Below are 44,605 nucleotides of genomic sequence, written 5' to 3' on the forward strand. Positions count from 1 at the left end.
CAAAAATGGTATAATAATTGACCCCGTAGGGGTCAAATTAAAGTTAATATAGACCAAAAATTGCTTAAAATTTGAAAAGGCATTTCGAATTAAGTTTATTCGGAATGCCTTTTGTCTACAATCTGAAATACTCTTCTCATTAGAGAAGAGTATTTTCATTTAAGAAGTAAATTTCGAATGGAAAATACGCAAGATCTCCAAGAATAGTGGAAAAGAATTATGTAAAAAATTTGAAAGGAAAGCTTTTTTCTTCCTTTATATATATTTATTTTTTCTAAAACCAATAACAAGTATGACAAACATATTGAAAAATATATAAATCTTGCCAATTTTTCTAAAATACGGTCTAATGGAAAGAAGAGAATATTATCTTAGTGAAGAGAGGAATCAAGGGTGATTTTCTTCTTAGGGGTCCTTATTATCTACACTTTGTTAGTCGTGTACATAGGTTGGAACGGCTGGATTTGGCTAACATTATTTATCCGTAATCGGAAACCTCTCAAAATTTTATATTGGTTTCTATTGATTCTCGTATCTTATTCCTTTGTGTTCGGACGGATTTTAGAAGAGAGTCCTGTCCTAGCATGGATAGGCGGGATTTGGATTGGCTTTTTTTGTTATATTTTATTGCTTATGCCTTTTGTCAATCTTTTTGTGTTTTTTATAAAACACACCAAAATACCAAAGGAAAAAGCAAAAAAATGGGCTGGAATCATTACATTAACAACTGTCTCCTGCCTATTTGTATATGGGTTATACCATGCTTTTACACCAGTGGTTAGAAATTATGAAATCACGATTCCGAAAAAGATTGAAGGTAGAAAGAGCCTGAATATTGTCATGGCTTCAGATATGCATTTTGGTGACCTTTCAGGAGCTAAACAAGCAAAAAAACTTGTGGAAAACATTAATACATTAAATCCAGACCTTGTATTGTTCCCGGGAGATATTATCGATGATAATATTGAACCCTTTCTCAGAAAAGGAATTCCCGATATCTTAAAGGAAATTAAGGCACCAGTATATGCTTCAATGGGGAATCATGATCAAGAAGAAGATAAAGATGTCGACCTCGTTCAAATATTTAATGACAGTGGCATGAGAATGTTAGATGATGAAGTGGTCGTATTAGATAATGGATTAACCCTTATTGGTCGAAAAGATCGGGGGTATCGTGATGTCGTCCGAGCAAAATTAGCAGATTTAATGAAGAATGTGGATGTTTCAAGACCTATTATTCTGCTCGATCATCAACCATATGATTTAGATATTGCCGAAAAAAATAATATTGATTTACTAGTTGCAGGCCACACTCATCGGGGACAAATCGCCCCAGCTCATTTAATTACTAAAAGGATTTATGAAAATGATTGGGGCTATCTCAAAAAAGGAAATCTTCATACCATTGTATCTTCAGGATACGGATTTTGGGGTACACCACTTCGTATTGGATCACAAAGTGAAATCGTACAAATAAAAGTAAACTTTCATCCTTAAATACCGAAGTTAATAATAACGTTTATAAATAAATGGGGGTCAATGAAACGATGAATAATCATAAAGATTGGAGCAGGTCAAAAACACGGAAGGAACGAAGGAGATCGAAAAAATCAGTCCTTATTGTTATCCTAACTGCTCTATTTATTGTAGCTGGTGGTGTTACATTGTTTTTTAAATACATACCTTCTCATAAAGCATCTCCTCCGAAAGAAATAAAATCGGAGCTAAATGAGTCCGATCCAAATAAAGTTGAAAATAATAATCAAAAACTTGAACAAAAACCGGAAACAGTAACAGAAACAACAATAAAAATAAGTGCAGCAGGAGATTTTACACTTGGAACGGATGAGACATTTAATTATAGTGATTCCTTTGTTAAGGTTGCGGAGGCAAACGGACTCCCATATTTTGTAAAGGGACTAAACAATATTTTTTTGGAAGATAATTTTACAACTGTTAATTTAGAAACCACATTAACAAATGCTACAAAAAAAGCAGCAAAGAAATTTCGCTTTAAAGGTGATCCTAGTTATGCACAAATTTTAACATTAGGTGGGATCGAAGCGGTCAATTTAGCCAATAATCATATTTTTGATTATTTGGAGAAAGGATATCAAGACACAATAACTGCTTTGAAAAATCGAAATATTGGTTATTTTGGCTATGATCATCAATATCTAACAACCGTCAAAGGGGTTAAAATCGGTGCACTAGGTTATGAAGGATGGAATGACACACAGGAAATAAGAAAACAGGTTGAACAAGATCTCAAATCATTGCGGGAACAAGGTGCACAAATTATATTAGTTCATTATCATTGGGGAAATGAACGTGAATATGTTCCGGAACCTTCTCAAAAGACTTTAGCTCGCTTCACCATCGATAGTGGGGCAGATTTAGTCCTTGGTCATCACCCACATGTTGTCCAAGGAATTGAAGAATATAAAGGAAAATTTATTGTCTACAGTCTCGGAAACTTTATGTTTGGTGGAAATCGAAATCCGAGTGATAAAGATACATTTGTATTTCAACAAAACTTTTATTTGAAAAACGGAGTTCTAACCGATAAAAAAGAAATTGCTGTTATCCCATTTTCCATTTCGTCTGTTTCAACGAAAAACAATTATCAGCCTACCATGCTTAAAGGAGCAGAGCAGGAGCGGGTGAAAAAGAAAATCATCGAGGCTTCCAATAAAATAAATGGTTCTGATTGGCTCGTTTATGAAACGATGGATCAAGTGGTGAATTCAGGGAATTAAAACAATGCCTCCGGCTATAAAAGTACCTATCCTATTTGGATATACTTCATTTTAGCCAGAGGCATTGTTTTTCATTGGCATGGGGGTACCCTTGACATTTTTATAAAAAAGAGTATAGTTAATAACTTGTGAAGGATAGAAAGAAAATTGTTAAATGGTCATAATTTATTCATATTTTTCGTTTAATATAGAATATAGTTTAATCTTCATTACTCGTAAAATATGAAAATATGTTATTATGTTTTACTAGAGGTAGGTGTTTAAATTGAATAATGCACTTAAAAAAAGTCAAGGTATATTTAATAAATATATTGGCTTTTTCTTTGTAGCAGTGATGATGCTTTGGCTTAAAACTTATATTGCCCAACTAACTCAGTTTGATTTAGGAATTAGTAATACGTTACAAAAGATTTTATTATTTTTTAATCCATTAGGATCGGCAATACTATTTTTAGGATTTGCCACACTTTTCAAAGGAAGAAAAAAGTATATCTTTTTACTAATATTTGATTTTCTATTATCTTTTCTTTTATACGCTAATATTCTATATTACCGATTTTTTAACGATTTTATCACGCTTCCAACTTTAACCCAGACACAAAACTTTGGGGATGTAAGTGGTAGTATTGTACCATTATTAGAACCTTATGATTTCTTATTCTTTATTGATATTTTTGTATTAATTGCATTACTTGCTTTCCGTAAGGTTAAAATGGAAGAAAAGAATATGAGCCGACCTAAGGTGGCTGCTTTATTTTCATTTGCACTAGCCATCTCTTTCGCCAATCTTTCATTGGCAGAAACGGATCGTCCTCAATTACTAACACGAGGATTTGACCGAAATTACATTGTTAAATATTTAGGGATGTATAATTACACTATTTATGATGCGGTAAAAAGTACAAAGGCTTCCGCACAAAGAGTTATGGCAAGTAGCGACGACATTACGGATGTAAAAAACTTTACGAATTCCAACTATGCTGAGCCGAATCCCAAATATTTTGGTGCAGCAAAAGGAATGAATGTGATCTATATCCATTTGGAATCCATGCAAAATTTCCTTATCAACTATAAGCTGAACGGGGAAGAAGTAACACCATTTCTAAATTCCCTAACGCATGATAAAAATACGTTGTATTTTGATAATTTCTTCCACCAAACAGCACAAGGTAAAACTTCGGATGCTGAATTTATGCTGGAAAACTCATTGTATGGCTTGCCTCAAGGTTCAGCTTTTGTAACAAAAGGGATGAACACATACCAGGCAGCTCCTGCTATTTTAGGCCAAAATGGATATACTTCTGCTGTATTCCATGGGAATTCAGGAAGTTTCTGGAATCGTAATGAAATTTATAAATCATTTGGCTATGATAAGTTCTTTGATGAAAACTCATATCAGTTGACACCTGAATCATTAGCGGAATATGGTTTGAAAGATAAACCATTCTTTGAACAATCGATTCCATTGTTGGAATCTCTTCCGCAACCTTTTATGGCTAAGTTTATTACGGTTTCACACCATTTTCCTTATTCAATGCCGCAAGAAGAAGCGACGATTGCACGGCATACCACTGGAGATAAATCTGTAGATAATTATTTCCAAACAGCACGTTATGCGGATGAAGCATTGAAACAATTCTTTGATTATCTGAAGGAGTCAGGTTTATATGATAATTCTATGATTATCATGTATGGTGACCATTATGGTATTTCTGAAAACCATAATAAAGCAATGGCAAAAGTACTTGAAAAAGAAATCACTCCATTTGAAAGTGCAGGGTTACAACGTGTTCCACTATTTATTCATGTACCTGGCATCGAAGGTGGCGTAAATCATGAATATGCTGGCCAAATTGACATCCTGCCAACCATGCTTCATTTGTTAGGTATTGATACAAAGGAGTATGTGCATTTTGGAACAGATATTTTATCTGAAAACCATGATGAGTTAATTCCTTTCCGAAACGGAGATTTTGTAAGTCCAACCATTACGGCGGTTGGTGGCAAATTTTATGATTCCGTGACTGGAATGCCTTTGGATGAAGATCAAATAGAAGAAGCAAAGCAACTTCAAGATAGAGTAGAAAATATCTTAGCTTTATCTGATAACGTAGTAAATGGAGATCTATTACGCTTTTATACACCTAAAGGATTTACTCCAGTTGACCGCTCGAAATACAATTATAATGTGTCAGAATTACCGACAAAGGAATGATAGGATGAAAAAGACTGCCAACGGCAGTCTTTTTCAAATTCCATGTTAGTAAGGAAACTGGCTGGAATAGTTACTAAATTGTTGGTAAGCTTGATTAATTTTTTGCTGATCTTCAGCCTCAAGTTTATACCAGCCATTTCGGAACATCACCTCAAATAGTTGCCTGCTGCTTTGATGAGTTTCCATAAGCATTTGTAATAAATCATCATGTAGCTGTTGGTAACTAGCTTCGCGAACAGCAATATTTAAACTATCGGTGATATATTTACATGTACTTAGGCCATCATTAATAAAATCACGGTCATTCATTTCTGGGCCTTTTACTTTTGGTAATTGACCTGTTTGTGGATTGGCAATTTGATTTTGTTGATTTTGATTAGGTTGGTTTTGCATAAGCCATACCTCCAATTATTAATGCATTTGCTGCTGTGTATTAGGCAAGTTAGCTAATGCAGCTTGATTATTGGTTTGTAAATGGGAGAGTAATTTTTGATAATGTGTCTGATGCATCCTACCAGCATTTTCAAGCGCTTGTTTAATTTCAGGGTTTTGTGCTTGTTCAGCAAGGAAATGAAATTTTTTAAATGCTAATAACTCCCATGACATGGCATCTTTCAGGTACATAAGATCTTTTGTTGTAATGGCACGAGGTGGTTCTGGAATGGGTGCTTGATTATATTGCATCAAAAAGCTCCTTTCTTAATCATTTTCCATCATGTATAGAATGAGCAAATGACACCAACTTTATGTAATTATTCCTATCGTGGTTCTTCCTGTAAAATCGGACTTATGGAGTATTTTTAAAAAAAAGAATCGAATTCTACCAAAATTGGATGTATAATAGAAACTTGTGAGATTAATGGATTATTTTTTAAAGGAGGCGATTAGTATGGTAAAGGCATTAGCCATTTTATTTGGATTATCTATATTGCTACTAATAATATCTTTAGTAAGAACGAAAAAAACGGCAGAAAAAACGCAAGAAGCTATTGACATGTTTCATATTAATTTGATGAAAGAAATAAACGATGTTAAAGAATCTCTGAATAATATCGAACTTGATATGGAAATTATCTCAAAAGAAGCTGGAGTTCAACTTTCTGCCGAGGAGAAAAAATTAAGACGAGAAGTATTGGATTTGTACAAACGTCAATATTCACTAGAAAACATTGCAGAACAAAAACAAATGAGTGTTCAAGAAATTAACCAAATTATTACAACATACGTAACTCCGCAGGATGAAAGGGGAAAAGCTGCCCATGAAGGTTAACATATTAAGCAGCTTTGCAGCTGGAATCCTAACGGCAACTAGTATTTGTGCAATCGTTTATTTTTCTGAGGACCGTAATACTTCCAAACCAGCAAATAAAGTGAACAATGAACAAGTTCAATTGTCTGAAAAAGAAATGAAAAAAGAATTAACTTCAAAAGGTTATATCGTTCAAACAAAAGATGAATATGAAAAACATTTAAATGAAGCTAAAGGAACTCCACAAGCCAACGGTGAACAAAATCAAGAAGAAAAAACTATATCAAAGGCTGTTATTGTGGTATCTGAAGGGATGACGAGCATTGATGTGGGAAAAATGCTTGTTAATGCTACGTTGATCCAAGATGCCTTCCAATTTTCTAAAGATGTGGAAAGCAGAGGACTTCAAAACAAATTACGTCCAGGTACATATACTGTAGATAGCACTATGTCCTATGATCAAATTATTACAACGATTTTTCAATAAAACAAAAAAGAAACTTTCCAAAACAATATTTGGAAAGTTTCTTTTTTTATTATAGTGAATTGACATATTCTTTAACCATTTCAATAGTGACATTTTTTCTTAATGGGACAATTCGCAAGTTAATTTTATTCATTTTATTCGTCACTTCATTGATTTTATCGGTGGAAAATGGCTTTCCTTGCTTGCATAATTCAACCGCTTCTGCAATATACTTTTCACGCAATTCATCTAAAGCCAAGAATTCCTGATACAGCTTATGTTGATTTTCAGCATGTTTAATTAAATCTTTATGTACACTCATGACTTCAACTCCTATAAACATCGGGAATAATAATATAATAACATCCTTTGATTATAATAACTAGTTCTTAAAGTAAGTATAAATAAAGCTGTTTTCACTGGAACTTTGCTATAATTGGTTACTAGGAGGCACAGAGTAATTCAATTCGCTATGCCGTAATAAGATTTGAGGGGAGAAGATGGATGAAGCACGCGTTAGTGATTGGTGGTACTGGTATGTTATCAAAAGTTTCGCTTTGGTTAATAGAAAACGGTTATCATGTGTCTGTGATTGCGAGAAATGCTGAACGTATGAAGAAGCTAATCCAAGAAGCCGGTTCGGATGGTCGCGTAACTCCATTATTCGTTGATTACAGAGATAGTGATGATCTAAAAAAGAACATTCACCAAACCATTAAACAAAATGGAAATATTAATATTGTAGTCACGTGGATTCATTCGATCGCTGAAAATGCCCTTCAAATTATCGTGAATGAGGTAACAAAAGGGAATACTGATTGGGAATTATTTCATATATTAGGAAGTAGGGCAAATTTAGAAGAAATTAAGAAAAAGGCTGTTGTACCAATAAATTGTAAATATTATCAAGTACAATTAGGCTTTAAAATGGAAGGTACCAGATCAAGATGGTTAACAAATGAGGAAATTTCTGAAGGTATCATCGAAGCAATCAAGAAGAAAAAGAACATGTTCATGATTGGTCAAATGGAACCTTGGGAAAAACGCCCAGATTAACAATGAATAATAACAAATACTCGCCATTTGAAATTCGAGTTTTGTTATGCTAGAGGAGATTATTTACGAAAAGAACACGTCCATCAAGCACAAATACAGTCACATCAACATTTGATCCCTCTGTATATAACGGGGTATAACAATGTTCGCAAAAAAAGACACGAAACGCTGTTATGAACGTTCGTGCCTTTTTAAGCTGTCCTCAAACTTTCGTTTCGGAACCTTATTTGTATAGAGTTGTATTGCCGATTACTCAAGCCACCAAGGTCTAATTTCCATGAGGATTTCCCATTTATAGGTGGATTCCATCTTGTAAAAACAAACAATAAATGTTTCTTTTCCACCAGCATATGTACTAAACCATTTTGTATTTGCTTTATTAATATTGTGAAAGACAATTCTTACCAACGACAAAAAATCATAAAACCATCTATAGAATGAAACAGAAGGGAGAAATAAGAAAAGAATTTATGCTAATTGGCAAGTGCATACATTGGTTCAGATTCATATATGGTTATGAGATAGACATCTGTGTCAGCAATTTTGACCTTCCAGAAAATATCCAATAAAATTACGAAATGATGCATTTATAATGAGACTACATGAAGATTATTGGTAATTTCTAAGAAGAAAGTTGCGCAGCAGACAAATGATTTTTTATCGAATTTTTACGTTATATGGTAATAAGTATTTTTTATAGACAAGTAATTATGGGCAGGACTAAATATAATAGTATTCCTTGCAAAATAAATTTTTAGCTAAAACATGTATGGATGTTTGAGTTATTACAAGACAAAAACTTATAAAAGAGGGTACCAAATATTCATTTATATTATTACGTAAAATATAAATTTGACGAAATAATTATTAAGTAGTAATATAGTATTGAGGTGTCATTATGATTAATCAATCCAAACAGCAAAATTTTCAAAAACTGCAAGCATTGCTTAATGAATTGCCATGGTATGTTGAAGAATATATTAATCACAAATTAAGAAAACTTTCTACCGCATCCTTACTCAATTATTGTCATGATTACAAAATTTTCTTTAACTGGATGATCCATGAGCAGCTTTGGACTGGCAATATGAAAGATATTCCTTTAGAACGGTTAGAGAAATTGACGGTTCTTGAAGTTGAAGGCTTCTTAAACTTTCTTCATTATCAGCTTCAAAATAAAGAATTAACCGTAAATCGAAAGCTATCTGCACTAAAATCCTTGTTTAATTACCTGCAAAATATTGCTGAGACAAAAGATTTGAAACCATATATTCAACGAAATGTGATGGCGAAAATTGAATTTAATGATATAAAAGAATCGATGGAAACGAAAGCAAATAAAATGGAAGGCAAAATCCTGCTTGGAGATGAATATGAGCGATTTCGCTTATTCGTTGCCCAGGAATATGGTGAATTGCATAAAAATAATAAAAAAGTATATAACTTTTATCAATTAAATAAAGAACGAGATACGGCTATTATTTCATTAATTCTAGGATCTGGTCTTCGTTTATCCGAATTAGTGGGATTGGATCTTGAAGATATTGATTTTAGCAAGTATACCGCACGAGTGATTCGTAAAGGAAATAAGGAACAGTACGTCTTTTTCAGCCAAACAGCGATGGATGATTTAAAGGAATATTTAGCCGTTAGAGAATCAAAGTATCAGATTGATAAAAGTATAAAGGCTTTATTTGTTGCTGCACCAATGGGCCCTAAAGGAAAAACAAGACGGTTAACAGCGCGATCTGTTGAAAAATTAGTAGAAAAATATGCGAAGGCATTTGGAAAACCATCATTATCTGTACATAAACTTAGACACTCATTTGCTACAAGGTATCATGCTGAAATTAATGATGTCCCTAAATTAAGACGTCAATTAGGTCATTCATCCATACAAACAACGATGATATACACGCATATTAAAAATGATGATTTAAAGATTGCTGTTGATAAAATGGATATGCCAAAAGAATTCACAGAATAACGAAAATAGCTGCCTCATTTTTTAGGCAGCTTCCCCACTCCTCTTATTTTAATTTTATCAGTTTACATAATATTATTATTTTATCGATTTTCTAATTTGTCTCATTTTAAAAGTATACTTAAGATAGTGAGACGAAAGAAATAAACACAGGTATTCCTGTGTTTATCCAAAATAATATTATGTCTCATTATATAAAAATTGTCTCGGTGTTCCATAGTAAAGTACATGATTAAACTGTGCAAAATTGGATTCAAATTTTATATGGATTGGTGCATCTAACAACCATGGGAAATTCGTAAAAAAATCTTTATCTCCATATACAATTGCCTTTAAAGCTACATTTACATCTTTTTGGAAAATCATGAATCGAACCCTTGCATAATTTTCATCGAAATTCCCATCACTCACTAACACTCTTCCATTTAATGAAAATTCCCCCATCCTAGGAACCCATTCTGCTAATACTTCATCTCGAAACCCTTGATTAATCGCATGATAATTGTATTCCGTTCCTATCGTCAGGAAAAGTTCTCCGGTTACTTCCGATCGAGTAAGTGTATACTTCCTCCCCTCCACTGGACGAAACTTCGTAACCGGTGGCTGATACGTTGTCGTTAACTTTGTTGGAATGAGGATACTCATAAGCAAGCATTCTCCTTTCGAACTGCCTGCTACATTATATGGGTAATTCGTCTATTCCGTGACATTATACTGGCAATGTTTAATATTCTTCCCCCTTCACCTTAACACCCTTTAGTACCCATTTCCCATTTTCATACATCCAAGTAGACTCTACATAGGCGATTGTATCCGCGTCAGCAATTCCTGACACTCGTTGAATGCCCTTTAATCCTTTTCTCTTATTTTGATCAGAAAATGGTTTTAAGCTGTAAAACGAATCGACCATTAATTCTGTCGGCTCTTGAAGTTTTCCATTCGTGTAAAGTCCCATTTTTTTATAATATTTCTTCCGATCCTTCAAATCAAAATGATAGGAATGACCAGTATCCTTAATTTTTATTTCAGCCTTAAAGCCGTTTAATAATCGACTCTCCATCAAGAGAGGTTCAGGAATAGGAAGATCTTCTTTACTAAAATCCTTTAAACTAAATAATGAATAATTCGTATGACCATTGACTTCACCATCTAAAACAGTGACAAAGACATCTTTTACTCCATCATGATTAAGATCGGCTAGCTGAAAGGCTGCTTTTGTTCCGTTTTGTAATGGAAAGGTATACCTTTGGTCGTTGGAGGCAATAACTTCAAGATACATTTCTTTAAAGTATTCATTTTTCTCCTCATAAGGAACTGCTTTTAGCTTGATAACTTCTTTTTGACCATCCCCCGTAATATCTACTTCTTTTTTCGAAATAGTTACGACCTCATCATTTCCAATGGCATAAACACCAGTAATAGCTGTTAAAGACATGAAAAATAATACAGCAATGACTAGTCCAACTTCTTTTCTCATACTGTTTCCCTCCCATGTATCATATTAGTTAGTATGTCCATTTTTGGTAATAACATGAAAAAGACTCCCTATTTTCTAGAGAGTCTTTTTACCTATTTTTTATTCTGTTTTATCTTTTGCTTCAACCTTCCAAACAGAGGTTACCCTACCATTTTCCTCTTCATCCAAAATAAAGGAACCATTGGAATATCGGTCGCTATAGCGAATATCTCCTACTTTGATGGTTTCTATAAAGCTCTTTTCCGTTTGAAGATAGATTGTATCTGATTCTTGTGCAACAACGAAGCCAGAGATGCGATGTGGATTGGCTTTTAATTCTCTTAAAATCACGACCCCACGCTTGGCTCGGGTTGTTTTCTCAAACTCTGTCAATTTCATTTTTTTCACTGCACCGCGCTGGGTAGCAACAACAATTGATTCATCATTTGATGTGATCAATTGTCCGCTTACAATATAGTCACCTTCTTTGAGGTTCATTCCTTTTACACCGGCAGCACGGACACCGACAATGCTAACTTCAGATTCATCAAACCATAATGCATAACCATTATGAGTGATTAAGAAAAGTTCGTTCATTCCATCGGTTAAATGGACATCGACTACTTGGTCATCATTTTTTAAATTGATTCCAGTCAAAGGTTTGGAATATCGCTGTGCCTTATAATGTTTCAGTTCTGTTTTCTTGACCATTCCATTTCTCGTTACAAAGAGGAAGAAGCCATTCATTTCAAAATCTTTCATTGGAATAGCTTTTATGATTTCCTCATCACGATCAATAGGGATAATATTTGCAATATGTTGACCAAGATCTTTCCAACGGATGTCCGGTAGTTCATGAACTGGGCAATACAAGTAATTCCCCTTATTAGTGAACAGAAGCAGGACATCCTTTGTATTCATTTCGAGCTTTGCTAGCAACCTATCTGTATCCTTCATAGCAAAATCTTGACCATTCGAAGCGGCATAAGAACGAAGGCTCGTCCTTTTTACATATCCATCCTTTGTCACCGTCACAATTACATCTTCACTGGCCACCATGACTTCTAAATTGATCTTTAATTCTTCAATTTCCGCCTCAATTTTGGAGCGACGTTCATCTGCAAAACGCTTTTTCACGTCTTTTAATTCTTTTTTAATAACGGAAATTAGTTTTTTCTCACTTTCTAAAATACTTGATAGTTCAGCAATTCGTTTGGCCAATTCTTCCGCCTCATTTCTCAATGCAGTAATATCCGTATTTGTTAAACGATATAACTGCAAGGAAACAATGGCTTCAGCTTGTGCTTCTGTAAACATGTATTTTGCAATTAAATTGTCCTTAGCATTTCGTTTATCCTTTGAGGCTCGGATTGTTGCGATGACTTCATCAAGAATCGATATAGCCTTAATTAATCCTTCAACAATATGCTGGCGTTCATTCGCTTTTTTCAATTCAAATTTTGTCCTTCGAGTGACAACATCTTTTTGGTGTTCTATATAGGCGTCGAGTAATTCACGCAAACCCATTAGTTTCGGGCGTTTATTGTAAATAGCAACCATATTAAAATTATAAGGCACTTGGAGATCACTATTTTTATATAAATAGTTTAGAACACCCTCTGCATCGGCATCTTTCTTTAATTCGATGACAATCCGAAGACCCGAACGGTCCGTTTCATCTCGAACCTCAGAGATTCCTTCTACTTTTCGGTCTAGCCGGAATTCATCTATTTTTTTCACGAGATTTGCTTTATTTACTTCAAAAGGAATCTCTGTGATGACAATTTGTTGTTTTCCTCCACGAATGTTTTCAATTTCTGCTTTCCCGCGAATAATAATTTTGCCTTTACCCGTTTCATAAGCTTTTTTAATTCCATCAATTCCTTGAATAATCCCGCCAGTAGGGAAATCCGGTCCTTTGATGACTGTCATCAATTCATCTACCGAAACATCCGGTTTGTCCATTTTTAGGATGGCTCCATCAATAATTTCACCTAAATGATGGGGCGGAATATCTGTTGCATAACCCGCAGAAATCCCTGTTGAGCCATTTACAAGCAGATTCGGGAACATCGCTGGTAAAACGGTTGGTTCTTTTGAAGTGTCATCAAAGTTTGGAACAAAATCAACGGTTTCTTTTTCAATATCATGCAATAGTTCGGCAGCGATCGCCGACAGACGTGCTTCTGTGTAACGCATCGCAGCAGGCGGATCCCCATCAATACTACCGTTATTTCCGTGCATTTCAACTAAAACATTACGTACTTTCCAGTCCTGGCTCATGCGAACCATGGCATCATATACAGAGGAATCCCCGTGAGGATGATAATTACCGATAACATTACCAACCGTTTTTGCTGCCTTACGAAAACCTTTTTCATGTGTATTCCCTTCCACATGCATCGCATACAAAATTCTCCGCTGTACTGGTTTTAATCCATCTCTCGCATCAGGAAGGGCACGTTCTTGAATAATATATTTACTATACCTACCGAAACGGTCGCCAAGCACGTCCTCCAAAGGTAAGTCACGAAACTTTTCAGCAGTACTCATCCTTCAATCCCTCCTTCAGAAAACGTAATATTTTCATTTTCTAATATAGTCCCATCTTCCTCCAAGCCGAATGCTACATTATTTTCGATCCATTTCCGGCGTGGTTCAACCTTATCACCCATTAGAGTTGTTACTCGACGTTCTGCACGGGCAGCATCATCAATTTTCACTCGAATCAAGGTGCGAGTTTCTGGATTCATTGTTGTTTCCCAAAGCTGGTCTGCATTCATTTCTCCTAAACCTTTGTAACGCTGAATGATATAGCCACGGCCTATTTTTTTAATAGCCGCTTGCAATTCCTCTTCATCCCATGCGTATTCAATTTTTTCATTTTTTCCAGTCCCTTTGCTTACTTTATACAAAGGAGGCAGAGCAATAAATACTTTACCCGCTTCCACAAGTGGTTTCATATATCGATAAAAGAATGTTAACAGCAGAACCTGAATATGAGCTCCATCTGTGTCAGCATCGGTCATGATGATAATTTTGTCATAGTTAACATCCTCAAGATTAAAATCCGCACCAACTCCAGCCCCGATTGCATGGATAATGGTATTGATTTCTTCATTTTTAAAAATATCGGCTAGCTTCGCTTTTTCCGTATTAATAACTTTACCTCGTAATGGTAGTACTGCTTGGAATCGTCGATCTCGCCCTTGCTTCGCGGATCCTCCTGCAGAGTCACCTTCTACTAAATAAAGTTCATTTTTCTGCGGATTTCTTGATTGGGCTGGTGTCAATTTACCGGAAAGAGAAGTTTCTGAACGCTTTCTCTTTTTCCCACTTCTCGCATCCTCTCTCGCTTTTCTTGCCGCTTCACGGGCTTGATAGGCTTTAATCGCCTTTTTAATGAGCAAGGTACTTATGTCCGGATTTTCCTCCAAATAATAGGAAAGATGCTCAGAAACCACAGCATCGACAGCAGAACGTGCTTCACTTGTTCCTAATTTCCCTTTTGTTTGTCCTTCGAATTGCAACAACTCTTCAGGAATACGTACGGAAATAATGGCGGATAAACCTTCGCGGATGTCTGCCCCTTCTAAATTTTTGTCTTTTTCTTTCAACAAACCTACTTTACGGGCATAATCATTCATAACCCTCGTCATGGCTGTTTTGGCCCCAACCTCATGGGTTCCACCATCTTTTGTACGAACATTATTTACAAAGGATAAAACATTTTCCGAATACCCATCATTAAATTGGAAGGCAAATTCTACTTCGATTCCATTTTGCGAACCCTCAAAACTTACGACTGGATGGATGACATCCTTTTCCTCATTTAAATAAGTAACGAACGCTTCAATTCCATTCTCATAATGGAATACTTCATGCAAATCGTGACGTTCATCGATGATTTCAATTTTTAGTCCTTTTAATAGAAAAGCCGATTCTCTTAACCTTTCCCCTAATGTTTCAAAATTAAAGGTGGTAGTTGAAAAAATACTAGCGTCAGGTTTGAAATGAATCGTCGTTCCGGTTTGATTGGTTTTACCGATTTTTTCAAGAGTCGTTACCGGCTTTCCTCCATTTTCAAAACGTTGTTCATACACAAAACCATCTCTTTTAATGGTTACGACTAGCCATTCCGATAAGGCATTAACAACAGAGGCACCTACACCATGTAACCCGCCACTTGTCTTGTATCCACCTTGTCCAAACTTTCCGCCAGCATGTAGGACCGTAAGAATCACTTCAGGTGTAGGTTTTCCTAATTTATGCATACCCGTAGGCATCCCACGCCCTCTGTCAGCCACACTGATGGAATTGTCTTTATGAATTTTTACGATGATATGATCCCCAAATCCTGCAAGCGCCTCGTCAACAGAGTTGTCAACAATCTCATAGACGAGATGATGAAGACCTCTAGCATCCGTGCTACCTATGTACATTCCAGGGCGTTTCCTTACAGCTTCAAGGCCCTCAAGCACCTGTATGGCATCATCGTTGTATTCAATAAAATCAAATGATTGTTGTTTTTGTGCCACTCAAATACCCCTTTCATCCTTGCAAAAAGAAACACACTTCTACTTAATCATACTCTCTATTATTTCATTCATTATAAAAGTGGATTTTCCTTTTATTTATATGTATTAGAACAGATGTTCGAAGATTATTTTATCATATGTACTTTCAGTGTCTATGCTTTATTTTATAGATTTATTTCGATTTGGCAAATATGTACTTGAAATAGATAGCAAAATCCCATTGTTTTATTTCGTTAAATACAAAAAAGCTGCTATTTTTCAGCAGCTCTATTAACCATTATTTCGTTAAGGCATGCATAACTTTAATACAACGATCCATAATTACGGTATACCCTTTTTCTTTCAGAAAATGATAAGCTTCTTCATTCACAAGCCCTTGTTGAGCCCAAAAAACATTGCAATCAATCTCATCAAATTCTTTTGCCACATCATACAGCTGCTCTGAACGACGGAAAACATTCACGATATCAACCGGTCCTTTGATATCCTTTAATGAGGCAACAGCCTTTACTCCAAGTGATTCCTCGATAGTTGGGTTTACAGGAATAATTTCATAGCCGGCTTTTTGCATTACTTCTGAAACCTGATAAGAGGTACGGGTAGGGTTATTACTTAAACCAACGACAGCAATTCGTTTTGCTTTTTTTAAAATTTCTCCGATTTCTTCTAGACTTGGATTTTCAATCGCCATTATTATCACTCCTATAACAAATGATTTTCTTATATTGTACCAATTACCAATAAAAAATATATAATAAAACGCTTACGATTAAACTGTAGTCATAAATCTAAATTCCTACGAAATCAGATATTTTCTCTTTCCATCCAAACGGATATAATAGAAGAATAACTTTATTATTTGAAGGAGTAATTTTTCATGATTGAAATGATTGTCGTATTAGTTCTAGCCTATTTACTAGGTTCGATTCCATCTGGACTCATTATCGGAAAAGTTTTTTATAAAACGGATATTAGGCAGCATGGTAGTGGTAATTTAGGAGGAACCAATACGTTTCGTACACTTGGGGTAAAAGCGGGTTTAGCAGTTACATTGGCAGATATTTTGAAAGGAACACTAGCAGCCGCCTTACCAAATCTATTCGCCATCGATTTACATCCATTAATCCCTGGTGTGCTTGCTGTATTAGGACATACCTACCCGATATTTGCCGGGTTTCGTGGGGGGAAAGCAGTGGCTACCTCTGGGGGAGTCTTATTATTTTATGCACCATTTTTGTTTATTACATTGTTAGTTTCCTTTTTTGTTAGCCTTTATATCACAAAATATGTTTCTTTATCTTCGATGATCGCAGGTGGAGTCGCTGTTGTCTATGTATTAACGACTGGATTTTTCCAAGGGTGGGATATTCCATTATTGATCGTTGTCTCTTTATTAGCGAGCTTTGTTATTTACCGCCACCGTGCCAATATTAACCGAATCATTAATAAAACCGAACCAAAAATTAAATGGCTATAAAAAGAATCTCGATGGTTCTTTTTATAGCCATTTTTTATCATTTATAGTAAGTCATCATCAAGTGTTCTATTTCTTTCATCCTTTGATTTTTGCTATAATGATGGTATGAAAGATGGAGAGTATTTAATAATGAAACAAAAAAAATTTTTGGGGATTTTCATTTGCATCCTTTTTACCGTTATGACTTTTCTTTTTACAAGAGGTTTTTATTCACAGTTTTTTATCTTGCTTATGTCCTCTTTCCTATCGATTCCATTTCTGAATGAAGAAAAAAGAATCGTTATATGGATGATGATTTCATTTTTTCTTGGGAATTTAGCAGTGGGTTATATTTCCCGTTTCCTCGAAACCTTTCGCATTTCCCCGATGATGTTAGTCATTGCTGACCAATTGCTTTTGTTTTTACCGCTATTCATGGTTATATATGTTTTAAAACAATTTCATTATAAAATGAATTCCTATGGCTATAAACGAACATTAAAGAAAAGAGAACAGTCTTCCTTACTTGTCAATCGACTCATTCTAGCTTGTTTATTGTTTATTACTTTGTTATTCATTTTGTATATTCCACATATAACAACAAAAATATCGACGGTATGGTGTACATTTATCATCACAATTCTTGTCTCCATTCTTTATGCGTTTGTGCAAGAAGTTTTATGGAGGGGCATTTTTCTTTCGATTTTTATTCAACTAACCAATAAACTTACTGGTGTGATAGTAGCAAGTATTGTTTTTGCGATCAATACAACTATGTTTGGCACTTCAATGAAAATGACTTTCTTCTTTGTGTTTTTAGGATTTCTTTTTAGTATTGTAACCATGAAAACAAGAAACATTTTCCCTTCCATGATTCTACATGCACTGATTGTTTTTCTTTTATTTATTCATGCAAATATAATTCTTCCTCAATAAAATCAAAGGCACACTTGAAAAGGATCAAGTGTGCCTTATTTCATCTTCACTTCCTCATACTTCGTAAACCATTCTGGAAAAGCCTTTTTGAAGGAAGTTGGCTTGAACGAGTCTTTTTTTACTATAATATGAGTGGATGTCCCTTCCGCACATACTTCCTCATTCCCGTTTATTATCTTATAACCGTATATCGTCTTAATACCATCGTTATATTGAACCCAAGTCTTTACAAATGCTTGATCACCATATCGTAAAGGTTTTTTATATGTAATTTGAATATCGTAAACTGGTGCATAGTATCCCGCTTCTTCCATTGCTACATAGCTATATCCTAAATCTTCTATAAGTCCTGTCCGTCCCAGCTCAAAAAATTTCAAGTAATTGGCGTGATAAATAACACCCATCATATCGGTATCAGCATAATAAAGATGTATTTCCCTTGTAGATACAAAACAATTTTCCACTTGTAATGCCTCTCCTTCTACGTTATTTTCTCTTTATTTTCTATAACTGCCTTTACATCTCCTGCTTCCAACCATTTCGATTTCTCAAATAGAAAATGGTTTTCCTCATCATTCATTAATCTTGCTGACTGGACTTGAATGATCTCATCCACTAGATTAACAGCCAATCGACCATTTCCTTTAAATTGTTCCCTACTTAATGTTTGGAGCAGATATTCCTTTGCCTCGTCCGTAAATTGATATTGATACTTATTTGCATATGATAACATAATTTCCAATATTTGTTCAGGTGTGTAATCAGGAAAATAATAGAACTTTTTAAACCTTGAACGAAGACCAGGATTACTCTCAAGCAACTCATTCATTTCCCCCGGATATCCAGCAAGAATAACGACAAGATTTTCATTGTGCTTAGTCATTTCATCTACAAGTGTGTCAATAACTTCTTTCCCAAAATCACCCGCTGAATGACTTAATAAGGAATAGGCTTCATCAATAAATAAAACGCCCCCCAAAGCTTCTCTAATCTTTTTCTTCGTTTTTCCTGCTGTTTGACCGACATACCCAGCAACGAAATCTGCTCTACTGGTAACAACTAAATGACCTCTTTTTAATAACCCGCATTCCTTTAATAATTCAGCGTAAATTTTGGCTACGGTCGTTTTTCCAGTTCCAGGATTTCCAGTAAAGACGGAATGCAGTTGTATAGGAACGGTTGGAAGACCATTGTTTCTTCTAAACTGCTGCATTTTTACAAACGAGATTAAAGTTTTTATTTCCTTTTTCAATTGATTAAGACCAATTAATTGGTTGAGCTTTTCAGAAGGTGAACCATCTTTTTGTACTAGATCCACAGAAAAGTCCTCTTTTTTTAAGAACATAAACTCAATGAGATTTTTCTCATTCTCTTGTCGGGATCCTTTTTTAAAAATGGCTTCAAGTACAATATTTCGGACAGTTCTCGCATTCCCAAATGTATTATCTACTTGTTCTTGCTCCAGTCGGTGGCTTATTTCGGTTTTGGCTTCTTCAGTTAAAAAATAATCATTTTCTGCTGCTGTTTTTTCAGCGATCTGAATTAATTCCTCATTCGAATAATTGGGTAATTGAATCATATTCGACACAGGAAATCTGCTACGTAACCCCGGGTTAGCATCTAAAAAATTACGCATTTCCTCGGGATAGCCCGCTAAAATGACAGCAAACTTTCCACCAAACTCATCAGAAGTCATTAAGGATACGAGTGTATCAATCGCTACTTGTCCATAATCATTACCGGACTGGCCTTCCCGTTTTAAACTATATGCTTCATCAATAAAAAGCACCCCACCAATTGATCGTTCCACAATGGACCGAACATTTTCTTCTGTCTGTCCGACATAGGAACCGATCAGTTGTGTACGGTTTGTCTCAATTACTTCTTCGCGCGGAAGTACACCTAATTCATGATATATTTTTGCTAGAAGTCGGGCGATCGTCGTTTTTCCTGTTCCAGGATTTCCGGTAATCACCATATTGAGACTTAATTCATCTTTAATTGTAAACCCAAGTTCTTTCCGTTGTTTTTGATATTTTAAAAATCGATAAAAATCATTAACACGTTTTTTTACTGTTTCCATCCCAATTAATTCATTTAATTGATCGAGGGCATGTTCTTCCACGTGTGTTTCATCATCATATTGCGTAAATAACTCCTGCCAATTTCTTTTTAAATTCTCTACATTGGCAAGATGCTGTTTTAAATCCTCATAATAGGTGGAAGTATGAAAAACACCAATAATGGATTGTTCATATTCTTTCGCTGCCTTTAAAAGATAGGAAACTTCTTGAACGGCTTCTGTTAGCTGTTCTAAAAGCTGCTTGTAAATATGGGATAGTTCTTTATTTAACTGGGAAGGTGAAAGGTTAAACTTAGATTGAAATTCATCAAGTTTTTCTTCTGCCTCTAATAAAAAGCTTTCACATACCTCTATATATTGTTCAGCTATTTTCTTTTTGGCGGTCCGGTTGTCTGTTTCTCTAATCGCTGGGAAAGTTAACACTGAAAACAGATCCTTTAACTTTATCCAATCGAATTGCATCAAACATTCCTTGGCTGTTTGATTATTAGGATACAGCTGAAGTGCTTTTTTCAAAAAAGTATAGGCTAACTGATCTTGCTTTTTCTTTTGCATTCTTGATTGAGCCATGATGGTTAACATCTTTGATGAAAAAATGGGATTTGTTTCCTTACTTAAAGCCGTGATCAATTCACCTTGATTTAAAATTTCTCCTTTTTCCTTCACTTCTTTCTCCCATAGTTGAATTTGCCTTGATAAAAATTCATTATTCATATAATCACATCTTTATTAAAATTTCCTTCCTATTCTACCATAATAATGAGTCATTCAAGAAATAAGAGGCATTTCCTTCATACAAGGTGATAAAAAAGGACCCGTCCATGTTGAACGGATCCTTGAAGATTTTATTCTTCTGTTCGATGTGCTTCATCCTTAATTTCAGCACGGAATGATTCGATGCTTTCACGTCTACGTTGATTTTTTGCTTTGATTTGTTGACGCTGTTCTTCACTATCTGTAAAAGCTAAAGATTCTTCAGCCGCTTCCATATTCTGAATGGTATTGGTTATCATTGATTGTAATTTTTCAACATTATCACTACGGTCATCTGGATTTGGTTTGTTGTTATAAGTCAAAACAACTTCCTCCTTGTAATAGGTTTTTGGTACAAAAATAGTTTGTATCGATTTTAAAAAAATATCACAAGGAATGTCGTGTTTTTTCTAAAGTAATGTTCCAGTATTTTGTGCAAATGAATGACAAATATCATTAGGTAACAAGGCGCACTTATAAAATGAAAAAGCCCCGGTAAATCCTTGTCCCCGGGGCATTGTATATCATTATTCTCCTTTTGTTTGTATTACCTGTACATGTTCTCCAGAGTTATCTTGCATTTTCTTTCCTTTATTTCCACCAAAACCTCTTGGTTGTGTGCCAATATGATTTGGTTGAAAGCGTTTTGTTTGATATCCTTTTCCCATTTTGTTCCCCCCTTACAAAACATTTTGTCCAATTTAGCGAGGAAACATAAATGGTAAACTTTTGTCCTATTCTGCTTTTCCTAATCGTCTTTCTTCAAGACGTTGTTCTATTTTTTCCATTGCAGCTTGATCCTTTAATAATTGTAATTTATTTTCGGATACAAGTTCTGCAAATGATCGTTTTCTTGGTCTTCTCATGTAAAAATCACCTTCCTTATTTACTATTGTATCAGTTATTATGTCCGACAACGCTTTTAATTATTACAACTTTTCGAAAATTTAAAAGAAAAATACAGAAGTGTGATGGTGAAAATAAAAAAACGCTGGTTAATCCAACGTTTTTTTATTGCTTATTTTAGTTTTTCGGTTAATTCTTTCATTTCATCAAACTCCATTGAACCTAAAGAAACGTGCCGAATTATCCCTTTGCTGTCAATAAAATAAGTTGTTGGGATAGATAAAATTTGATACTTTTCATTTACTGTATCATCGGTATCCAATAAAATCGGAAACGTAAGTTTATTTTCATTGACAAACCCCTGGACATCCAAATGAGGGTCAATGTTCACAGCTAGAATCAATAAATCTTCCCCAGCTTCTTTATGCAACTTTTCCATAGCAGGCATTTCTTCTTTACAAGGTGGACACCATGTTGCCCAGAAGTTTAACATGACCTTTTTCCCTTTTAAATCGGAAAGCTTAACTGAATCTCCTGATAGAGTTTTCAGTTCGAAATCAGGTGCTTTAGCACCAACAGACAACCCTTCCTTAGTGGCGGATGTCGTATTGGTGGATTCAGGAACATCTGAATTTTTGTTTACCGCTTGTACAATAGCTACAGTTAATAATGAAATGAGTACAACTGCGGCCAGTACTTTTTTTATCAACTTATATCCCTCCCTTACTATAGGGCTGATAATATGATTTTATACTAAAAAATATGGTGAAACAAAACATGTATGTGCCAAATTTGTGTCAATTAAATCTGATGATGCTTGATTACAACTACTTTAGTAATTCTTTTAATTCATTTAATATATTTTTTGTTACTTTTTCAGCAATTCTATTTACATCATGTTCCGATAATTCACCAATAGGGGATGGAGTTACTTTCATCGCATGAATTCCATCAGGAGTTTGGACTCCTAATGGGGAGTACCCTTTTATACCCATTTTCGTTTTCATTTCAATAAGTTTTTGTACATGCCTATTCGATAACTCCCTGTCTCCATTCAATTGTTTGGCAATCCAATTAATCTTCGCGGTAAATTCTAAAGATTCCATTAAGTAATAAGCATGGTCTAAATCCTTCCCCCATGTTAACGCACCATGGTTTTCCAAAAGCACTCCTTGATGGTTATGAACATATTTACTAATGGCTTCAGGAATCTCATTTGTAGAAGGAGTTCCATATTCCGCGATAGGAATCGTGCCAAGGTAAACGACTGATTCTGGCATAATAGCTTGATCTAATGGCATACCAGCAATAGCAAATGCCGTTGCATATGGGGGATGGACATGAACAATTCCCTGAATATCCGGTCGCTCCTTGTAAACACAAAGATGCATTTTCATTTCTGATGTAGGTCGAAGTTCCCCTTCAAGAACATTTCCCTGCCCATCTACTTTTACAATCATCTCCGGTGTCAATGAACCTTTGCTAACACCTGTAGGAGTAATAAGAAATTCATCCATACCTAGCCGTATCGAAAGGTTCCCATCATTTGCCGCAACAAAACCTTTTTCATATACTTTTTTGCCAATTTCACAAATATGTTGTCTATATTTTAGATCTGAAATCATCGTAACTCCTGCTTTCCATTTTATCCTTGAAAAAGTTTTGGTAGCTCCACTTGATAATTTCCTTTAATGATCCCTTTCTCTGTAATTATGGCCGTTACGAGTTCATGTGGCGTGACATCAAATGCCGGATTAAATACCTTCACACCTTCAGGAGCCGTTCGTTTTCCAAATCCTTCAGTAATTTCTGAAGCATCTCTTTCCTCGATCGGAATGTCGTCACCTGATTTTGTATCCAAATCAATCGTTGAAAGTGGAGCTGCAACATAAAAAGGAATATTATGTGCCTTAGCTAAAAGAGCTACACCATATGTACCAATTTTATTGGCAACATCCCCATTTGCTGCTACTCGGTCACATCCAACAATTACTGCTTGTATCCAACCTTTTTTCATGACCATGGCTGCCATACTGTCCGTAATAAGCGTCACGTCAATACCTGCCTGCATAAGCTCCCAAGTAGTTAACCTGGCACCCTGTAATAATGGACGAGTTTCATCTGCAAAAACTTTGATATTCCAACCTTTTTCTTTTGCCAAATAAAGCGGAGCAAGTGCTGTGCCATATTTTGCAGTAGCGATTCCTCCTGCATTACAATGGGTTAGGATACCCATACCGTCTTTTAGAAGAGAAAGGGCGTGTGTGCCAATAGAACGACAAACCTCTTCATCCTCCTGGCGAATAAGGTGGGCTTCTTCTTCAAGTGCTTCTTTAATTTTTGCTACCGGCTGATTTTTTTCCTTTTTTGCCCGTTCGTCCATTCTTTTTAATGCCCAAAACAAATTGACTGCAGTAGGACGTGATGTAGCCAAATAATCTGCTTGTTTTTTAAATTCTATGTAAAAATCATCAAATGAATTCTCAGGAGCATTTTTTATGCCTAATAGTAATCCATAAGCCGCTGCAATCCCAATGGCTGGAGCACCGCGTACCTTTAATTGTTTAATCGCATCCCAAGCATCTTCAATTGTAGTAATTTCAAGAAATTCTGTAACATTAGGAATTTTCGTTTGGTCAAGTATTTTCAAAATACCGTTTTGAAAAAAAACAGATTGTAAAAATGCAGTTTCCACCTATCTCATCCTCTCTCGTATCTACTATCTCCAGCTTGCTTTTTATACACTGCCATAGTAATTGTAACAATATTCATTACATATGCAATACATTTTCACACAAAAAGAGCAGGCATATCCTGCTCTTTTTAGTGACTAACGAATGAGGTTTCTCTTTTGTTTGATTAATTCGTTAAACTGTTGATCTAATAATTGGTATTTAGGGTCGTTTTGATCAAGGGTAGATAACTCACCCAAAATAGCAGCTATTTGATTTTCTAATATCATTAATGTCTCTTGTTTATTGTCTTTCTCATGATGATTCTTATTTAAATATTCATCAGGCTTCATTTCTAGCCTCTTTACCTGCTGTCCTTCAAAAACAATCAGCTTATCACAAAGTTTATTTAAAAAGTAATAATCATGGGATACTAAAATGATTGTCCCAGTATACTCATTGAGTGTTTTTTCAAGCTGCTCTCTACTAGGCAAATCCATATGGTTCGTTGGTTCATCTAAAATTAATACATCATAGTCCTTCATCAAAATATCAACAAGTTTCACCCGTGTTCGTTCACCCAAACTTAATGTCCCTATCGGTTTTGTAATATACTGTTCCTTTAAGCCGAGATTAGCTAGAATCGTTCTGGCTTTAAAAATTTGTTCCCTATCATATAACCCTAAAGCTTCTATTGGTGTTATGTCTTCTGGCAAATCAGCAACATCTTGGCTTAAATAAGCTATATTTAGTGATTGACTCTTCCATAAATCACCATTTGTGACTGGCTCCTCTTCAAGAATCATTTTTATCAAGGTAGTTTTGCCACAGCCATTTTCCCCAAGAATCCCGATACGTTCACCGTGATTGATGTAAAATTGAGAGTTTTGAAACAAAATCCTTCCGGGATAAGACTTGGATAAATTTTTTGCCTCTATGATTCGTTTTCCTCTTTTCCCGTTTGAATCAAACTCAAATTTTACTTTTGGCTCTTCTAATGGTTTTTCAACTTTCTTTTTGGAAAGCTCTTGGTGAAGTCGCTTCATTTTTGATTTTATTTGTTGGTCCCGTTTTTTAGCCTTAACTCGATGATATTCTTTATAGCCTTCCTCTTTTGTTGATCGGCTATGGGCTTTTTCCGACCATGTTTTTAATTGATGTAATTGTTCTTCAATTCTTTCAATTTGACGCTGCTGAACTTCATAATAGTGGCGCTGGGTTTCTATTTTTTTTTGTTTTTCCTTGCGATAGTCGGTATAATTTCCGTTGTAAGAATGAAGTTTTCCGTTTTCTATTTCAACTACCCTCGTTACAATCTGATCTAAAAAATGTCGGTCATGTGAAATAATTAAAACAGCCCCATCAAATTTTTTCATTTCAGAAGTTAGCCATTTGATTCCTTTATAATCTAAGTGATTGGTAGGCTCATCCAGTATTAACAGGTCGGGCTTAGATGCCCATACATTTGAAAGAGCGAGCTTTAACTTTTCTCCCCCGCTTAAATTAGACAGTCTTGATTGTTCCCATTCATAAATCTTTTTTAAACCAAGCTCACTAGCAATTTGGAAAAAATCTTGATTATTACTGGTGGTAAACGACTCATGTATGACGTTTAGTTGATAATCAATGGATTGTAATAGATATCCAACTTTTAAATCTTTCGCTAATTCAATTGTTCCATTGTCCGGCTGAAGTTTACCGAAAATCAAGTTGGCTAATGTGGTTTTTCCGGTGCCATTATAACCAACAAGCCCGATTCTCTCACCGTTTTTCATCTCAAATTGAATATGATCTAAAACTTTTCTTGACTGATAACTTTTTTCTAAACCTGTTATCTTTAGAATCACACGATTATTATTCATAAAAAAACTCCCTTCAAATGAACCTGAAGAGAGTATCATGCCGAAAAATAAAATTGCCTAAATGTATGAATAATCAAATAAGCCTATATGAAATATAAAGGCTTACGAAATAGCAAGATAGAAAAAAGGGCAGACTAATCCTATTCTTCAGGTTCATCATTTTTTCGTTATTCGAAAAATGTACTGAAAAATAAGATTAAAACTTCATCGGCCCTTGTTTCATTCCTTTCATGATTGATACTTTCATTCTATTTTAATCAACAAATTCTGTCAATTACATTCTGCCAAAATAAACACCATGCACACTTGCATGGTGTTTATTTTAATTAATTAGCCTTTTAATTTTTCACGTAATACCATTTGTAGGATACCGCCATGACGATAATAGTCAATTTCAACTTCAGAATCAAAGCGGACAACTACTTCAAATTCTTTTTTATTGCCGTTTTCATCGGTAGCAATAACTTTTACAAGATCACGTGGTTTTACGTTTTCATCTACTAGTACTTCAAATGTTTCTTTACCAGTTAATCCAAGAGTTTCGGCATTTTCTCCATTCTTGAATTGTAGTGGAAGAACACCCATTAATACAAGATTTGAACGGTGAATACGCTCAAAACTTTCAGCAAGAACGGTTTTAATGCCAAGGAGATTTGTACCTTTCGCTGCCCAGTCACGAGATGAACCCATTCCGTAATCCTTGCCTGCGATTACCATAAGGCCTGTGCCATTTTCTTTATACTTCATGCACGCATCATAAATGGACATAACTTCACCAGTTGGCCAGTAAGTTGTGAATCCACCTTCTGTACCAGGTGCAATTTGGTTACGAATACGAATGTTGGCAAATGTTCCACGCATCATAACTTCATGGTTACCACGGCGAGAACCGTATGAATTGAAGTCACGAGGCTGTACACCTTTTTCTAATAAGTATTTTCCAGCCGGTGTATTTTTTCCAATAGCTCCTGCAGGTGAAATGTGGTCTGTTGTTACAGAATCACCAAACTTACCTACAACGCGAAGACCTGTTAACGGCTTAACTTCATCTGGATCTGGTGATAATCCTTCAAAGAACGGTGGATTTTGGATGTAAGTAGAATTTTCATCCCAAGAATATAACGGCTCATTGCTCGTTTTAATTTCGTTCCAACGCTCATTATCACCAAATACATTTTCATATTCTTTACGGAACAGCTCTGGAGTAACCGTACGTTTTACCACATCATTTACTTCAGCAGAAGTTGGCCAAATATCTTTAAAGTAAACATCATTGCCATTTTTATCTTTTCCAATTGGTTCTTTTTCAAAATCAATGTTGACTGTTCCAGCTAAAGCATATGCTACAACTAATGGTGGTGATGCAAGGTAGTTCGCTTTAACAAGCGGATGGATACGACCTTCAAAGTTACGGTTACCTGAAAGAACAGATGTAACTAATAGATCGTTTTCTGCAATTGTCTTTTCAATTTCTTCTTTTAATGGTCCTGAGTTACCGATACATGTAGTACAACCATAACCTACAAGGTTAAATCCGATTTTCTCAAGGTATGGAAGCAATCCGGAATCACGTAGGTATCCAGTTACCACCTTTGACCCAGGAGCCAAGGATGTTTTTACATACTTCGGTACTTCTAAACCAAGTTCTACAGCTTTTTTCGCCACAAGACCTGCACCTACTAGAACATATGGGTTTGAAGTATTGGTACAGCTTGTAATGGATGCGATGGCAACCGCACCTGTTTTGATCTCAACTTCTTCCCCATTATTAAATTTAATAAGTGCTGATTTCTCTAATTCGTCAGCTTGTAGCCCAAAACCTTGGTTGCCTTGAGGAGCTGAAATTGCTTTTACGAATTCTTCCTTCATTTTTGATAATGGAATCAAATCCTGAGGACGTTTTGGTCCAGAAAGATTAGCTTCAATTTCAGACAAATCAATTTCAATAACATCTGTATAAACTGGCTCAACAGTTGGATCAAAGAATAAACCGTTTGCTTTGCAATAGGCTTCTACGACTTTAACATGTTCTTCATCACGGCCTGTTAAACGCAAGTATTCAAGAGATTCATCATCAATGGCGAAGAATCCGCAAGTAGCACCGTATTCAGGAGCCATGTTGGCAACAGTTGCACGGTCAGCAAGAGGAAGTGAAGATACACCTGATCCGAAGAATTCTACGAATTTGCCAACTACCCCATGTTTGCGAAGAACTTGTGTTACTTTTAACGCGAGGTCAGTAGCTGTAGCACCGTTTGGTAGTTCTCCAATTAATTTTACCCCAACTACTTCTGGTACAGGGAAATATGAAGGTTGGCCAAGCATACCTGCTTCTGCCTCGATACCACCGACTCCCCAACCAAGAACACCTAGACCATTGATCATAGTTGTATGGGAATCTGTACCTACCAGTGTATCTGGATAAGCTTCTAATTCACCGTCTACTTCGGCAACATGAACGACATCTGCCAAATATTCTAGGTTAACTTGGTGAACGATACCTGTTGCTGGCGGCACAGCACGATAGTTGTTAAACGCTTTTTGGGCCCAGCTTAAAAACTGATAACGTTCTGCATTTCGTTCAAATTCTAAATCCATGTTCACTTTTAATGCGTTTTCGTTTCCATACGCATCAACTTGTACGGAGTGGTCAATGACAAGATCTACCGTTTTCTCTGGATTGATTTTATCCGGATCACCACCCAGGTCAGCCATTGCTTTTCTTAATGAAGCAAGGTCAACCACAGCTGGAACTCCAGTAAAGTCTTGAAGAATGACACGTGATGGCTTAAATGGAACATCTACCTCTTTAAGCTCATCTGTTCCCCATTTTGCTAAATTTTCAACATGTTCTTTTGTAATAACACGCCCATCATATTGGCGAAGGACAGATTCAAGTAAAACTTTTACGGAATATGGCAATTTTGATACTTTGCCTAAACCGGCTTCTTCCAATGCATTTAATCGATAGTAGTGATACGTTTTGCCGTTTACTTCAAAGGAAGAACGCGCGTTAAAAACATCATTCTTTACCATTCCAAAAACCCCCCAAGTTCGTCAACCATATACAATTATCTTCAAAAATCGAAAAGTTTGAATATTCCCTTTAGGACTAACTTTTCTCACAATTCAATCATAATATAAGCAGCCGTGTAAGTAAATAACAATAAAGTTATTATGTTTGATAAGTTTTACTTATAGTTTTTCATTAATATTGTATAGAAAATTTAGAAAACATGATAATCTCTTGTTTTATATAAAGCAATGATTACGACAAATTTTGTCTTTTATTATGGCAATAAAACGTTAATTCGTCATTTATTTCGTGCAAATGGAAATAGTAGTTTTAAGGAGGTGATCCATTATGGCAAAACGTAAGGCGAATCATGTCATTCCTGGAATGAATGCTGCCAAATCCCAAGGTGGGGGTGCGGGTTATAACGAAGAGATGGCTCAAGAACATTTAACAGAACTTGAAAAAAGCAACAATAAAAAAAGAAAGAAAAATCAATAATAGATAAAAGCAAAAAATGCGGGTGGTTCACCCGCACTTTTCATTTATACTATTCCATATTCACTTCTGAAACAATTTGTTTTAAATCTCGTTGAAAACGTTCTAATTGAGCTCTTTGTTTTTCAGATGCGACTTCCAATGCATTTTCGATCTGCTGATAGGCTTCATTTACTTCGTTTTTCAGATGTTTTAGTTGATGGCCATAGCTAGCACTGTCACTGACAATGGTTTCATATAAACTTTGAGCATTTTCATAACCTTGTTGGGCAGCTTGAAACGCTTGTTGTTTATCTTTATTATAAGGATATTTTTGCATCGGAACTTCCTCCTTCATGATTTATACCCTTTAAATTGCACAGATAGTCAAAAAATATACAGCATAAAAAGGCCTAATCACTGCATGCTAACAATTGAGGAGGGATATTGATGACCAACAAAAATGACAGTAAAGATATGCGGAAAAATGCCCCCAAACTAACAGGTCAACCTGAACCATTAAGTGGGTCTAAAAAGGTAAAAAACCATAACCATACACGTCAAAAACATAATTCAAGTCACGATATGTAAAAAGTCAAAAAAAGCATCGCTCCAAATTGTATTTGGAGCGATGAATCATTAAACGCTTATTAAAGCCTCTATAATCATTTCTTCTTCTTCTGGTGTAACGGTCCGCAAATCAATCATAAACTCATTCTTATGAATCCTACCTACAATGGCAGGCTTTGTCTGAGTACGTAATATTCTCGCTAACTCCTCAGGGGAATATCTAGCATGTTTTAATGAAATTATCACTGATGGTAGTTCCACATCAGGCATGGTTCCTCCACCCACTTGACTAGTAGATTGAGAAATATTTGCTTCATAATCCATTGAACTTTGTAATAATTTTGTAACAAACCTTCTTGATCTAGCGTCTAAATCATTAACAGTAACTAATAAATCGCGAATCGTAGGTATATTAGTTATCCCTTTTTGACCACGGGCATAATCGATAAGAGTACCTTCTAAGGCAGCCAATGTCATTTTATCAACTCTTACCACTCGGGCTAGCTGATGTTTCTTTAATTGATCAATAATGATCTTTTTTCCAGCAATGATCCCCGCTTGCGGACCGCCTAATAGCTTATCCCCGCTAAAGGTAACAACATCTGCTCCCATTTCAATAATTTCTTTAACAAGGGGTTCATTACCAATGCCGTAATTTCTAAGATCAAATAACGCACCACTACCAAGATCTTCGTAATAAATAACATTATGATGTTTATTTGCTAGATTTATTAGTTCTTCCGTTGGCACTGATTTTGTAAATCCAATCACTTTAAAATTGCTCGTATGTACCTTTAAAATCATCGCTGTATCGGGGCAAAGTGCATTCTCATAATCATATAGATGTGTTTTATTTGTTGTACCTACTTCAACCAATCTAGCACCACTTTCTTCCATAATAGAAGAAATTCGAAAGGATCCGCCAATTTCAACTAGTTGTCCCCTTGATACAATGACTTCTCTATCTTTTGCAAGTGCTCTTAATATCAAATAAACGGCTGCAGCATTATTATTCACGATCATTGCAGCTTCTGCACCAGTTATTTCCTTAATCAATCCTTCTACATGACTATGACGGGAACCACGTTCACCTTCTTCTAACTTGTATTCAAGGTTCGAATAATTTTGCGCTGTTTCCACTACGTGTTGAACAGCTGATTTACTTAATCGAGCCCTTCCTAAGTTGGTATGTAAAATCGTTCCTGTCGCATTAATAACTCTTTTTAAAGTATAAGAATATTGCATTGATATATGATTTGTTAGGATTGTAAACACATCATCAATAAAATCATCTGTTCCCGGTAATGAGCCATGCCAATCCCCATTAATCAATTTTTTCCTAACGAGATCCATCACAAGTTTTAGTTGTTTTGTTAATTGGCTTCTATCTATTTGATAATCTTCAAGAAGGGTATCAAATTTGTAGTGGTTCTGTAATTCATGGACGGGAGGTATCGAACGCAGCACTTCTTTCATGAAAAAAACTCCTTTTTAAATCCTTCTATTGGCCTATTATAACATGTTTCACATTTTTTACCTTTATGAATAAAATGAAACGAGCAAGGGGGAAAAGAATTTGAAAAAGAAGAAATTACTTCATTCTCATTCCATTGATTTTGATCTAATCGACCAATGGTTAAAAAATTATTTTCTTGACCCAAAAACATTACATGAAGATCATACACAATTTAAAATTGATATATATGAAACAAATACGGATTGGATTATTGCTGCGTTTCTTGAGGAATTTGCAAGTTCGGAAATAACAGTAAAAGTAGAAGATACGTCGTTAAAGATTACTGCGCAAAAACATTCCTATAAATTCCCGTCTCCTTTTCCAAAACATTTTCGCTCAATCGATTTTCCTTTTTCAATTATTAATCATGATGTAAAAGCTTTTTTTGAAAACGGTACCCTAGAAATATTTATATCGAAATCAAATATTGGACACGGTAAAAATCGGTTTATTACCTTACCTTAAACTATGGAACTCGGTTAACATAATATGATTATTTTAGATAGAAATACCCTCATAGTCCAACCGGCTATGAGGGTATTTGTTATTTTCCAGAAATGATTTGAATCATTTCTTCCGTATTTGGAAATACACCTGTTTCCTTCTTTGAGTAAATCTTCTCACCGTTAACAATGACTTCAAAGACTCCTCCTGATGAAGGAATTAATTCTAATTTTTCAATATCTCGTCTAAAATGATTAAATAATTCTTCCGAGAAACTCGCGGCTTTTGGAGCATAATTTCATAACATACAAAATTCTACTACAATATGGTATTTTTGCATTTAAAAACCTCCAACTGTTCTATTCATTATAGGATAGTATAATATATTATCCTATTCCTAATTATTCCACAAATCATTTGTTTCTACTAGTACCGACATAGTGAAGAGAGTTATACTAATTTTATTGGAGGTGGACAAAATGAGTGAACAAGATAAAATCCGCTTGACTTCATTTTCTACCAAAGCCGGTTGAGGGTGTAAAATTGGTCCCGAAGACCTGGCGCAAGTTTTGCGCTTTTTACCGAAACAAGATCCAATACCAGAACTGCTTGTTGGTCATGAAACAAATGATGACGCAGGTGTTTACAGACTAACTGATTCTATAGCACTAATTCAAACCGTCGACTTTTTTACTCCGATTGTCGATGATCCATACATGTTTGGTCAAATCGCAGCTGCTAATTCGTTAAGCGATGTTTATGCAATGGGTGGTGAGCCGAAAACGGTTTTAAATATCGTAGGGTATCCGATAAAAAAATTAGGACCAGATGTACTTGCTGAAATTTTGCGTGGAGCAGCAGATAAAGTGAAAGAAGCAGGTGCTGTCACAATTGGTGGTCATTCAATTGATGATCAGGAACCAAAATTCGGCTTATCCGTTACAGGTATTGTCCATCCAGATAAAGTATGGAAAAATGTTGGAGCTCAACCAGGAGATGTCTTAGTACTAACAAAGCCAATTGGTGTCGGTATTTTAACTACTGGGATAAAAAGAAGTGTTGTCACCATCGAACAAGAAGCTACAGTTACGGAAACCATGGCCATGCTAAATAAAACCGCAGCTGAGACACTACGTTCATTTACCCCCCATGCTGTAACTGATGTAACTGGCTTCGGTTTATTGGGGCACGGAAATGAAATGGCACGTGGCAGTAACGTTAGCTTTGAGATTTCTCTATCACAAGTACCAATTTTAGAAGGCGCTATACAGTTAGCCAATCATGGAGTTGTTCCAGGAGGATCCAAGGCCAATCATAAATGGGTTAGCTCTGATGTTGAATATGATCAGCTTTCTGTTGCAGAGCAGCTTGTTTTATGTGATGCCATTACCTCTGGAGGTCTACTTGTTTCGATCAATGAAGCGGAAGGTAAACAATTTGTACATGAACTGCATGTAAAAGGTTTGACCAATGCCTCTATTATTGGTCGAGTTGTAAAAAAGAAAGATAAATCCATTTTAGTTACAAAATAATCACAAAAAATCCCAAGCATTTAGCTTGGGATTTTTTATTAGCTCGGGATTTTTAATTCTAATTTTTGACGGAGCTTTTCAATCATATCTTTTGTCATCTTGTCTAAATCATAATCATAGCTGAAGCCCCACTCTTCTTTAGCTGCAGTCGAATCAATCGAATTTGGCCAGCTTTCAGCAATTTGTTGACGTACTGGATCCACATTATAAGAAATTTTAAATCCAGGGATATATTTAGCAATGCTTGCCGCAATTTCCTCAGGATCAAAACTCATCGCACTAACATTGAAAGAATTGCGGTGAACTAATTTTGCCGGATCTGCTTCCATTAAATCAATAATGGCTTTTAACGCATCAGGCATATACATCATATCCATGTAAGTGCCTTTATCGATATAACTTGTGTATCGACCGTTTTTAACAGCTTCATAATAAATTTCTACTGCATAATCTGTCGTACCACCGCCAGGAGGCGCAACATAAGAAATTAAGCCTGGGAATCGTAATCCACGAGTATCTACACCAAATTTATGGAAATAATAATCAGCCAATAATTCCCCTGCTACTTTATTTACCCCATACATGGTCGTAGGGCGCATAATCGTATCTTGCGGTGTATTATCTTTTGGAGTAGAAGGTCCGAATGCTCCAATAGAACTTGGTGTAAAGAATTGCGCATTGACTTCTCTAGCAGTTTCCAATGCATTCATAAGTCCACCCATATTTAAGTTCCATGCAAAGACAGGCTTTGCTTCAGCAGTTGCTGATAATAGTGCTGCTAAATGCATAATGGTATCGACTTTGTATTTTTTGGCAGTCTCAACCATTGTTTTTAAATCGGTCACATCTACAATTTCAAAAGGACCTCCCTGTGCGGCCTCACTGTCATTCTTTTTAATATCTGTAGCAATAACGTTATCAGTACCATAAATTTCTCTAAGTTTTAAGGTTAATTCAGAACCAATTTGACCTAAAGCACCTGTAATCATTATTCTTTTCATGTTGTTTCTCCATCCTTATTGTTTATTTCATTATATGATTCCCATTTCTTTTCCGACTTTTTCGTAAATCGAAATGGCTTTATCTAACATTTCCTTAGTATGAGCAGCTGTTGGCATATTTCTTACACGTCCAGTCCCGCGTGGAACAGTTGGGAATACGATTGCCTTAGCATAAACGCCTTCTTCATTGAGTCGTTTACTGAATTCTTGTGTAAGTGTTTCATCACCAATAATACATGGTGTGATTGGAGTTTCACTATTGCCAATATCAAATCCTAAATCTTTAAGACCTTTTTTCAGATAATCTCCATTTTCCCAAAGCTTTTTATTTAGATCAGTGCTTTCTGATAAAATTTCAATCGCACGGATACTTGCTGCTACATCAGCTGGTGTTAAAGCTGTAGAGAATAAAAATGGTCTGCTTCGAACTTTTAACCAGTCAATTAGATTGCGTTTTCCTGCAACATAACCGCCAACAACTCCGATGGCTTTTGACAATGTACCAATTTGAAAATCAATTTTATCTGATAAACCAAAATGTTTAACAGTACCTGCGCCGTCACCTAATACACCTGAACCATGAGCATCATCTACATATGTAATTAGGTCATATTCTTCGGCAATTTGTACGATTTCTGGCAATAAAGCAATATCTCCATCCATAGAGAAGACGCCATCTGTAATAACCATGATTTTCTTATATAATCCACTCTCTTTAGCCTCTTTTGCCTTAGCTCGTAAATCATCCATATCGGAGTGGTTATAACGAATAATTTTAGCCTTTGAAAGACGGCATCCATCAATGATCGATGCATGGTTTAACTCATCGGATAAAATTGCATCGTTCTTATCCATAACAGCAGAGATTGCCGCCATATTACAATTAAATCCAGATTGATAAGCAATTGCTGCTTCTGTGTGTTTAAATTCAGCAAGCTTTTTCTCAAGTTCAACATGAAGTTTTAAAGTACCATTAATAGTACGTACTGCTCCAGCTCCAACTCCATATTTTTCAATAGCTTCTTTTGCAGCTTCTTTTAAGCGATTATCTGTTGCTAGACCTAAATAGTTATTAGAAGAAAGGTTTACAAGTTCTTTTCCATTAATTGTAATCATCGGGCCATTCGGGCTGTCTAATGGGTCAATGACATTATATAAACCTCTACCTTTTAAATCTTCCAGGTTTTCATTTAAAAACTGTTCTAAAATGTTACTGGACATTATAAATCCTCCTTCAATATAAATCATGGTTAGTATCATTTAGAAAAATACATTTGTCCGTATACAGAGGACACTAAAAATCCTTATAAACCGTATTGCTAAAGGATTTTACTCTTATACTTTACCACAAAAATTCAAAAATGTTCATCCCCTGCGGACAATTTTTTTAAAAAATTTTTTTCTTTTTTTAAATTGCCCAAAATAGAAAGATCTTCTTCATAAGAAATATTGAAAAAGATATAACATAAATCCGAACAAATGTTAATAATAAAAAATAAACATTCGTCTTTTTCATAAAAAAAGATTGAATTGTTATTTTTCCGTGGTATAATGTGAATAAAATTAATATGTTTCACTCATATAATCGCGGGAATATGGCTCGCAAGTTTCTACCAGATTGCCGAAAACAATCTGACTATGAGTGGGTAATGCAAAGTCCTCAATTTTTTTATTGTGGATGTATTCCTTATTATCTTTTGGATATTAACCCAAGGGACATTGCCTCACTCTAGTAGTGGAGAGCAATATTCCTTGGGTTTTTTATTTTTCCTAAATTGGAGGTACATCATGAAGTTATTAGAACAAAGGATTATAAAGGATGGAAAAGTTTTATCGAATCAAGTATTAAAGGTCGATTCCTTTTTAAATCATCAAGTGGATCCACAATTAATGATGGAAATAGGCAAAGAATTTTCAAAACGTTTTGCTGATGAAGGTATCACAAAAATTGTCACCATTGAATCATCCGGTATTGCACCAGCTGTTATGACTGGATTATATATGAATGTTCCTGTTGTTTTCGCTAGAAAAAGAAAGTCTCTCACCTTATCGGAAGGATTATTAACAGCTTCCGTGCATTCTTTTACGAAAAACGTCACAAATGAAATATCTATTTCACAAAATTATTTAAATAAAGAGGACAAAGTTCTCATAATAGATGATTTCCTAGCAAACGGGCAGGCTGCACTTGGTTTAATTCAAATTGTTCAACAAAGTGGTGCTCAAGTGGCCGGGATCGGCATTGTCATTGAAAAATCATTTCAAGATGGAGCTGAAATGTTAAAGAAGCTTGGATATAGAGTAGAATCCCTTGCAAGGATTTCTTCCCTAGAAAACGGAAAAGTAACTTTTAAAGGTCAAAAAGCGGAGGAACTTGTATCATGAAAAATAATCCATTAAAAACAGCATCTTTAGGAATTCAACATGTATTGGCAATGTATGCTGGAGCTGTCATCGTTCCATTAATCATTGGTGGTGCACTCGGCCTAACTAATGAACAACTAGCCTATCTTGTTTCACTTGATATATTAACAAGTGGGATTGCCACAATATTACAAGTATGGCAAAATCGATTTTTTGGTATTGGATTACCCGTTGTACTTGGCTGTACCTTTACAGCTGTGGGTCCAATCATTGCCATTGGCAATCAATATGGACTATCGGCTATTTATGGATCGATATTGGTTTCAGGTATTATCATTATATTAATTGCAAGATATTTTGGTAAATTAATTCGATTCTTTCCACCTGTCGTAACGGGTTCCGTTGTTACAATCATTGGACTGACACTTATTCCAGTTGCCATGAATAATGTTGCTGGCGGACAAGGAAGTCCAGATTTCGGTTCTTTATCCAATATTGCACTTGCTTTTGGAACATTAACCTTTATTATAATCCTTTACCGTTTCTTTAAAGGATTCATTCGTGCGATTTCTATTTTATTGGGGTTACTGGCTGGTACGATTGCAGCTGTATTCATGGGAAAAGTAGATTTTACGGCTGTAGAAGAAGCATCCTGGTTCCATTTCATGACTCCGCTTCATTTTGCTACACCTTCTTTTGAAATTGCACCAATTATTACTATGACTCTTGTTGGAATTGTCAGCTTAGTTGAATCTTCTGGTGTCTATTTTGCTCTAAGTGATATTACTGGAAGAAAACTTACAGAAGACGATCTTGTAAAAGGTTATCGCGCAGAAGGGCTTGCAAGCGTAATTGGAGCTTTATTTAACTCTTTTCCTTACACAACCTATTCACAAAATGTAGGGCTTGTCCAGTTTTCAGGCGTTAAAGGAAAAAATGTGATTTATACGATGGCAGGTATTTTAATCTTTTTAAGTTTAGTTCCAAAAATTGCTGCATTAACGACCGTTATCCCAACTGCTGTACTTGGTGGAGCAATGATAGCCATGTTTGGAATGGTTATTGCATCGGGAATTAAAATGCTAAGTAAAGTAGATTTTTCTTCTCAAGAAAATTTATTGATAATTGCTTGCTCTGTAGGTATGGGATTAGGAGTAACAACCGTTCCTGACCTTTTCAACCAACTTCCAGAAAGCATTAAAATATTCACGAATAGTGGAATTGTTGCAGGAAGCCTAACAGCGATTGTTTTAAATATTATTTTTAATGTAATGAAACCTATACGAAAAAGCCGTGTGACAAGTACATTGAAGGCATCTTAAAATAATTACGAATCCAAATTCACTAATGTGATTGATACGACCGCTCAGAGTATGCAACTCTGAGCCTATTTTTTATATAAACTTTTGTAAAACGGTAGCTTGTCCATTCCTTGTTTCAATTTCTGCATAAGCACCATTGATAAAAGTCATTTGTGGTGGAACGTGCCCACAATCAATGTTATAGATAATTGGAATTTGCAGTTCTTCAGAAAATTCCTTATAAACCTCTTCTACTGTATATCCATTAACAGGTGAATTAGCTGGACTTCTACCGAACATAATTCCTGAACAATGACGAAACCAACCGGCTAATTTCATTTGAATAAGTGATCGGCGTAGATCAGTAGTTGACAGCTCACAATTTTCAAGAAACCAAATAATCGGTTCATCTTGTATATATTTTTTCCTAAAGTTTAATACATCTCCATAGGGCGTCCCAATAATATGCCTGATAATATCAATACACCCTCCAAGCAGACGGCCCTGTATCTTCACTTCATTATTTGATATGGTTTTCCAATAGGTTTGTTCGGTTAAATGGAATACACACGGTGAAGGATTATCAAACTGCCATTCTTTTTGAAATTTTTTTGATGAATATTGTTTGATTGATTCGCCTTTTTTAGTAGATAAAACGGACTTCCACATTGCTGTCGTTTCATCTGTATATTCTCCTCTTATATCCACGAAATTAGGACCGTGTGCAGTTGCAATTCCAGTTTTTAACGTAATAGTTAATAATAATAAACTTGTATCAGAATAACCTAATATCCACTTCTGTTTAATATTTTTGAAGTCTATATATTCAAGCACCTCAATGAGTAACTCTCCACCCCATGGAGGAAAAATCAGCTGGATCTTTTCATCCTGCATCATTTTATTAAATTCATCAGCACGAATTTTTGCTGAAGTAGACCTTACTTTATTCTGAGTCCAAACCGTATCACCAAATAATACATCAAACCCTCTAGATTTCATACGGTTTCCGGCCTCTATCAAAATTCCATGTAATTCATTTGACACTCCTGACGATGGAGCAGTTACCCCTATTGTTGCCCTTTCTTTTAAAAACGGATATTTTATCATTAACTATCCCCCCTTCACATAATTTTAGCATTATTTAATAAAATTAGAAAATTTTATATATTTTTTAGGATGCTTATAGTAAAAAATAGAATGCAATTTGCACGTTAACAAATACAAAGGTTCAAATCATATGTGATTTGAACCTAAAAATGTAATTTTATTTTTACTTCTTTACCAAAAACATCCATTCAAACATCACCGTCTACATTAATATTGAATTTTTGTGCATCAAACCGATCATCTGAACTCAACCATGGCTCCGTATTGGTATCTTCTATTCTTTCGTCAGAGCTAGTTGAATTTGCATTAGATATGTCGTCATTAAAGTCAATGTTGTCGGATGGCCCATCAGGAGTCGAAGCGAATAAATTATTCATTGCCTCAGTGTTTTCATTACTCCCCTCAAAATCAGGTTGAATTGATGAAAATGTATCTAATAATGAATCACTTGCTCCATCTTGATTATCATCATTTGATCCAGATCCCTTTGTTATCGTTATCGGTGATATATAGACAGCTCCTCCGAAATTGACGATTCCCCCAGATATTGTATTGATCGAGATGCAGCTTTTTTTATCATCCAATTTCATACATCCCTCCATTTCGTTAAAATATTTTATTTATAAGTAAAAAAATCGTTCTTATAGAGTTAAAAATTTCCTTTTCAAATTAACAATTTATATAGAACTGAATAATCTTTTAACTGTCATTAAAATCTAGCAGAAACCGTGAAAATCTAGTAATATGAAGGAATGTATTTCATTTCTTGAATAAAGTGAGGATTTATCAAAAATATGAGCTTACTAACTGTCGAAAATTTATCACATACATTTGGAGACCGTATCTTATTTAAGAACGTGTCCTTTCGATTATTAGCAGAAGATCATGTAGGTCTTGTTGGTGCTAATGGAGTCGGAAAATCAACCTTAATGAATATTATTACTGGACAATTAATCCATGATGCTGGGCGAGTCGAATGGACTTCAAACGTTCATTATGGATATTTAGACCAACATACGGTGTTAGCCCCGGGTAAAACGATACGTGATGTACTTCGTGATGCATTTCTTCCACTTTTTGAAAAAGAAAGAGAATTAAATGAAATTACAGCACAAATGGCAAACGCTTCCCCAGAAGAACTTGAAATTCTATTAGAAAAAATGGGAGAAATTCAGGATGTCTTGGATGCAGGTGGTTTCTACACGTTGGAAATAAAAATTGAAGAAACAGCCCGTGGTTTGGGTCTAGATGCCATCGGTTTAGATCGTGACGTTGTCACACTAAGCGGTGGACAACGCACAAAAGTTCTCCTGGCAAAACTTCTTTTAGAACAACCAAAAGTTTTGTTACTCGATGAGCCGACAAACTACTTGGATGCTGAACATATTCACTGGCTACAATCCTATCTAAAGGATTATCCGTATGCATTTATCTTGATATCCCATGATACGGAATTTATGAATCAAGTAACAAATGTTATTTTTCACTTAGAATTTTCAAAGTTAACTCGCTATACTGCAAGCTATGAAAAATTCCTTGAGTTGGCTGAAATCAATAAAAATCAGCATATCCAAGCGTATGAAAAGCAGCAAGAGTTTATAAAGAAACAAGAAGTATTTATTGCTCGGAATAAAGCCCGTTATTCCACTACTGGCCGTGCAAAGAGCCGCCAAAAAATGCTGGACCGGATGGAGCGGATTGATCGACCTGAAACCTATGTCAAGCCAACTTTTGAATTTAAGGAATCTAGAAGTAGCAGTCGCTTTGTCTTTGAAGCAAAAGATTTGGAAATTGGGTATACTCACCCTCTGCTTCCGAAAATGAATTTGACACTGGAGCGTGGCGAAAAAGTAGCGATTATTGGCTGCAATGGTGTTGGAAAATCAACATTACTTAAAACAATGTTAGGAATCATTCATCCCTTAAAAGGGAAAATTGAACACGGTGATTTCCTTTTCCCTTCCTATTTTGAACAAGAGGTGAAAGCTGGAAGTATAACCCCTATTGAAGATGTTTGGAATGAGTTTCCACATATGGATCAACACCAAGTCCGAGCTGCTCTTGCTCGCTGTGGCTTAAAAAATGAGCATATTTCTAGACCATTAAATCAATTAAGTGGTGGTGAACAGGCAAAGGTTCGCCTCTGTAAGCTGATGATGAAAGAAAGTAACTGGATTCTGTTCGATGAACCGACCAACCATCTGGATGTAGATGCGAAAGCTGAATTAAAGCGAGCTCTAATAGCTTATAAAGGAACTGTTGTACTTGTTTGCCACGAACCAGATTTTTATTCAGATTGGGTAACTAAAGTATGGAATATTGAAGAATGGTCACAACAAACAACATAAAATTCCTCTGTCATAAGGCAGGGTTTTAAAATTAATTCATCCAATTGATCATTAAATTGGTATTTTCAAAATTTCACCAAAAGAACAGAGAATGCCTCGGAGAAAGCCTACTTGTTTTGTAATTTGTTAATTTCCCTATCCAATTAAGATCGTTTTATTAAATTGTCTAAATAGGTCTTATCAATTGCTTGTATTGTGCAGATACTTTCTATTATCCTATAGTAAGAGTCATGAGAAATATGATAATTGAACCATTTAGGGAGTGGAATTCCTTTGGAAACAAAAAAAGCTTTACCAATCTTATTTGCTATAATGTTTTTAGTAATGGTTGGTTTTGGAATTATTATTCCAGTTCTTCCTTTTTATGCTGAAGAAATTGGTGCCAATCCAACCGAATTAGGTCTATTAATGGCTGTTTATTCCCTCATGCAGTTAATTTTTGCACCTTACTGGGGAAGATTATCGGACCGTATTGGTAGAAAACCGGTATTGATGATAGGTATAGGAGGATTAGCCCTATCCTTCTTTATCCAAGCTATATCGACGGAACTTTGGATGTTATTTGTGGCGAGAATATTAGGAGGACTTCTCTCTTCTGCCAATATGCCAACTGCCATGGCTTATGTTGCCGATATAACGACAGAAGAAAATCGCGGGAAAGGGATGGGAATAGTTGGTGCCGCAGTAGGGCTTGGTTTTGTCTTCGGACCTGCTATCGGTGGAATTTTTTCAAAAATTAGCCTTAGTATGCCCTTTTATATAGCAAGTGCTTCTTCCTTGGTAACATTAATCCTTGTTTCTTTCATATTAAAAGAATCCAAACAGAAACAAAGTGACACTACCCATCATAAAGAATCCATCTGGAAATCATTTAATAAAAATGTAAGTGTATTATTTTTTGTTCAACTATTAATCTCCTTATCACTTTCTGGTCTGGAAGCAACATTTGCTTATTTTGCAGCCAAAAAAGCTGGCTTAAACACAGTACAGCTTGGATACATATTTATGATCATGGGATTTGCAGGAGCAATGGTACAAGGTGGACTAGTTGGTCGATGGACAAAGAAGTATGGGGAAAGTGTTGTTATTCAAGGTGGAATGATCGTTTCTGCTATTGGCTTTGCTCTCATTTTGGCGGTCAATAATTTTTTAACAGCAGCGATCTTTTTATCCATTTTTGGTATTGGTAATGGGGTTATTCGCCCAAGCGTTTCATCCCTCTTAACCAAATTGTCAACAACCGGGCATGGAAGCTCAACTGGGCTTTTATCATCATTTGATTCATTAGGTCGTATTGTTGGCCCTCCACTTGGCGGATGGCTATTTTCCATATCAATCGGACTCCCTTATATTTCAGGGGCAGTAATTACGATTGCTGCATTAGGTCTTTTTCTAGTTTTCCGTCAAAAACAAATGAAACCATCAAACATGTCATAATTAATGGTATATGTTGAAAGGACAGGCATATAATGGGTTACGAGGATTCAGTGAAAAAAGGAGCTCGGTTCCCTTGAAAAATAAAACCTATTTATATGCATTTTTCCTTATTATTACTTTAGGTTTTGTCGCTTATCTTGACTCACCGTTTTCAATCATCAATAGAAGCATTTCCTATTCAGCTGAGCAGCCTATTTTATCCGAACCAGTGAGTGTCCAACCAAGTGATAAAACGGAAATTATCAAAAAACTCGAAAATGCAGAGAAAGACAATGGCTACATTATTGAAACGTATAGAGAATATGAAATTAAGCGGGATAAAAACGGGAAAATAACGGAAGAAATTCCAACATCAATAACCGAGACATTAAAATATTACGATTACAAGCTAAAATAATAAACGGCCCCTAAGTTCTTGTCTAACTACTAGGGGCCGTGTCTCATTAAGAAAAGCTAGTTCCTGTGAGACATACCTATTATGAACTTTCCTACACTTTGTAAACACATAAAGCTACGTAAGCTAGACATATTACTAAAGGACATGCCGTTTATTAGTAAAAAATAGTACGAATAGAAAAAAAAGACCATTGAATGGTCTTTTCAGACTGTCGACAAAATCCTTTTTTAAAGGATTTTGTCGACATTTTTTGTATAATTATGTTATAGAATATCGAGGTGATATTGAAATGCTTACTAAAAATACACAAGTAAATCGAGATCAATTAGAAATGATTACTTTAGACCAGCTGGTTCCTGAAAATCACTTGGTTCGTAAGATAGAAGCTGCTATTGATTTTTCATTTATATATAAATTAGTTGAGAATATGTATTCATCTGAACGTGGTCGTCCAAGTATTGACCCTGTTGTATTAATTAAGATGGCTTTTATTCAATATACCTTCGGTATTCGCTCTATGCGCAAAACTATTGAAGAAATTGAAACAAATCTTGCTTATCGTTGGTTCTTAGGTTTTGGGTTTCATGATAAAGTCCCCCACTTCTCAACCTTCGGAAAAAACTATGAAAGACGTTTCAAGGATACAGATCTATTTCAAAAAATCTTCTACCGCATTCTAAAAGAAGCTTCTGATAAAAAGTTGATTAGTGCTGAACATGTATTTATTGATTCTACGCATGTTAAAGCAAGTGCAAATAAACGTAAAT

Annotated in this window: 43 protein-coding genes, 1 pseudogene and 1 riboswitch; of the genes and pseudogenes, 19 read left to right on the plus strand and 25 right to left on the minus strand. The window is 35.4% G+C overall.

From position 1 onward, the window contains the following. The first annotated feature begins 393 nt into the window (after positions 1 to 393). From G4Z05_RS14155 to ltaS, 3 genes are all read left to right on the plus strand, one after another. Positions 394 to 1,497: a metallophosphoesterase gene (locus tag G4Z05_RS14155; protein ID WP_163252471.1), complete on the plus strand. Its 1,104-nt coding sequence runs from the start codon at positions 394 to 396 to the stop codon at positions 1,495 to 1,497. Positions 1,498 to 1,547: 50 nt separating this feature from the next. After that, complete coding sequence (locus tag G4Z05_RS14160) at positions 1,548 to 2,759, plus strand: CapA family protein (RefSeq protein ID WP_163252472.1); 1,212 nt, start codon at positions 1,548 to 1,550, stop codon at positions 2,757 to 2,759. A gap of 265 nt (positions 2,760 to 3,024) precedes the next feature. Continuing rightward, positions 3,025 to 4,974, plus strand: a complete 1,950-nt coding sequence (gene ltaS / locus G4Z05_RS14165; RefSeq protein ID WP_276207650.1) for a lipoteichoic acid synthase — start codon at positions 3,025 to 3,027, stop codon at positions 4,972 to 4,974. Positions 4,975 to 5,019: 45 nt separating this feature from the next. On the opposite strand, the gene G4Z05_RS14170 is transcribed toward ltaS, so the two are convergent. Both G4Z05_RS14170 and G4Z05_RS14175 read right to left on the minus strand, forming a co-directional pair. Continuing rightward, complete coding sequence (locus tag G4Z05_RS14170; RefSeq protein WP_163252473.1) at positions 5,020 to 5,367, minus strand: spore coat protein; 348 nt, start codon at positions 5,365 to 5,367, stop codon at positions 5,020 to 5,022. 18 nt (positions 5,368 to 5,385) lie between these two features. After that, a complete protein-coding gene (locus tag G4Z05_RS14175) occupies positions 5,386 to 5,658 on the minus strand; it encodes a hypothetical protein (protein ID WP_038535200.1) in 273 nt (90 codons plus the stop codon). Between the two features lie 205 nt (positions 5,659 to 5,863). On the opposite strand from G4Z05_RS14175, the gene G4Z05_RS14180 reads away from it, so the two are divergent. Next, a complete protein-coding gene (locus tag G4Z05_RS14180) occupies positions 5,864 to 6,244 on the plus strand; it encodes a hypothetical protein (protein ID WP_163252474.1) in 381 nt (126 codons plus the stop codon). Further along, positions 6,234 to 6,710: an endolytic transglycosylase MltG gene (locus tag G4Z05_RS14185; RefSeq protein ID WP_163252475.1), complete on the plus strand. Its 477-nt coding sequence runs from the start codon at positions 6,234 to 6,236 to the stop codon at positions 6,708 to 6,710. Before G4Z05_RS14180 ends, G4Z05_RS14185 begins: the two co-directional genes overlap by 11 nt. Before the next feature lie 49 nt (positions 6,711 to 6,759). Here the strand turns inward: G4Z05_RS14185 and G4Z05_RS14190 are convergent, their stop codons facing one another. Then, the gene (locus tag G4Z05_RS14190; RefSeq protein WP_163252476.1) at positions 6,760 to 7,011 is read right to left on the minus strand and encodes a DUF2533 family protein; all 252 of its coding nucleotides are present in this window, start codon (positions 7,009 to 7,011) and stop codon (positions 6,760 to 6,762) included. Between the two features lie 182 nt (positions 7,012 to 7,193). On the opposite strand from G4Z05_RS14190, the gene G4Z05_RS14195 reads away from it, so the two are divergent. Together G4Z05_RS14195 and xerS are read left to right on the plus strand one after the other, a co-directional pair. Beyond that, complete coding sequence (locus tag G4Z05_RS14195; protein WP_163252477.1) at positions 7,194 to 7,745, plus strand: short-chain dehydrogenase; 552 nt, start codon at positions 7,194 to 7,196, stop codon at positions 7,743 to 7,745. Positions 7,746 to 8,643: 898 nt separating this feature from the next. Beyond that, the gene (xerS, locus tag G4Z05_RS14200; RefSeq protein WP_205597571.1) at positions 8,644 to 9,732 is read left to right on the plus strand and encodes a tyrosine recombinase XerS; all 1,089 of its coding nucleotides are present in this window, start codon (positions 8,644 to 8,646) and stop codon (positions 9,730 to 9,732) included. Between the two features lie 177 nt (positions 9,733 to 9,909). Here the strand turns inward: xerS and G4Z05_RS14205 are convergent, their stop codons facing one another. From G4Z05_RS14205 to G4Z05_RS14225, 5 genes are all read right to left on the minus strand, one after another. Then, positions 9,910 to 10,374 carry a staygreen family protein gene (locus G4Z05_RS14205; RefSeq protein WP_163252478.1) on the minus strand — a complete coding sequence of 155 codons (465 nt, stop codon included), beginning with the start codon at positions 10,372 to 10,374 and terminating at the stop codon, positions 9,910 to 9,912. Between the two features lie 79 nt (positions 10,375 to 10,453). After that, positions 10,454 to 11,206, minus strand: coding sequence for a hypothetical protein (locus G4Z05_RS14210; RefSeq protein ID WP_163252479.1), 753 nt, complete (start codon positions 11,204 to 11,206; stop codon positions 10,454 to 10,456). A gap of 99 nt (positions 11,207 to 11,305) precedes the next feature. Further along, positions 11,306 to 13,738, minus strand: a complete 2,433-nt coding sequence (gene parC, locus G4Z05_RS14215) for a DNA topoisomerase IV subunit A (RefSeq protein WP_163252480.1) — start codon at positions 13,736 to 13,738, stop codon at positions 11,306 to 11,308. Then, positions 13,735 to 15,723 carry a DNA topoisomerase IV subunit B gene (parE, locus tag G4Z05_RS14220; protein WP_163252481.1) on the minus strand — a complete coding sequence of 663 codons (1,989 nt, stop codon included), beginning with the start codon at positions 15,721 to 15,723 and terminating at the stop codon, positions 13,735 to 13,737. The genes parC and parE overlap by 4 nt, the downstream gene beginning before the upstream one ends. Positions 15,724 to 16,000: 277 nt before the next feature. Further along, positions 16,001 to 16,414, minus strand: coding sequence for a CoA-binding protein (locus G4Z05_RS14225; RefSeq protein WP_205597572.1), 414 nt, complete (start codon positions 16,412 to 16,414; stop codon positions 16,001 to 16,003). A gap of 186 nt (positions 16,415 to 16,600) precedes the next feature. Here G4Z05_RS14225 and plsY point away from each other — a divergent pair, with 186 nt between their 5' ends. After that, a complete protein-coding gene (gene plsY, locus G4Z05_RS14230) occupies positions 16,601 to 17,200 on the plus strand; it encodes a glycerol-3-phosphate 1-O-acyltransferase PlsY (RefSeq protein WP_240465396.1) in 600 nt (199 codons plus the stop codon). A gap of 129 nt (positions 17,201 to 17,329) precedes the next feature. Next, positions 17,330 to 18,115, plus strand: a complete 786-nt coding sequence (locus G4Z05_RS14235) for a CPBP family intramembrane glutamic endopeptidase (protein WP_163252482.1) — start codon at positions 17,330 to 17,332, stop codon at positions 18,113 to 18,115. A 35-nt stretch (positions 18,116 to 18,150) separates the two neighbouring features. Here the strand turns inward: G4Z05_RS14235 and G4Z05_RS14240 are convergent, their stop codons facing one another. The 10 genes from G4Z05_RS14240 to acnA all read right to left on the minus strand — a co-directional run bounded on the left by G4Z05_RS14240 (position 18,151) and on the right by acnA (position 29,367). After that, positions 18,151 to 18,579 carry an acyl-CoA thioesterase gene (locus tag G4Z05_RS14240; RefSeq protein WP_163252483.1) on the minus strand — a complete coding sequence of 143 codons (429 nt, stop codon included), beginning with the start codon at positions 18,577 to 18,579 and terminating at the stop codon, positions 18,151 to 18,153. Positions 18,580 to 18,596: 17 nt separating this feature from the next. Further along, the gene (locus tag G4Z05_RS14245) at positions 18,597 to 20,912 is read right to left on the minus strand and encodes an AAA family ATPase (protein WP_163252484.1); all 2,316 of its coding nucleotides are present in this window, start codon (positions 20,910 to 20,912) and stop codon (positions 18,597 to 18,599) included. Between the two features lie 131 nt (positions 20,913 to 21,043). Beyond that, on the minus strand, positions 21,044 to 21,274 hold the full coding sequence (gene tlp / locus G4Z05_RS14250) for a small acid-soluble spore protein Tlp (protein ID WP_163252485.1): 231 nt from the start codon (positions 21,272 to 21,274) through the stop codon (positions 21,044 to 21,046). A 204-nt stretch (positions 21,275 to 21,478) separates the two neighbouring features. After that, positions 21,479 to 21,619 (minus strand): acid-soluble spore protein N, encoded by a 141-nt coding sequence (locus G4Z05_RS14255; protein WP_163252486.1) that lies wholly within the window; start codon positions 21,617 to 21,619, stop codon positions 21,479 to 21,481. Between the two features lie 66 nt (positions 21,620 to 21,685). Continuing rightward, positions 21,686 to 21,817: an FbpB family small basic protein gene (locus G4Z05_RS14260; RefSeq protein ID WP_038535170.1), complete on the minus strand. Its 132-nt coding sequence runs from the start codon at positions 21,815 to 21,817 to the stop codon at positions 21,686 to 21,688. Positions 21,818 to 21,969: 152 nt separating this feature from the next. Continuing rightward, positions 21,970 to 22,506: a peroxiredoxin family protein gene (locus G4Z05_RS14265; RefSeq protein ID WP_163252487.1), complete on the minus strand. Its 537-nt coding sequence runs from the start codon at positions 22,504 to 22,506 to the stop codon at positions 21,970 to 21,972. 118 nt (positions 22,507 to 22,624) lie between these two features. Further along, positions 22,625 to 23,422 carry a class II aldolase/adducin family protein gene (locus G4Z05_RS14270; protein WP_163252488.1) on the minus strand — a complete coding sequence of 266 codons (798 nt, stop codon included), beginning with the start codon at positions 23,420 to 23,422 and terminating at the stop codon, positions 22,625 to 22,627. Between the two features lie 20 nt (positions 23,423 to 23,442). Continuing rightward, positions 23,443 to 24,492 carry an S-methyl-5-thioribose-1-phosphate isomerase gene (gene mtnA / locus G4Z05_RS14275; RefSeq protein ID WP_163252489.1) on the minus strand — a complete coding sequence of 350 codons (1,050 nt, stop codon included), beginning with the start codon at positions 24,490 to 24,492 and terminating at the stop codon, positions 23,443 to 23,445. Between the two features lie 135 nt (positions 24,493 to 24,627). Further along, a complete protein-coding gene (gene abc-f / locus G4Z05_RS14280; protein WP_163252490.1) occupies positions 24,628 to 26,331 on the minus strand; it encodes a ribosomal protection-like ABC-F family protein in 1,704 nt (567 codons plus the stop codon). A gap of 330 nt (positions 26,332 to 26,661) precedes the next feature. After that, the gene (gene acnA / locus G4Z05_RS14285) at positions 26,662 to 29,367 is read right to left on the minus strand and encodes an aconitate hydratase AcnA (protein WP_163252491.1); all 2,706 of its coding nucleotides are present in this window, start codon (positions 29,365 to 29,367) and stop codon (positions 26,662 to 26,664) included. Between the two features lie 328 nt (positions 29,368 to 29,695). Between acnA and sspO the strand changes: the two genes are divergently transcribed. Further along, complete coding sequence (sspO, locus tag G4Z05_RS14290; RefSeq protein WP_163182578.1) at positions 29,696 to 29,845, plus strand: small acid-soluble spore protein O; 150 nt, start codon at positions 29,696 to 29,698, stop codon at positions 29,843 to 29,845. Positions 29,846 to 29,894: 49 nt separating this feature from the next. On the opposite strand, the gene G4Z05_RS14295 is transcribed toward sspO, so the two are convergent. Further along, the gene (locus G4Z05_RS14295) at positions 29,895 to 30,161 is read right to left on the minus strand and encodes a hypothetical protein (protein WP_163252492.1); all 267 of its coding nucleotides are present in this window, start codon (positions 30,159 to 30,161) and stop codon (positions 29,895 to 29,897) included. 110 nt (positions 30,162 to 30,271) lie between these two features. Between G4Z05_RS14295 and G4Z05_RS14300 the strand changes: the two genes are divergently transcribed. Next, the gene (locus G4Z05_RS14300; RefSeq protein WP_163252493.1) at positions 30,272 to 30,412 is read left to right on the plus strand and encodes a small acid-soluble spore protein P; all 141 of its coding nucleotides are present in this window, start codon (positions 30,272 to 30,274) and stop codon (positions 30,410 to 30,412) included. A gap of 48 nt (positions 30,413 to 30,460) precedes the next feature. On the opposite strand, the gene selA is transcribed toward G4Z05_RS14300, so the two are convergent. Next, a complete protein-coding gene (gene selA / locus G4Z05_RS14305; protein WP_163252494.1) occupies positions 30,461 to 31,867 on the minus strand; it encodes an L-seryl-tRNA(Sec) selenium transferase in 1,407 nt (468 codons plus the stop codon). Positions 31,868 to 31,967: 100 nt separating this feature from the next. Between selA and G4Z05_RS14310 the strand changes: the two genes are divergently transcribed. Then, positions 31,968 to 32,372 carry an Hsp20/alpha crystallin family protein gene (locus G4Z05_RS14310; protein ID WP_163252495.1) on the plus strand — a complete coding sequence of 135 codons (405 nt, stop codon included), beginning with the start codon at positions 31,968 to 31,970 and terminating at the stop codon, positions 32,370 to 32,372. 79 nt (positions 32,373 to 32,451) lie between these two features. Here G4Z05_RS14310 and G4Z05_RS16640 read toward each other — a convergent pair. Next, positions 32,452 to 32,637, minus strand: a pseudogene (locus G4Z05_RS16640) (Rdx family protein); the annotation flags it as partial. Between the two features lie 193 nt (positions 32,638 to 32,830). Between G4Z05_RS16640 and selD the strand changes: the two are divergent. Beyond that, positions 32,831 to 33,883 carry a selenide, water dikinase SelD gene (selD, locus tag G4Z05_RS14320; RefSeq protein ID WP_163252496.1) on the plus strand — a complete coding sequence of 351 codons (1,053 nt, stop codon included), beginning with the start codon at positions 32,831 to 32,833 and terminating at the stop codon, positions 33,881 to 33,883. A gap of 38 nt (positions 33,884 to 33,921) precedes the next feature. Here selD and G4Z05_RS14325 read toward each other — a convergent pair whose 3' ends face one another. Together G4Z05_RS14325 and G4Z05_RS14330 are read right to left on the minus strand one after the other, a co-directional pair. Continuing rightward, a complete protein-coding gene (locus tag G4Z05_RS14325; RefSeq protein WP_038535148.1) occupies positions 33,922 to 34,884 on the minus strand; it encodes an L-threonine 3-dehydrogenase in 963 nt (320 codons plus the stop codon). A 30-nt stretch (positions 34,885 to 34,914) separates the two neighbouring features. Beyond that, positions 34,915 to 36,105, minus strand: a complete 1,191-nt coding sequence (locus G4Z05_RS14330; protein ID WP_038535146.1) for a glycine C-acetyltransferase — start codon at positions 36,103 to 36,105, stop codon at positions 34,915 to 34,917. A 336-nt stretch (positions 36,106 to 36,441) separates the two neighbouring features. Continuing rightward, a riboswitch (purine riboswitch) is annotated at positions 36,442 to 36,543 on the plus strand. A gap of 129 nt (positions 36,544 to 36,672) precedes the next feature. On the opposite strand from G4Z05_RS14330, the gene G4Z05_RS14335 reads away from it, so the two are divergent. Both G4Z05_RS14335 and G4Z05_RS14340 read left to right on the plus strand, forming a co-directional pair. Continuing rightward, positions 36,673 to 37,269, plus strand: a complete 597-nt coding sequence (locus G4Z05_RS14335) for a xanthine phosphoribosyltransferase (RefSeq protein ID WP_163252497.1) — start codon at positions 36,673 to 36,675, stop codon at positions 37,267 to 37,269. Beyond that, a complete protein-coding gene (locus G4Z05_RS14340) occupies positions 37,266 to 38,570 on the plus strand; it encodes a nucleobase:cation symporter-2 family protein (RefSeq protein WP_163252498.1) in 1,305 nt (434 codons plus the stop codon). The genes G4Z05_RS14335 and G4Z05_RS14340 overlap by 4 nt, the downstream gene beginning before the upstream one ends. Positions 38,571 to 38,642: 72 nt before the next feature. On the opposite strand, the gene G4Z05_RS14345 is transcribed toward G4Z05_RS14340, so the two are convergent. After that, the gene (locus G4Z05_RS14345; RefSeq protein ID WP_163252499.1) at positions 38,643 to 39,656 is read right to left on the minus strand and encodes a S66 family peptidase; all 1,014 of its coding nucleotides are present in this window, start codon (positions 39,654 to 39,656) and stop codon (positions 38,643 to 38,645) included. A 188-nt stretch (positions 39,657 to 39,844) separates the two neighbouring features. After that, positions 39,845 to 40,246 (minus strand): hypothetical protein, encoded by a 402-nt coding sequence (locus G4Z05_RS14350; RefSeq protein WP_163252500.1) that lies wholly within the window; start codon positions 40,244 to 40,246, stop codon positions 39,845 to 39,847. Between the two features lie 204 nt (positions 40,247 to 40,450). Here G4Z05_RS14350 and G4Z05_RS14355 point away from each other — a divergent pair, with 204 nt between their 5' ends. The 4 genes from G4Z05_RS14355 to G4Z05_RS14370 all read left to right on the plus strand — a co-directional run. Continuing rightward, the gene (locus G4Z05_RS14355) at positions 40,451 to 42,004 is read left to right on the plus strand and encodes an ABC-F family ATP-binding cassette domain-containing protein (RefSeq protein ID WP_163252501.1); all 1,554 of its coding nucleotides are present in this window, start codon (positions 40,451 to 40,453) and stop codon (positions 42,002 to 42,004) included. 273 nt (positions 42,005 to 42,277) lie between these two features. Then, entirely contained in the window at positions 42,278 to 43,441 is a 1,164-nt protein-coding gene (locus G4Z05_RS14360) for an MFS transporter (protein WP_163252502.1), read from the plus strand. A 73-nt stretch (positions 43,442 to 43,514) separates the two neighbouring features. After that, on the plus strand, positions 43,515 to 43,838 hold the full coding sequence (locus G4Z05_RS14365; RefSeq protein WP_163252503.1) for a hypothetical protein: 324 nt from the start codon (positions 43,515 to 43,517) through the stop codon (positions 43,836 to 43,838). A gap of 289 nt (positions 43,839 to 44,127) precedes the next feature. Then, positions 44,128 to 44,605, plus strand: a 478-nt coding sequence (locus G4Z05_RS14370; RefSeq protein WP_205597402.1) for a transposase, incomplete at its 3' end; no start/stop codon positions are given.

Origin of the sequence: Neobacillus thermocopriae, assembly GCF_010975035.1 — a bacterium.
Taxonomy (GTDB): Bacteria; Bacillota; Bacilli; order Bacillales; family Cytobacillaceae; genus Neobacillus; species Neobacillus thermocopriae.

What these genes read in the sequence shown, in the direction of transcription:
- G4Z05_RS14160 (WP_163252472.1), top strand. Translation starts at nt 1,548, where the DNA reads ATGAATAATCATAAAGATTGGAGCAGGTCAAAAACACGGAAGGAACGA.
- G4Z05_RS14170 (WP_163252473.1), bottom strand. Translation starts at nt 5,367, where the DNA reads ATGCAAAACCAACCTAATCAAAATCAACAAAATCAAATTGCCAATCCA.
- G4Z05_RS14175 (WP_038535200.1), bottom strand. Translation starts at nt 5,658, where the DNA reads ATGCAATATAATCAAGCACCCATTCCAGAACCACCTCGTGCCATTACA.
- G4Z05_RS14180 (WP_163252474.1), top strand. Translation starts at nt 5,864, where the DNA reads ATGGTAAAGGCATTAGCCATTTTATTTGGATTATCTATATTGCTACTA.
- G4Z05_RS14185 (WP_163252475.1), top strand. Translation starts at nt 6,234, where the DNA reads ATGAAGGTTAACATATTAAGCAGCTTTGCAGCTGGAATCCTAACGGCA.
- G4Z05_RS14190 (WP_163252476.1), bottom strand. Translation starts at nt 7,011, where the DNA reads ATGAGTGTACATAAAGATTTAATTAAACATGCTGAAAATCAACATAAG.
- G4Z05_RS14195 (WP_163252477.1), top strand. Translation starts at nt 7,194, where the DNA reads ATGAAGCACGCGTTAGTGATTGGTGGTACTGGTATGTTATCAAAAGTT.
- xerS (WP_205597571.1), top strand. Translation starts at nt 8,644, where the DNA reads ATGATTAATCAATCCAAACAGCAAAATTTTCAAAAACTGCAAGCATTG.
- G4Z05_RS14205 (WP_163252478.1), bottom strand. Translation starts at nt 10,374, where the DNA reads ATGAGTATCCTCATTCCAACAAAGTTAACGACAACGTATCAGCCACCG.
- G4Z05_RS14210 (WP_163252479.1), bottom strand. Translation starts at nt 11,206, where the DNA reads ATGAGAAAAGAAGTTGGACTAGTCATTGCTGTATTATTTTTCATGTCT.
- parC (WP_163252480.1), bottom strand. Translation starts at nt 13,738, where the DNA reads ATGAGTACTGCTGAAAAGTTTCGTGACTTACCTTTGGAGGACGTGCTT.
- G4Z05_RS14225 (WP_205597572.1), bottom strand. Translation starts at nt 16,414, where the DNA reads ATGGCGATTGAAAATCCAAGTCTAGAAGAAATCGGAGAAATTTTAAAA.
- plsY (WP_240465396.1), top strand. Translation starts at nt 16,601, where the DNA reads ATGATTGAAATGATTGTCGTATTAGTTCTAGCCTATTTACTAGGTTCG.
- G4Z05_RS14235 (WP_163252482.1), top strand. Translation starts at nt 17,330, where the DNA reads ATGAAACAAAAAAAATTTTTGGGGATTTTCATTTGCATCCTTTTTACC.
- G4Z05_RS14245 (WP_163252484.1), bottom strand. Translation starts at nt 20,912, where the DNA reads ATGAATAATGAATTTTTATCAAGGCAAATTCAACTATGGGAGAAAGAA.
- G4Z05_RS14255 (WP_163252486.1), bottom strand. Translation starts at nt 21,619, where the DNA reads ATGGGAAAAGGATATCAAACAAAACGCTTTCAACCAAATCATATTGGC.
- G4Z05_RS14260 (WP_038535170.1), bottom strand. Translation starts at nt 21,817, where the DNA reads ATGAGAAGACCAAGAAAACGATCATTTGCAGAACTTGTATCCGAAAAT.
- G4Z05_RS14270 (WP_163252488.1), bottom strand. Translation starts at nt 23,422, where the DNA reads ATGATTTCAGATCTAAAATATAGACAACATATTTGTGAAATTGGCAAA.
- abc-f (WP_163252490.1), bottom strand. Translation starts at nt 26,331, where the DNA reads ATGAATAATAATCGTGTGATTCTAAAGATAACAGGTTTAGAAAAAAGT.
- acnA (WP_163252491.1), bottom strand. Translation starts at nt 29,367, where the DNA reads ATGGTAAAGAATGATGTTTTTAACGCGCGTTCTTCCTTTGAAGTAAAC.
- sspO (WP_163182578.1), top strand. Translation starts at nt 29,696, where the DNA reads ATGGCAAAACGTAAGGCGAATCATGTCATTCCTGGAATGAATGCTGCC.
- G4Z05_RS14295 (WP_163252492.1), bottom strand. Translation starts at nt 30,161, where the DNA reads ATGCAAAAATATCCTTATAATAAAGATAAACAACAAGCGTTTCAAGCT.
- G4Z05_RS14300 (WP_163252493.1), top strand. Translation starts at nt 30,272, where the DNA reads ATGACCAACAAAAATGACAGTAAAGATATGCGGAAAAATGCCCCCAAA.
- selA (WP_163252494.1), bottom strand. Translation starts at nt 31,867, where the DNA reads ATGAAAGAAGTGCTGCGTTCGATACCTCCCGTCCATGAATTACAGAAC.
- G4Z05_RS14325 (WP_038535148.1), bottom strand. Translation starts at nt 34,884, where the DNA reads ATGAAAAGAATAATGATTACAGGTGCTTTAGGTCAAATTGGTTCTGAA.
- G4Z05_RS14330 (WP_038535146.1), bottom strand. Translation starts at nt 36,105, where the DNA reads ATGTCCAGTAACATTTTAGAACAGTTTTTAAATGAAAACCTGGAAGAT.
- G4Z05_RS14335 (WP_163252497.1), top strand. Translation starts at nt 36,673, where the DNA reads ATGAAGTTATTAGAACAAAGGATTATAAAGGATGGAAAAGTTTTATCG.
- G4Z05_RS14340 (WP_163252498.1), top strand. Translation starts at nt 37,266, where the DNA reads ATGAAAAATAATCCATTAAAAACAGCATCTTTAGGAATTCAACATGTA.
- G4Z05_RS14345 (WP_163252499.1), bottom strand. Translation starts at nt 39,656, where the DNA reads ATGATAAAATATCCGTTTTTAAAAGAAAGGGCAACAATAGGGGTAACT.
- G4Z05_RS14350 (WP_163252500.1), bottom strand. Translation starts at nt 40,246, where the DNA reads ATGAAATTGGATGATAAAAAAAGCTGCATCTCGATCAATACAATATCT.
- G4Z05_RS14355 (WP_163252501.1), top strand. Translation starts at nt 40,451, where the DNA reads ATGAGCTTACTAACTGTCGAAAATTTATCACATACATTTGGAGACCGT.